The sequence below is a fragment of the Geodermatophilus sp. SYSU D00663 genome (genome assembly GCF_054050655.1).
In genome coordinates this window covers 1-56,067 of sequence record NZ_JBJGZT010000015.1, presented here as the reverse complement: position 1 = coordinate 56,067, position 56,067 = coordinate 1, and the positions used below count along the sequence as shown (strand labels likewise).

At 76.1% G+C, this 56,067-nt stretch carries 58 protein-coding genes (1 of these 58 only partly in view); 39 read left to right on the top strand and 19 right to left on the bottom strand.

Annotated features, from left to right (window positions below; genetic code table 11):
• The 6 genes from ACI79Z_RS13420 to moaA all read right to left on the bottom strand — a co-directional run.
• On the bottom strand, positions 1–165 hold the 5' portion of the coding sequence (locus ACI79Z_RS13420; protein WP_456902911.1) for an FAD-binding oxidoreductase. 1,230 nt of this gene lie to the left of the window's left edge; only the first 165 of its 1,395 coding nucleotides appear in the window; its start codon is at positions 163–165; its stop codon lies beyond the left edge, outside the window.
• A gap of 109 nt (positions 166–274) precedes the next feature.
• Positions 275–487 carry a hypothetical protein gene (locus ACI79Z_RS13415; RefSeq protein WP_387991726.1) on the bottom strand — a complete coding sequence of 71 codons (213 nt, stop codon included), beginning with the start codon at positions 485–487 and terminating at the stop codon, positions 275–277.
• Positions 484–1,548, bottom strand: a complete 1,065-nt coding sequence (locus ACI79Z_RS13410; RefSeq protein WP_456902910.1) for a hemolysin family protein — start codon at positions 1,546–1,548, stop codon at positions 484–486. The genes ACI79Z_RS13415 and ACI79Z_RS13410 overlap by 4 nt, the downstream gene beginning before the upstream one ends.
• On the bottom strand, positions 1,541–2,929 hold the full coding sequence (locus tag ACI79Z_RS13405) for a hemolysin family protein (RefSeq protein WP_456902909.1): 1,389 nt from the start codon (positions 2,927–2,929) through the stop codon (positions 1,541–1,543). Before ACI79Z_RS13405 ends, ACI79Z_RS13410 begins: the two co-directional genes overlap by 8 nt.
• A 69-nt stretch (positions 2,930–2,998) precedes the next feature.
• A complete protein-coding gene (locus ACI79Z_RS13400) occupies positions 2,999–3,238 on the bottom strand; it encodes a MoaD/ThiS family protein (protein WP_387991718.1) in 240 nt (79 codons plus the stop codon).
• Between the two features lies 1 nt (position 3,239).
• Positions 3,240–4,289 (bottom strand): GTP 3',8-cyclase MoaA, encoded by a 1,050-nt coding sequence (gene moaA / locus ACI79Z_RS13395; RefSeq protein WP_456902908.1) that lies wholly within the window; start codon positions 4,287–4,289, stop codon positions 3,240–3,242.
• A gap of 257 nt (positions 4,290–4,546) precedes the next feature.
• On the opposite strand from moaA, the gene ACI79Z_RS13390 reads away from it, so the two are divergent.
• The 3 genes from ACI79Z_RS13390 to ACI79Z_RS13380 all read left to right on the top strand — a co-directional run bounded on the left by ACI79Z_RS13390 (position 4,547) and on the right by ACI79Z_RS13380 (position 7,887).
• Complete coding sequence (locus ACI79Z_RS13390; protein ID WP_456902907.1) at positions 4,547–5,770, top strand: MFS transporter; 1,224 nt, start codon at positions 4,547–4,549, stop codon at positions 5,768–5,770.
• On the top strand, positions 5,767–6,948 hold the full coding sequence (locus ACI79Z_RS13385; RefSeq protein ID WP_456902906.1) for a GNAT family N-acetyltransferase: 1,182 nt from the start codon (positions 5,767–5,769) through the stop codon (positions 6,946–6,948). Before ACI79Z_RS13390 ends, ACI79Z_RS13385 begins: the two co-directional genes overlap by 4 nt.
• A gap of 99 nt (positions 6,949–7,047) precedes the next feature.
• The gene (locus ACI79Z_RS13380; protein WP_387991706.1) at positions 7,048–7,887 is read left to right on the top strand and encodes an aldo/keto reductase; all 840 of its coding nucleotides are present in this window, start codon (positions 7,048–7,050) and stop codon (positions 7,885–7,887) included.
• Between the two features lie 85 nt (positions 7,888–7,972).
• Here the strand turns inward: ACI79Z_RS13380 and ACI79Z_RS13375 are convergent, their stop codons facing one another.
• The gene (locus ACI79Z_RS13375) at positions 7,973–8,782 is read right to left on the bottom strand and encodes a DUF3097 domain-containing protein (protein ID WP_387991703.1); all 810 of its coding nucleotides are present in this window, start codon (positions 8,780–8,782) and stop codon (positions 7,973–7,975) included.
• Positions 8,783–9,132: 350 nt separating this feature from the next.
• Between ACI79Z_RS13375 and ACI79Z_RS13370 the strand changes: the two genes are divergently transcribed.
• From ACI79Z_RS13370 to ACI79Z_RS13335, 8 genes are all read left to right on the top strand, one after another.
• On the top strand, positions 9,133–10,128 hold the full coding sequence (locus ACI79Z_RS13370) for a PRC and DUF2382 domain-containing protein (RefSeq protein WP_456902905.1): 996 nt from the start codon (positions 9,133–9,135) through the stop codon (positions 10,126–10,128).
• Between the two features lie 160 nt (positions 10,129–10,288).
• Complete coding sequence (locus ACI79Z_RS13365; protein ID WP_387991697.1) at positions 10,289–11,203, top strand: AAA family ATPase; 915 nt, start codon at positions 10,289–10,291, stop codon at positions 11,201–11,203.
• A 76-nt stretch (positions 11,204–11,279) separates the two neighbouring features.
• Positions 11,280–12,371, top strand: coding sequence for a vWA domain-containing protein (locus ACI79Z_RS13360; protein ID WP_387991694.1), 1,092 nt, complete (start codon positions 11,280–11,282; stop codon positions 12,369–12,371).
• The gene (locus ACI79Z_RS13355) at positions 12,364–13,485 is read left to right on the top strand and encodes an XdhC family protein (protein WP_387991691.1); all 1,122 of its coding nucleotides are present in this window, start codon (positions 12,364–12,366) and stop codon (positions 13,483–13,485) included. Before ACI79Z_RS13360 ends, ACI79Z_RS13355 begins: the two co-directional genes overlap by 8 nt.
• Before the next feature lie 39 nt (positions 13,486–13,524).
• Positions 13,525–13,791 carry a helix-turn-helix domain-containing protein gene (locus ACI79Z_RS13350; RefSeq protein ID WP_456902904.1) on the top strand — a complete coding sequence of 89 codons (267 nt, stop codon included), beginning with the start codon at positions 13,525–13,527 and terminating at the stop codon, positions 13,789–13,791.
• Positions 13,788–14,453, top strand: a complete 666-nt coding sequence (locus tag ACI79Z_RS13345) for an ATP-dependent Clp protease proteolytic subunit (RefSeq protein WP_387991686.1) — start codon at positions 13,788–13,790, stop codon at positions 14,451–14,453. Before ACI79Z_RS13350 ends, ACI79Z_RS13345 begins: the two co-directional genes overlap by 4 nt.
• A 41-nt stretch (positions 14,454–14,494) precedes the next feature.
• Positions 14,495–15,043 carry an MOSC domain-containing protein gene (locus ACI79Z_RS13340; protein WP_387991683.1) on the top strand — a complete coding sequence of 183 codons (549 nt, stop codon included), beginning with the start codon at positions 14,495–14,497 and terminating at the stop codon, positions 15,041–15,043.
• A gap of 39 nt (positions 15,044–15,082) precedes the next feature.
• Positions 15,083–16,951 carry an AAA family ATPase gene (locus ACI79Z_RS13335; protein WP_456902903.1) on the top strand — a complete coding sequence of 623 codons (1,869 nt, stop codon included), beginning with the start codon at positions 15,083–15,085 and terminating at the stop codon, positions 16,949–16,951.
• Between the two features lie 210 nt (positions 16,952–17,161).
• Here the strand turns inward: ACI79Z_RS13335 and ACI79Z_RS13330 are convergent, their stop codons facing one another.
• The 3 genes from ACI79Z_RS13330 to ACI79Z_RS13320 form a co-directional block, all read right to left on the bottom strand.
• A complete protein-coding gene (locus ACI79Z_RS13330; protein ID WP_387991677.1) occupies positions 17,162–18,289 on the bottom strand; it encodes an NDMA-dependent alcohol dehydrogenase in 1,128 nt (375 codons plus the stop codon).
• 137 nt (positions 18,290–18,426) lie between these two features.
• Positions 18,427–18,591, bottom strand: coding sequence for a hypothetical protein (locus tag ACI79Z_RS13325; RefSeq protein WP_456902902.1), 165 nt, complete (start codon positions 18,589–18,591; stop codon positions 18,427–18,429).
• Positions 18,592–18,602: 11 nt separating this feature from the next.
• The gene (locus tag ACI79Z_RS13320; protein WP_456902901.1) at positions 18,603–19,397 is read right to left on the bottom strand and encodes a class E sortase; all 795 of its coding nucleotides are present in this window, start codon (positions 19,395–19,397) and stop codon (positions 18,603–18,605) included.
• 53 nt (positions 19,398–19,450) lie between these two features.
• Here ACI79Z_RS13320 and ACI79Z_RS13315 point away from each other — a divergent pair, with 53 nt between their 5' ends.
• The 3 genes from ACI79Z_RS13315 (at position 19,451) to ACI79Z_RS13305 (ending at position 23,610) form a co-directional block, all read left to right on the top strand.
• A complete protein-coding gene (locus tag ACI79Z_RS13315; RefSeq protein WP_456902900.1) occupies positions 19,451–20,911 on the top strand; it encodes a bifunctional 3-(3-hydroxy-phenyl)propionate/3-hydroxycinnamic acid hydroxylase in 1,461 nt (486 codons plus the stop codon).
• A 17-nt stretch (positions 20,912–20,928) separates the two neighbouring features.
• The gene (locus ACI79Z_RS13310; RefSeq protein ID WP_387991665.1) at positions 20,929–21,156 is read left to right on the top strand and encodes a hypothetical protein; all 228 of its coding nucleotides are present in this window, start codon (positions 20,929–20,931) and stop codon (positions 21,154–21,156) included.
• A gap of 291 nt (positions 21,157–21,447) precedes the next feature.
• A complete protein-coding gene (locus ACI79Z_RS13305; RefSeq protein ID WP_456902899.1) occupies positions 21,448–23,610 on the top strand; it encodes a glycoside hydrolase family 15 protein in 2,163 nt (720 codons plus the stop codon).
• A 39-nt stretch (positions 23,611–23,649) separates the two neighbouring features.
• Here the strand turns inward: ACI79Z_RS13305 and ACI79Z_RS13300 are convergent, their stop codons facing one another.
• Positions 23,650–24,117, bottom strand: coding sequence for an SRPBCC family protein (locus ACI79Z_RS13300; RefSeq protein WP_456902898.1), 468 nt, complete (start codon positions 24,115–24,117; stop codon positions 23,650–23,652).
• A gap of 196 nt (positions 24,118–24,313) precedes the next feature.
• Between ACI79Z_RS13300 and ACI79Z_RS13295 the strand changes: the two genes are divergently transcribed.
• A complete protein-coding gene (locus ACI79Z_RS13295) occupies positions 24,314–25,279 on the top strand; it encodes an oxidoreductase (RefSeq protein ID WP_456902897.1) in 966 nt (321 codons plus the stop codon).
• A gap of 58 nt (positions 25,280–25,337) precedes the next feature.
• Entirely contained in the window at positions 25,338–26,552 is a 1,215-nt protein-coding gene (locus ACI79Z_RS13290; RefSeq protein WP_456902896.1) for a cysteine desulfurase-like protein, read from the top strand.
• Between the two features lie 8 nt (positions 26,553–26,560).
• Here ACI79Z_RS13290 and mftR read toward each other — a convergent pair whose 3' ends face one another.
• The gene (mftR, locus tag ACI79Z_RS13285) at positions 26,561–27,172 is read right to left on the bottom strand and encodes a mycofactocin system transcriptional regulator (protein WP_456902895.1); all 612 of its coding nucleotides are present in this window, start codon (positions 27,170–27,172) and stop codon (positions 26,561–26,563) included.
• Positions 27,173–27,305: 133 nt separating this feature from the next.
• Between mftR and mftA the strand changes: the two genes are divergently transcribed.
• The 3 genes from mftA to mftC are packed head-to-tail and all read left to right on the top strand — an operon-like array spanning position 27,306 to position 28,982.
• Positions 27,306–27,443, top strand: coding sequence for a mycofactocin precursor MftA (gene mftA / locus ACI79Z_RS13280; protein WP_387991648.1), 138 nt, complete (start codon positions 27,306–27,308; stop codon positions 27,441–27,443).
• A gap of 13 nt (positions 27,444–27,456) precedes the next feature.
• Entirely contained in the window at positions 27,457–27,750 is a 294-nt protein-coding gene (gene mftB / locus ACI79Z_RS13275) for a mycofactocin biosynthesis chaperone MftB (RefSeq protein ID WP_387991645.1), read from the top strand.
• Positions 27,747–28,982 carry a mycofactocin radical SAM maturase gene (gene mftC / locus ACI79Z_RS13270; RefSeq protein WP_387991642.1) on the top strand — a complete coding sequence of 412 codons (1,236 nt, stop codon included), beginning with the start codon at positions 27,747–27,749 and terminating at the stop codon, positions 28,980–28,982. The genes mftB and mftC overlap by 4 nt, the downstream gene beginning before the upstream one ends.
• A gap of 265 nt (positions 28,983–29,247) precedes the next feature.
• On the opposite strand, the gene ACI79Z_RS13265 is transcribed toward mftC, so the two are convergent.
• The gene (locus tag ACI79Z_RS13265) at positions 29,248–29,739 is read right to left on the bottom strand and encodes a pyridoxamine 5'-phosphate oxidase family protein (protein WP_387991639.1); all 492 of its coding nucleotides are present in this window, start codon (positions 29,737–29,739) and stop codon (positions 29,248–29,250) included.
• A gap of 90 nt (positions 29,740–29,829) precedes the next feature.
• On the opposite strand from ACI79Z_RS13265, the gene ACI79Z_RS13260 reads away from it, so the two are divergent.
• The 3 genes from ACI79Z_RS13260 to ACI79Z_RS13250 all read left to right on the top strand — a co-directional run bounded on the left by ACI79Z_RS13260 (position 29,830) and on the right by ACI79Z_RS13250 (position 33,377).
• Positions 29,830–31,086 (top strand): multidrug effflux MFS transporter, encoded by a 1,257-nt coding sequence (locus tag ACI79Z_RS13260; RefSeq protein WP_456902894.1) that lies wholly within the window; start codon positions 29,830–29,832, stop codon positions 31,084–31,086.
• 38 nt (positions 31,087–31,124) lie between these two features.
• Positions 31,125–31,808, top strand: coding sequence for a mycofactocin biosynthesis peptidyl-dipeptidase MftE (mftE, locus tag ACI79Z_RS13255; RefSeq protein WP_456902893.1), 684 nt, complete (start codon positions 31,125–31,127; stop codon positions 31,806–31,808).
• Positions 31,809–31,874: 66 nt separating this feature from the next.
• Positions 31,875–33,377, top strand: a complete 1,503-nt coding sequence (locus ACI79Z_RS13250) for a purine-cytosine permease family protein (RefSeq protein ID WP_456902892.1) — start codon at positions 31,875–31,877, stop codon at positions 33,375–33,377.
• 5 nt (positions 33,378–33,382) lie between these two features.
• On the opposite strand, the gene ACI79Z_RS13245 is transcribed toward ACI79Z_RS13250, so the two are convergent.
• Positions 33,383–34,396, bottom strand: coding sequence for an iron-siderophore ABC transporter substrate-binding protein (locus tag ACI79Z_RS13245; RefSeq protein ID WP_456902891.1), 1,014 nt, complete (start codon positions 34,394–34,396; stop codon positions 33,383–33,385).
• Positions 34,397–34,477: 81 nt separating this feature from the next.
• Between ACI79Z_RS13245 and ACI79Z_RS13240 the strand changes: the two genes are divergently transcribed.
• The 8 genes from ACI79Z_RS13240 to ACI79Z_RS13205 all read left to right on the top strand — a co-directional run bounded on the left by ACI79Z_RS13240 (position 34,478) and on the right by ACI79Z_RS13205 (position 44,406).
• A complete protein-coding gene (locus ACI79Z_RS13240; protein ID WP_456902890.1) occupies positions 34,478–35,017 on the top strand; it encodes a cysteine hydrolase family protein in 540 nt (179 codons plus the stop codon).
• Positions 35,014–36,447, top strand: coding sequence for a mycofactocin biosynthesis glycosyltransferase MftF (mftF, locus tag ACI79Z_RS13235; protein WP_456902889.1), 1,434 nt, complete (start codon positions 35,014–35,016; stop codon positions 36,445–36,447). Before ACI79Z_RS13240 ends, mftF begins: the two co-directional genes overlap by 4 nt.
• Positions 36,448–36,527: 80 nt before the next feature.
• Entirely contained in the window at positions 36,528–37,850 is a 1,323-nt protein-coding gene (locus ACI79Z_RS13230) for a phytochrome sensor protein (protein WP_387992420.1), read from the top strand.
• An 82-nt stretch (positions 37,851–37,932) separates the two neighbouring features.
• On the top strand, positions 37,933–39,156 hold the full coding sequence (locus ACI79Z_RS13225) for an MFS transporter (RefSeq protein ID WP_456902888.1): 1,224 nt from the start codon (positions 37,933–37,935) through the stop codon (positions 39,154–39,156).
• Positions 39,157–39,375: 219 nt separating this feature from the next.
• Positions 39,376–39,870 carry a (2Fe-2S)-binding protein gene (locus ACI79Z_RS13220; RefSeq protein WP_387992415.1) on the top strand — a complete coding sequence of 165 codons (495 nt, stop codon included), beginning with the start codon at positions 39,376–39,378 and terminating at the stop codon, positions 39,868–39,870.
• Positions 39,867–42,368, top strand: coding sequence for a xanthine dehydrogenase family protein molybdopterin-binding subunit (locus tag ACI79Z_RS13215; RefSeq protein WP_456902887.1), 2,502 nt, complete (start codon positions 39,867–39,869; stop codon positions 42,366–42,368). The genes ACI79Z_RS13220 and ACI79Z_RS13215 overlap by 4 nt, the downstream gene beginning before the upstream one ends.
• Entirely contained in the window at positions 42,365–43,222 is an 858-nt protein-coding gene (locus tag ACI79Z_RS13210; protein ID WP_387992409.1) for an FAD binding domain-containing protein, read from the top strand. The genes ACI79Z_RS13215 and ACI79Z_RS13210 overlap by 4 nt, the downstream gene beginning before the upstream one ends.
• A 95-nt stretch (positions 43,223–43,317) precedes the next feature.
• Positions 43,318–44,406 (top strand): SRPBCC domain-containing protein, encoded by a 1,089-nt coding sequence (locus tag ACI79Z_RS13205; protein ID WP_456902886.1) that lies wholly within the window; start codon positions 43,318–43,320, stop codon positions 44,404–44,406.
• Positions 44,407–44,484: 78 nt separating this feature from the next.
• Here ACI79Z_RS13205 and ACI79Z_RS13200 read toward each other — a convergent pair whose 3' ends face one another.
• The 3 genes from ACI79Z_RS13200 to ACI79Z_RS13190 are packed head-to-tail and all read right to left on the bottom strand — an operon-like array spanning position 44,485 to position 46,465.
• Positions 44,485–45,123, bottom strand: coding sequence for an alpha/beta hydrolase family protein (locus ACI79Z_RS13200; RefSeq protein WP_456902885.1), 639 nt, complete (start codon positions 45,121–45,123; stop codon positions 44,485–44,487).
• Positions 45,120–45,785 carry an HAD family hydrolase gene (locus tag ACI79Z_RS13195; protein WP_456902884.1) on the bottom strand — a complete coding sequence of 222 codons (666 nt, stop codon included), beginning with the start codon at positions 45,783–45,785 and terminating at the stop codon, positions 45,120–45,122. The genes ACI79Z_RS13200 and ACI79Z_RS13195 overlap by 4 nt, the downstream gene beginning before the upstream one ends.
• Complete coding sequence (locus tag ACI79Z_RS13190) at positions 45,782–46,465, bottom strand: DedA family protein (protein ID WP_387992397.1); 684 nt, start codon at positions 46,463–46,465, stop codon at positions 45,782–45,784. Before ACI79Z_RS13190 ends, ACI79Z_RS13195 begins: the two co-directional genes overlap by 4 nt.
• 90 nt (positions 46,466–46,555) lie before the next feature.
• Here ACI79Z_RS13190 and ACI79Z_RS13185 point away from each other — a divergent pair, with 90 nt between their 5' ends.
• The gene (locus ACI79Z_RS13185) at positions 46,556–47,851 is read left to right on the top strand and encodes an amidohydrolase family protein (protein ID WP_456902883.1); all 1,296 of its coding nucleotides are present in this window, start codon (positions 46,556–46,558) and stop codon (positions 47,849–47,851) included.
• Here the strand turns inward: ACI79Z_RS13185 and ACI79Z_RS13180 are convergent.
• Complete coding sequence (locus ACI79Z_RS13180) at positions 47,848–48,321, bottom strand: hypothetical protein (protein ID WP_456902882.1); 474 nt, start codon at positions 48,319–48,321, stop codon at positions 47,848–47,850. The two genes, ACI79Z_RS13185 and ACI79Z_RS13180, sit on opposite strands and share 4 nt — an antisense overlap.
• A gap of 177 nt (positions 48,322–48,498) precedes the next feature.
• On the opposite strand from ACI79Z_RS13180, the gene ACI79Z_RS13175 reads away from it, so the two are divergent.
• From ACI79Z_RS13175 to ACI79Z_RS13160, 4 genes are all read left to right on the top strand, one after another.
• Positions 48,499–49,338: an endonuclease/exonuclease/phosphatase family protein gene (locus tag ACI79Z_RS13175; RefSeq protein ID WP_456902881.1), complete on the top strand. Its 840-nt coding sequence runs from the start codon at positions 48,499–48,501 to the stop codon at positions 49,336–49,338.
• A 62-nt stretch (positions 49,339–49,400) separates the two neighbouring features.
• Positions 49,401–49,763, top strand: a complete 363-nt coding sequence (locus ACI79Z_RS13170; protein WP_387992387.1) for an ArsR/SmtB family transcription factor — start codon at positions 49,401–49,403, stop codon at positions 49,761–49,763.
• A complete protein-coding gene (locus ACI79Z_RS13165; RefSeq protein ID WP_387992384.1) occupies positions 49,760–50,242 on the top strand; it encodes an SRPBCC family protein in 483 nt (160 codons plus the stop codon). The genes ACI79Z_RS13170 and ACI79Z_RS13165 overlap by 4 nt, the downstream gene beginning before the upstream one ends.
• Positions 50,235–50,642, top strand: coding sequence for a VOC family protein (locus ACI79Z_RS13160; RefSeq protein ID WP_387992381.1), 408 nt, complete (start codon positions 50,235–50,237; stop codon positions 50,640–50,642). Before ACI79Z_RS13165 ends, ACI79Z_RS13160 begins: the two co-directional genes overlap by 8 nt.
• A 60-nt stretch (positions 50,643–50,702) precedes the next feature.
• Here ACI79Z_RS13160 and ACI79Z_RS13155 read toward each other — a convergent pair whose 3' ends face one another.
• Positions 50,703–51,548: an MBL fold metallo-hydrolase gene (locus ACI79Z_RS13155; protein ID WP_387992378.1), complete on the bottom strand. Its 846-nt coding sequence runs from the start codon at positions 51,546–51,548 to the stop codon at positions 50,703–50,705.
• Positions 51,549–51,767: 219 nt separating this feature from the next.
• Between ACI79Z_RS13155 and ACI79Z_RS13150 the strand changes: the two genes are divergently transcribed.
• From ACI79Z_RS13150 to ACI79Z_RS13135, 4 genes are all read left to right on the top strand, one after another.
• Positions 51,768–52,106, top strand: a complete 339-nt coding sequence (locus ACI79Z_RS13150; protein ID WP_387992375.1) for a UBP-type zinc finger domain-containing protein — start codon at positions 51,768–51,770, stop codon at positions 52,104–52,106.
• Positions 52,107–52,144: 38 nt separating this feature from the next.
• Positions 52,145–53,656 (top strand): TldD/PmbA family protein, encoded by a 1,512-nt coding sequence (locus ACI79Z_RS13145; protein WP_456902880.1) that lies wholly within the window; start codon positions 52,145–52,147, stop codon positions 53,654–53,656.
• Complete coding sequence (locus ACI79Z_RS13140; protein WP_456902879.1) at positions 53,653–55,041, top strand: metallopeptidase TldD-related protein; 1,389 nt, start codon at positions 53,653–53,655, stop codon at positions 55,039–55,041. The genes ACI79Z_RS13145 and ACI79Z_RS13140 overlap by 4 nt, the downstream gene beginning before the upstream one ends.
• 542 nt (positions 55,042–55,583) lie before the next feature.
• A complete protein-coding gene (locus tag ACI79Z_RS13135) occupies positions 55,584–55,886 on the top strand; it encodes a hypothetical protein (protein ID WP_387992366.1) in 303 nt (100 codons plus the stop codon).
• Positions 55,887–56,067 lie beyond the last annotated feature (181 nt).

Sequence of the window (56,067 nt, the reverse complement as noted above, 5' to 3'; positions counted from 1 at the left end):
GTCCTCCACGCCGGCGGCCCGCACCACGGCCCAGGGACGACGGTCGATCATGCCGTTCCACACCGCGCGGGCCTCGTCGTAGCCGGGGTCGTGCTCCCCGACCACGGTGCCCGACACGCGGGCACGGAGGTCGTCCAGCTCGGGGCGCAGCCGTGTCGTCGTCATGGGTAGCCCCCATCCGGGTCCGCCCCCGCTGGCCGCCATGCTTCGCCCGGGGGCGGACACCGGTCAAGACGCACGGGCCGGCGGACGGGGCGCCGGACGGTGCTCCCGCTCAGCCGGCGGTGGAGCCGCCCTCGTCGGTCGGGCGGGTGCGCCTGTGCGCGGCCTCCTCGGCGCGCTCCTCCTCCAGCTCCGCCTCGCCCTCCAGCCGGTGGGCCTCGCCGGCCACCTGCGCGGCGGCGTCGCCGTGCGACTGGCCGTAGACCTCCTCGGCCCGCCCGAGCAGCTCCTCGGCCTTGGCCTTCGCCTTCTCGATGAAGCTCATCGCGCTCCCGTCCTCTCGGCGTTCCGGTGTGCGGAGTCCCGGTGTGCAGCATCCCGGATCTCGCCGACGAGCTCCTCCAGGATGTCCTCGAGCGCGACGACGCCGGCGACGCGGCCGCCCTCGGTGACCGCGGCGAACTGGGCGCGACCGGCCTGCATGACGCCCAGCGTGCGGCGCAGGTCGTCCTCGGCGGCCACCCGGGGCAGCGGCCGGGTGATGTCCCGGACCCGCGGCTCCGGAGCGCCGTCGGCGGCCAGCACGTCCTTGACGTGGACGTAGCCGAGCAGCCGGTCGCCGACGGCCACCGGGAAGCGGGAGAAGCCGGTGGCGGCCGCGGCGCGCTCCACGGCGGCGACGTCGTCGTCCGGCGCGACGACGGTCAGCGCGGCCCGCGGGATGAGCACCGAGCGGGTGTCGCGCTCCTCCAGCTGCAGCGCGCCGGTGAGCAGCTCGTGGCCGCGCTCGTCGAGCAGGCCGCCGGCGCGGGACTCGTCGATCAGGCCGGCGACCTCGTCGCGGGTGAAGGCGCTGGTCACCTCGTCCTTGGGCTGGACGCGCAGCAGCCGCAGCACCCCGTTGGCCAGCGCGTTGAGCGAGACGATCACCGGCTTGAGCACCGTGACCACGCCGGACAGCAGCGGGGCGAGGACCAGCGCGGCCCGGTCGGGGCCGGCCAGCGCCAGGTTCTTCGGCACCATCTCGCCGATCACCACGTGCAGCGCGACGACGACGGTCAACGCGATCACGAACGAGATCGGGTGCACCAGCGCCTCGGGCACCGACAGCGCCTCGAACACCGGCTCGAGCAGGTGCGCCACCGCGGGCTCGCCGATGGCGCCCAGCCCCAGCGAGCAGACGGTGATGCCCAGCTGCGCGCCGGCCATCATCAGCGACACGCGCTCCATCGCGGCCAGCGTGGTGCGGGCGCGGCGGGAGCCCGCCTCGGCCAGCGGCTCGATCGAGGAGCGGCGCGCGGAGATGAGCGCGAACTCCGCGCCGACGAAGAACGCGTTGGCGAGCAGCAGCACGACGGCGACCAGCACGCCGACCCAGTCACCCACGGTCGTCCTCCTCGTCGTCGCCGGTGGTGGCCGGCAGGCCGCCGACGACGGCCCGCTCGACGCGGGTGCCGTCGACCCGCTCGACCTGCACCCACACGCCGGCCGGGAGCCCCTCGGCCTCGGCGGCCAGCTCCGGCGGCAGGGCGGGCCGCGCCTCGATCCGGTCCCCGACCTCGGGGATCCGGCCGAGCACGTGCAGCACCAGGCCGCCGAGGGTCTCCCAGTGCCGGTCGGCGGGCACGGCCAGGCCGGTCGCGGCGGCCACCTCGTCGGGCCGCAGCAGCCCGGACACCGACCAGGTGCCGTCGCCGCGGTCGACGACGTCGTCGCCGGTCTCCTGGTCGTGCTCGTCGGTGAGGTCGCCGACGATCTCCTCCACGAGGTCCTCGACGGTCACCACGCCGTCGGTGCCGCCGTACTCGTCGACGACGACGGCCATCTGCAGCCCGCCGCGGCGCAGGTCGCCGAGCAGGTCGTCCAGCCGCCGGGAGGTGGGGACGAACAGCGGCGGCAGCATGACCGCCGAGACCGGGGTGTCGGCCCGCCGGTCGCGGGCGACGGCGAGGGCGTGTTTCACGTGGACCATCCCGACGACGTCGTCGACGCCGCCGTCGGCGACCACCGGGAACCGGGAGTGCCCCGAGTCGCGCGCGGCGGTGAGCACCTCGGCCACGGGGGCGTCGGCGGGGACGGTGGTCATGCGGGTGCGCGGCGTGGCCGCGTCGCTGGCGCGCAGCTCGCCGAAGGCCAGCCCGCGCTCGAGCATCACCGCGGTCTCGGCGGGCAGGGTGCCCTGCCGGCCCGAGCGGCGGACCAGCGAGGTCAGCTCCTCCGGCGAGCGGGCCGAGGCCAGCTCCTCCTGTGGCTCCACGCCGAACAGCCGGCGCAGCATCGCGTTGGCCCAGCCGTTGAGGAACCGGATGACCAGCGACGTCGCCTTCGTGAAGCCGCGCTGGAAGCCGGCGACGGCGCGGGCGGTGCGCAGCGGCTGGCTGATCGCCACGTTCTTGGGCACCAGCTCGCCGAACACCATGGTCAGCACGGTGGCCAGGACCAGGGCGAGGGTGATCGACACCGACCGGGCCGCGGCGCCGGACAGGCCGGCCGACTCCAGCGGCCCGCGCAGCAGCGCGGCGATGGAGGGCTCGGCGACGAAGCCGATGGCCAGGTTGGTGACGGTGATGCCGAGCTGGGCGCCGGAGAGCTGGGTCGACAGCGTCCGCAGCGCGGCGAGGACGCCCGCCGACCCGCGGACGCCGGCCTCGGTCTCGCGCTCGACGGTGGCCCGGTCGACGGTCACCAGCGCGAACTCGAAGGCCACGAAGCCGGCGCAGGCGAGGACCAGCAGGACGCCGACGAGGACCAGCAGCCACTCGATCACGGAGCGACCTCGGTGGCGGGGGAGGGCAGGGGACGGCTCGTATGGTGAGGCTGGCTCACGAGGGGGCGGTCATCCTCCGGCGAAGGGGGGCAGCACGTCCACGACCGCCCCGGGCGACAGCTCCAACGCGCGGTCGCGCGTCTGCGTTCCGTCGACCAGGAAGGAGCAGGCGGTGAGCACCCGTTCGAGGCGCTCGCCGTGGGCGTCGACGATCCGGCCGACCAGCTCCTGGAGCGTGCCGGCCTCGCAGGTCTCGGTGTCCACGCCGGCCGCGGCGCGGGCGCCGGCGAAGTAGCGGACGGTCACCATCTCAGCCGCCGATGGCCGACATCGGCCGGGACGGCTGCAGGAAGCTCGGGTCGTCGATGCCGTGGCCGGGCAGCTTGGCCAGGGTGGCGATCCGCCAGCGGTCGGCGAGCTCGGCGTCGGTGGCGCCCTCGCGCATCGCCGCCCGCAGGTCGGACTCCTCGCGGGCGAACAGGCAGTTGCGGACCTGGCCGTCGGCGGTGAGCCGGGTGCGGTCGCAGGTGCCGCAGAAGGAGCGGGTGACCGAGGCGATCACGCCGACGGTGGCCGGGCCGCCGTCGACCAGCCACCGCTCGGCCGGCGCCGAGCCGCGCTCCTCGGTGTCGGGCGTGAGGTCGTGTGCGGCCGAGAGCCGCTCGAGGACGTCCTCCGCGGTGACCATCTCGCCGCGGGTCCAGGCGTGGTGCGCGTCGAGCGGCATCTGCTCGATGAACCGCAGCTGGTAGCCGCGCTCGAGGCAGAAGTCGAGCAGCGGGACGGCGTCGGCCTCGTTCATGCCGCGCAGCAGGACCGCGTTGACCTTGACCGGGGTGAGCCCGGCGTCCTGGGCGGCCTGCAGCCCGGCCAGGACGTCGTCGAGCCGGTCGCGGTGGGTGAGGGCCTTGAACCGCTCGCGGTCGAGGGTGTCGAGGCTGACGTTGATCCGGTCCAGCCCCGCCGCGGCGAGCGCGGGGGCGACGCGGGCCAGCCCGATGGCGTTGGTGGTGAGGCTGACCTCCGGGCGCGGCGCGAGTGCCGTCGTGGCCTCGACGATGCCGACCAGGCCCGGGCGCAGCAGCGGCTCGCCACCGGTGAAGCGGACCTCGCGGACGCCCAGCTGCTCGACGCCGATGCGGACCAGCCGGACGACCTCGTCGTCGGTGAGCTGCTCGACCTTGGGCAGCCACTGCAGCCCCTCGGGCGGCATGCAGTAGGTGCAGCGCAGGTTGCAGCGGTCGGTGAGCGAGACCCGCAGGTCGGTGGCGACCCGGCCGTGCCGGTCGACCAGCCCGCCGGTGCCCGGGACGCCGTCGGCCGGACGGGTCCAGGGGTCGGGGAGCGGGGTCGCACTCACGCTGGCGAATGTAGTGCGCAACGGCGATCACGTCCCCCGTCCCGCGACAGGAACCGGCCGGCCCCCGCATCCGCGGAGCCGATCGCCGGGCCCGGGCCGCTGGTGCGGAGGCCGAGGTTGCAGCCGGGTTGCCGGCGGGCGGGCAGGCGGAAACCGGGACGACGACGTCGGTGCCCGTTGTTACGGTCGGGGCGCCACCCGAGAGTCCGGCGGGCAGTCCCGCACTCGCCTGTGGCCAGGAAGCGCGAGAAGAGCCCGTGTCACCCCGCACGCTGTTCGGCCCCTACGGCCGCCTGTTCACCGTCCCCGGAGCCGTCTGGTTCTCCCTCGCCGGGTGGGTCGCGCGGCTCCCGCTGCCGATGCTCGGCCTGGGCGCGGTGCTGCTGGTCGAGGGCGAGTCCGGCAGCTACGGCCTGGCCGGCGCCGTCTCCGGGACCCTCGCCCTCGCGGCCGCGGTCGGCGGGCCGCAGTGGGCCCGCGCCATGGACCGCCGCGGCCAGGGGCGGGTCCTGCAGGCGGCGATGGCCGCCTACCTCGCCACCGGGCTGGCGTTCGTCGGCGTCGTCGTCGCCGACGGGCCGCGCTGGGCGTGGTTCGCCCTCGCCGGGCTGACCGGGGCGAGCCTGCCCAACATCGGCGCGCTGGTCCGCGCCCGGTGGGCGGCCGCGCTGGAGGACGCCGAGCGCCGGCAGACCGCCTTCGCCTTCGAGTCCGTCGTCGACGAGGTCGTCTTCGTCGTCGGCCCGCCGCTGGTGACCGTGCTCGGCACGATGGTCGCCCCGGCCGCCGGCTTCACCACCGGCATCGTGCTGGGCACCGTCGGCGGGCTGTGGCTGGCGCGGCAGCGCGCCACCGAGCCCACCGCGACGCCCGCGCCGTCCGCCGGCGGGCGGCACCGGCCGGCCGCGCTGAACGCGGCGGTGCTGCTGGTCTGCGCGACCTACCTGGGCGTGGGGACCGTGTTCGGCGCGATGGACGTCGTCGTCGTGGGCTTTGCCGAGGAGCAGGGCGCGCCCGCGCTGGCCGGGCTGGCGCTCGCGCTCTACGCCGGCGGCAGCCTGGTCGCCGGGCTCGCCTACGGGGTGGCGCGGCTGCGCGGCACGCTGGCCACCCGGTTCCTCGCGACGGCGGTCTTCTTCGGGCTGGCCGCGCAGGGGCTGTGGGCGGTGGCCTCGCTGCCGCTGCTGGTCGGCGCCGGGTTCCTCGCCGGGCTCGCCGTCGCGCCGGTGCTGGTGTCCGGGACGTCGCTGGCCGAGTCCCGGGTGCCGCGGGCGGCGCTCACCGAGGCGCTGGCCTGGACCAACACCGGCCTGACGCTGGGCGTCACCGCCGGCTCGGCGCTGGCCGGCGCGGCGGTGGACGCGTGGGGCGCCCGGGCGGCCTTCGCCGTCCCCGCGCTGGCCGCGGCCGGCGCGGCCGGGCTCGCGCTGCTCGGCGCGCCGCTGCTGCGCCGCCCGGCGCTCGAGCCGGTGGCCGCGTGAGCGTCACCGTGCGGCCGCTGGCCGACGACGAGCTCCCCGCCGCCTGGGAGCTGGGCCGCCTGGCCTTCGGCGGGCCGGCCGCGGCGCCGGAGTGGGCGCTGCGGCCGGTCGAGGGGCTGGTGCGGCTGGGCGCGTTCGACGCCCGCGGCCGGCTGGTCGGCAAGGCCACCGACACCGGTCACCGGCAGTGGTGGGGCGGCCGGGAGGTGGCCACGGTGGACGTCGGCGGCGTCGCCGTCCTGCCCGAGTACCGGGGCGCGGGGGTGGCCCGCGCGCTGCTCACCGACCTGCTCGCCCGCGGTCACGAGCGCGGTGCCGCGGTCAGCGCGCTGTTCCCGACCGTGTCGGCGGTGTACCGGAACCTCGGGTGGGAGGTCGTGGGCGCCCTGCAGCGGGTGGACCTGGACACCGCCTCGCTGCCGTCCGCGCCCGTGCCGGGCGTGCAGGTGCGGCCCGGCGGGCCGGCCGACCTGCCCGTCGTCGACGCGCTGTACGAGACCCTCGCCCGCCCGCGCACCGGGCTGCTCACCCGGCGCGGGGGCGTCTTCGACCTGCCGCACGAGGGCTCCTGGCCCGACGGGGTGGACGGGCTCACGGTGGTCGAGCAGGACGGCGTCCCGACCGGGGCCCTCGTGTACGGGCGCGGGCGCGGCTACGGCCCCGAGGCGCTGCTCACCGTCCACGACGCGGTGGCGGTCACCGCCGACGCCGCGCGGGCGCTCGTCGGGGTGCTGGCCGGGTGGCGGACCGTGACCCGCACCGTCCGCCTGCCCCTGCTCGCCGGCGACGCGATCGCCGGGGCGCTGCCGCTGGAGCGCTCGCCGGCCGGTCCCGGGGTGGCGTTCATGCACCGACCGGTCGACGTGGTCCGCGCGGTCGCCGACCGCGGCTGGCCCGGGCACGTCCGCGGACGGGTGGCGTTCACGCTGCTCGACCCCCTCGTGCCCGGCAACGCCGGTCCCTGGGAGCTCGAGCTCGCCGACGGCGCCGGGGAGCTGCGCCGCGCGGACCGCGAGCCGGGGCTCGTCCTGGCGGTGCGTGGGTTCGCCCAGCTGTACTGCGGCGTCACCAGCGGCCGGGCCGCGGCGCTGGCCGGGCTCGTGACCGGCCCGGACGACCCGTCCGCGCTGGACCTGCTCGCCTCCGGGCCGCCGGTCGGCCTGCTCGACTACTTCTGACACGGGTTGAGCGCCGGGCTGCCGGGTAGGCGGGGGGCCGGTGTTCCGTGCCCACGCGAGTGCGCGGCGCCGCAACCGTCATCAGCGAGAGGAGCCCCCGTGGCCACCGTGCCCGCGATCCGACTCAACAACGGCGTCGAGATCCCCCAGTTGGGGTTCGGCGTCTACCAGGTCCCGCCGGACCGGACCGTCGAGGCGGTCCGCACCGCACTCGAGGTCGGCTACCGGCACATCGACACCGCCGAGATGTACGGCAACGAGAAGGAGGTCGGCCAGGCCGTCCGCGAGTCGGGCATCGACCGGTCCGAGGTCTTCGTCACCAGCAAGCTCAACAACGGCTTCCACCGCCGCGGGGACGCCCTGAAGGCCTTCGACCAGACGCTCGACGACCTCGGCTTCGACTACCTGGACCTGTTCCTGATCCACTGGCCGCTGCCGACCATCGACGTCGACTACGTCGAGACGTGGAAGGCCATGGAGGAGATCTACGCCGGGGGGAAGTGCCGCGCGGTCGGCGTCTCCAACTTCAACCCGCACCACCTGCGCCGGCTGTTCGGCGAGACCGAGGTGCGCCCGGCGGTCAACCAGATCGAGGTGCACCCCTATCTCACCAACGACGAGGTGCGCGCCTTCGACGCCGAGCACGAGATCGTCACCGAGGCCTGGTCGCCGATCGCGCAGGGCAAGGTCCTCGACGACCCGGCGATCGTCGCGATCGCGGAGAAGCTGGACCGCACGCCCGCCCAGGTCGTGCTGCGGTGGCACGTGCAGCGCGGCGACGTCGTCTTCCCGAAGTCGGTGACCCGCGCGCGGGTCGAGGAGAACTTCGCGCTGTTCGACTTCGAGCTCGACGAGGGCCAGATGGCCACCGTCACCGGCCTCGACCGCGGCGAGCGCACCGGCCCCGACCCGGACACGTTCGACTACGTGCCCGGCTGATCCCTCGCCTGCCCCCACCGCTCGCGGCCCTCCTGCAGGGGCCCGCCGCGAGCCTGCGAGCGGTGGGGGGCAGGAGGGTCCTTCCTCAGTCCGTCGTGACGAAGTCGATGAGCTCCTCGACGCGGCCGATGAGCGCGGGCTCGAGGTCGGTCCAGGTCCGCACGCGGGCCAGGATGCGCTGGGCCCACACGTAGCCGGTGTCGTCCTCCCAGCCCAGGCGGCGGCAGACGCCGGTCTTCCAGTCCTCGCCCCTCGGGACCTCCGGCCAGGCGCGGATGCCGACGACGGAGGGCTTGACCGCCTGCCAGACGTCGACGAACGGGTGGCCGACGACGAGCGCGTGCTGCCCGGTCACCTGCTCGGCGATCCGCGACTCCTTCGACCCGCGCACCAGGTGGTCGACCAGCACGCCGAGCCGCCGGCCCTGCCCGGGACGGAACTCGCGGACGATGCCGGGCAGGTCGTCGACGCCGTGCAGCGGCTCCACGACGACGCCCTCGATGCGCAGGTCGTGGCCCCACACCTTCTCGACCAGCTCGGCGTCGTGCTTGCCCTCGACGTAGATGCGGCCCTCGCGGGCGACGCGGGCGCGCGCACCGGCCACGTAGGTCGAGCCCGAGGCGCTGCGGGTCGGCGTCACCGGGCCCTTCGGCGTCGGGCGCACGAGCACCACCGGACGGCCGTCGACCCAGAAGCCGGGGCCGAGCGGGTAGGCGCGGACCTTCCCGAACCGGTCCTCGAGGTGGACGACGTCCTTCTCGCAGCGCACGACGGCGCCGACGAACCCCGAGCTGGGGTCCTCGACGACGAGGTCGCGTTCGGCGGCCACCTGTGGCGGCGGCTTCTTGACCGTGCGGGGGTGCACCAGGTTGTCGTAGGGGGAACGCGGCGGCACGGGTCCCAGGAGAGCCGATGACCGCGGATGAGGCCCGCAGACGCGCCGAGCGGGCCGTGTGTGAGGAAGGCCGCGACACGCCCGAGGTCGTGCCGATCGCGGAACGTCACGGGACGTCGCGATCGGTCGACGACGCGCCAGCTCATCGGAACACCGCGGTGACCAGCGGAAACGGCCGTCCCGCCGCCGGGGCCGCTCGGGCGGGGCGGTGCACGCTCAGCCACCGAAGCGTCGCACTCGATCTCCGTCGTTTCGCCGCGCCGAGCCCGGTCACCCATCTAACCGACCGTCACACCACAGCTCAGATGGGAGCGAGAGCGACGATGATCAGCACCGACACCATCAGCCGCGTGATCGGACAGGACGTCTACGACGAGGCCGGCGAGAAGATCGGCTCGGCCTCCGAGGTCTACCTCGACGACGAGACCGGTCAGCCGGAGTGGGCCACGGTGCGCACCGGGCTGTTCGGCACCAAGGAGTCCTTCGTCCCGCTGCGGGACGCCGACCTGACCAACGACGGCCTGCGCGTACGCGTCAGCAAGGCCCAGGTCAAGGACGCCCCGAAGATCGACACCGACGGGCACCTGTCCCCGCAGGAGGAGCAGGAGCTGTACCGGTACTACGGCCTCGGCTTCGGCTCGGGCACGCAGACCACGACGCAGACCACGGCGCAGACCACCTCGCAGACCACGACGGACGTCGGCACCGCCGGCACCTACTCGCTGGACCAGGACCGGTCGCAGCAGGACCTGACGACGGCCGGCACCGGCACCGTCGGGATGGCGACCGACCGTGACCGCGACGGCGTGCGCGACGACCTCGAGACCCGCGGCACCGTGGGCCACGACGTCTCCGGCCCGACGACCGACAACGCCATGACCCGCTCCGAGGAGCACCTCGAGGTGGGCACCCAGCGCGTCGAGGCCGGCCGGGCGCGGCTGCGGAAGTACGTCGTCACGGAGAACGTGAGCCAGACCGTCCCCGTGTCCCACGAGGAGGTGCGGGTCGAGCGCGAGCCCATCACCGACGCCAACATCGGCAACGCGATGGACGGGCCGGCCATCTCCGAGGAGGAGCACGAGGTCGTCCTGCACGCCGAGCGCCCCGTCGTGTCCAAGGAGGCCACGCCGGTCGAGCGCGTCCGCCTCGACACCCAGACGGTGACCGAGCAGGAGACCGTCTCCGACCAGGTGCGCCGCGAGGAGATCGAGGTCGACGGCGGCACCACGGGCGTCGCCGGCACCACGACCGGGACGACCACCGGCACCACCGGGGACGACCGCGGCCTCGTGCAGAAGGCCAAGGACGCCCTGGACCGCGACAACGACGGCAAGATCGGTCGCTGAACCGGTAACAGCACCACGGCCCGGTCCTGACCGGGCGCACCAGACGGCGGTGGCCGGCCGGAGACGACGACTCCCGGCCGGCCACCGTGGCGTCTGCAACGGTTGCGGGCACCGGGGCCGCGGCGTGTCGCCCGCCTGCGCAGGTGGGATGCTCGGCGGCGTGACCGAGACCACGACCGAGCTCCCCGGGACCGACGCCCTGCCCGGCGGACCCGACGAGCTGGCCGCGGCGCTCCGCTCGACCGGCTACCTCCCCGACGAGGGCCTGGCCACCGCCGCCTACCTGGCGCTGGTCATGCGCCGCCCGCTGTTCCTCGAGGGCGAGGCCGGCGTCGGCAAGACCGCCCTGGCCCGGGCGCTGGCCGAGGTCACCGGCCGCCCGCTGTACCGCCTGCAGTGCTACGAGGGCCTGGAGGCCAGCCAGGCGCTCTACGACTGGGACTTCGGCCGCCAGCTGCTGCACCTGCGCGCCGCCGAGGCCGCGCACGCCACCGGCGACACCGAGGCGCTCGAGGCCTCGCTCTACGACCGCCGGTTCCTGCTCGCCCGCCCCCTGCTGCAGGCGCTGGAGGACTCCCCGAGCGTGCTGCTGGTCGACGAGGTCGACCGCGCCGACGACGAGTTCGAGGCCTTCCTGCTCGAGGTGCTGTCGGACTTCACCATCTCCATCCCGGAGCTCGGCACCGTGCGCGCCGAGGTGCCGCCGCTGGTGGTGCTGACCTCCAACCGCACCCGCGAGGTGCACGACGCGCTCAAGCGCCGCTGCCTCTACCACTGGCTGCAGCACCCCGACTTCGACCGCGAGGTCGCCATCCTGCGCGCCCGGCTGCCCGAGGTCACCGAGCAGCTGGCCCGCGAGGTGGCCCGGGCGACCGGGAAGCTGCGGACGCTGGACCTGCTCAAGCCGCCGGGCGTCGCCGAGGCGATGGACTGGGCCACCGCGCTGCACGCCCTCGGCGCCCGCGACCTGGACCCCGACCTCGCCGCCCGCACCCTCGGCGCGGTGCTCAAGTACCGCGAGGACACCGACCGGGTGCACGCGCTGGCCCGCGGAGCGCTGTTCGGTGGCGGGTGAAGGACCCCGTCCCCCTCACGCCTCGCACGCTCGGCGCGAGCCTCCGGACGGGGCCGTTCCAGCACGTCACCACGTCGTGGCCACCGTCCTGGGGTTCGCCCGGACGCTGCGCGCCGCCGGGGTGGCCGCCTCCCCGGACCGGGTCGAGGCGATGCTGTCGGCGGTGGCGGTGCTCGACGTCCTCGACGCCACCGCCGTCTACTGGGCCGGGCGGCTGACGCTGTGCTCGGGTCCGGACGACCTCGACCGCTACGACGCCGCGTTCGCCGCGTACTTCGGCGGCGAGGTCCCCCGCCGGTCGACGCCGGCGACGAGCGCGCCGCCCAGGACCGCCGCCACCGCGCCCCTGGAGCAGGGCGGCGGTCCCGGTGAGGAGGGCGAGGCGCCCTCGGACCTCGCCGTCGCCGCCTCGGCCGAGGAGGTGCTGCGGCACCGCGACGTCGCCGACCTGACGCCGGCCGAGCGCGAGCACCTGCGGCGGCTGTTCGCGCTGGTCCGCCCCGCGGCGCCCATGCGCCCGGCCCGCCGCCGCCGGCCTGCCCCGCACGGCGCGGTGCACCCGGCGCGCACGGTGCGGCGGGCGCTGCGCGACGGCGGCGAGGTCACCCGGCTGCTGCACCGGCGGGCCCGGCCGCGGCCGCGGCGGGTGGTGCTGCTGGTCGACGTCTCCGGCTCGATGAGCCCCTACGCCGACGCGCTGCTGCGCTTCGCCCACGCCGCGGTGCGCGCCCGGCCGGCCTCGACCGAGGTGTTCACCATCGGCACCCGGCTGACCCGGGTGACCCGCGAGATGCGGCTGCGCGACCCCGACCGGGCGCTGGCGGCCAGCGGCGGCGCGATCCCCGACTGGTCCGGCGGCACGCGGCTGGGCGAGGTGCTCAAGGCGTTCCTGGACCGGTGGGGGCAGCGCGGGACCGCCCGCGGCGCCGTCGTCGTGGTGTGCAGCGACGGGTGGGAGCGGGGCAGCCCCGACCTGCTGCGCGAGCAGATGGCGCGGCTGCGCCGGCTCGCGCACGCCGTCGTCTGGGTGAACCCGCACAAGGGCCGGGCCGGCTACGAGCCGCTGACCGGTGGGATGCAGGCGGCGCTGCCGTCGGTCGACGCGTTCGTGTCCGGCCACAGCCTGGCCGCCTTCGAGGAGCTTTCAGGGGTGATCTCGCGTGCGTGAGGTGCTGGACGACCTGGTCGGCTGGTGGCAGGCCGGCGAGACGGTCGGGATGGGGACGGTGGTCGCCACCTGGCGGTCCGCGCCGCGGCCGGCCGGGGCGGCCATGCTGGTCGGTCCCGACGGGACGGCGGTCGGCAGCGTGTCCGGCGGCTGCGTCGAGGGGGCGGTGTACGAGGAGGCGCGGGACGTCGTCGAGTCCGGCGTCCCGACGCTGGAGCGCTACGGCGTCAGCGACGACGACGCGTTCGCCGTCGGGCTGACCTGCGGCGGGATCCTCGACGTGTTCGTCGAGCCGGTCTCGCGCGAGTCGTTCCCCGAGCTGGGGGAGATCGCCGAGTCGGTGGGCCGGCACGAGCCGGTCGCCGTCGTCACCTGCGTGCGCGGGCCCGAGGACCGCATCGGCCGGCGGCTGGTGCTCTGGCCCGACCGGTCCTCCGGCACGCTCGGCCTGCAGCGCCTCGACGACGCCGTCGCCGACGACGCGCGCGGCATGCTCGCCGCCGGCCGCACCGGCACGCTGACCTACGGCCACGACGGCGAGCGGCGCGGCGACGAGCTGACGCTGTTCGTCTCCTCCTTCGCCCCGCCGGCGCGGATGGTCGTGTTCGGCGCCATCGACTTCGCGGCCGCCGTCGCCCGCGTCGGGGCGTTCCTCGGCTACCGGGTGACCGTGTGCGACGCCCGGCCGGTGTTCGCCACCGCCCGCCGCTTCCCCGACGCGCACGAGGTCGTCGTCGAGTGGCCGCACCGCTACCTGCAGGCCGAGGTCGACGCCGGGCGCATCGACGAGCGCACCGTGCTGTGCGTGCTCACCCACGACCCGAAGTTCGACGTCCCGCTGCTGGAGGTGGCGCTGCGGCTGCCGGTGGCCTACGTGGGCGCGATGGGCTCGCGGCGCACGCACGACGAGCGGCTCGAGCGGCTGCGCGAGGCGGGGCTGTCCGAGGCCGAGCTGGCCCGGCTGTCCTCGCCGATCGGCCTGGACCTGGGGGCCCGCACGCCCGAGGAGACCGCCGTCTCGATCGCCGCGGAGATCATCGCCGGGCGCTGGGGCGGCACGGGCGAGCGGCTGAGCGGCACCGCGGGGCCGATCCACCACACCGCCGAGCGCTGAGGGACGTGGACATAGCGGAAGAGGTATACCGTTCCTGGTATGCCGCCGCCGCACCGCAGCCGCTTCCCCGGCCTGGAGGACCGGGGTGAGCGCCGGCGCGGGCTGATCGAGGAGCTGGTCCGGCTGCGCCGGGAGAGCGAGCTGAGCCAGACGCAGGTCGCGGCGCGCATGGGGACGTCGCAGTCCGCCGTCGCCCGCCTGGAGAGCGGGGAGCTGGACGCGCGGCTGTCGACGCTGGAGCGCTACGCGGCCGCCCTGGGCCGCACCGTCGACTGGCAGGTCCGCACGTCCGAGGAGTTCCCGTGACCCGTCCCCCAGGCACCTGGCCACCCCTCCCGCCGGAGCCCCCGTTCCCGCTGCCGCCGCCCGACTCCCCGCGCAGCCCGTGGCAGCCGCCGCCCCGGCCGCCCGCCGTCCCCGGGCAGGGCGCGACGACGATGTCCGTCGTCGTCGGCTCGCCCGACTGGCTGGCCGAGCGGCTGGTCGAGCACCGCATGGTGACGCTGTCCGGCGAGCTCGACGCCGACGCGGTCAACCGGGCGGTCGCCGAGCTGGCGCTGCTCGACGCCGACGGCGACGGCCCGGTCCAGCTGCGGCTGTCGGGTGTGAGCGCCGACCTGGACGCCGCCCTGGTCCTCGTCGACGCGATCGACCTCATGGGCGCGCCGGTGCACGTCACCTGCCTCGGCACGATCACCGGCGCCGCGGTGGCCGTGCTCGCGGTGGCCGACCGGCGCACCGCCGGGACCCACGCCCTGTTCCAGCTGACCGAGCCGCGGGCGCCGGGCAGCGGCCTCGGCCGGGACGTCGAGGCCGTCGCCGCCGAGCACGCCCGGCGGCTGCGGCGGCTGCAGGAGCGGCTGGCCGGGGCGACCGGTCGTGACGTCGAGCAGGTCGCCGCCGACATGCGCGCCGGCCGGCTGCTGTCGGCGGAGGAGGCCCGGGAGTACGGGCTGGTCGACCGCTGAGCGTCGACCCGCTGGACGCCGACCGCCCGTACACCTACGACGTGGAGGTGGTGGGGCTGCTCGTCTCGCCGGTGCACCGGTACGACGGGCGACCCGGCGGCGTCGTCCCGCCGCAGGACGGCGACCGGGCCGAGCGGGTGGAGGTGCGCGCCGGACACGGCATCGTCGGCGACCGCTACGCCGGCCGGCCCGCGCACCGCGACGCCGCCGTCACCGTGCTCGCCGCCGAGTCGGTCGAGGCGCTGGCCGCCGAGCTCGGCGCCGGCCCGCTGGACCCGCTGCTCGCCCGGCGCAACGTCGTCCTGCGCGGCGCCGAGGTCGAGGCCCTGCGCGGCGCGGTGTTCGCCCTCGACTGCGGGGAGGGTGTCGTCGTCCTGCGCGGCGGGCGGCCGGCCAACCCGTGCGCCTGGCTGGACACCGTGCTCGCGCCCGGCGCGCACCGGGGGATGCGCGGCCGCGGCGGGGTCCGCTGCGCCCCGCTGACCGACGGCGTCCTGCGGCTCGGTCCCGCCGTCCTCACCAGCGCCGTCCCGCTCGACCCGGCCCGCGCCGGGGAGGCCCACCGCGTGCTGCCGCGGCCCCGTCCGTAACCTGCCTCACAGCCACCGCCGTGCTCAGAGGGGAGCCGCGTGACGCCGACCGTGCCGCACCCGGTCATCGGGCTGCGCCGCGAGCGCGAGGTGCTCACCGTCGCGCTGCTCACCAACCGGCACGTCGTCCTCGAGGGCCCGCCGGGCACCGGCAAGTCGACGCTGCTGCGGACCGTCGCCGCCGAGGCCGGCCAGGAGGTCGTGTTCGTCGAGGGCAACGCCGAGCTGACGCCGGCCCGGCTGATCGGCCAGTACGACCCGGCCGCCGTCCTGGCCGAGGGGTACGTGCCCGGCAGCTTCACCGACGGGCCGCTGCTGACGGCGATGCGCGGCTCGGGGCTGCTGTACCTCGAGGAGCTCAACCGGATCCCGGAGGAGACGCTCAACGTCCTCATCACGGTGCTCACCGAGGGCGAGATCACCGTGCCGCGGCTCGGCCACGTGCGGGCGGCCGCCGGCTTCCGGCTGATCGCGGCGATGAACCCGTTCGACGCCATCGGCACCGCCCGCGTCGGGCAGGCGATCGCCGACCGCATGTGCCGCGTCGTCCTCGGCTACCAGGACGCCGCCGCGGAGCGGGCCATCGTCGCCGCGGTGACGGGCGCGCCGCCGTCGCTGATCGGGCTCGCCGTCCGGCTGGTGCGGGCCTCGCGGGTGCACCGCGACGTCCGGATGGGCTCGTCGGTGCGCGGTGCCACGGACCTGGTGCTGCTGCTCGGCGGGCTGCTGGACGTGCGCGGGCAGTCCGGGCTGGGGGCCGACGGCGCCCGCGAGACCACCCGCGACGCCGCGCACGCCGCCCTGTCGGGCCGCATCCGGGTCGCCGAGGGCGTCGAGCGCACCCCCGAGGCCGTCATCGACGAGATCCTCGACGGCGTCTGGCCGCCGGACGGGCCGCCACCGCCGGACGAGGAGGAGCCCCCCGCTCCCGCCGAGGGGGGTGGCGAGGGAAAAGCCGGAGGCCCGCCGGAGTCCCCGGCGGGCGCTGACCCCTCGTCCTCCCCGCGCCGCGACCGCCGCGGCGGGGGCGCCCGCCGGCAGACCAGCCGCCGCGAGATGGCCGCCCGCCACGACGCGTTCGAGGAGGTCAGCCCGGAGGTCGGCGAGCTCGACGAGGAGGCCTTCGCCGAGCTGATGGCCCAGGACGCCGACGCCGCGGCCGCGCTGCTCACCGACCTGGCCGCGGCCACCGACCGCGAGCTGCGCGCCGCCGCCCGGCGCCTGGCCGGCCGCGTGTTCGTCCAGGTCGGCCGGGTGGGCCGCTCGCGCACCCGCGGCACCCGGCGGCTGGTGCCCGACCGGCACGGCGACGGCGACCTGGACCTCGACCGCACGCTCGACCGCTGGGACGTCGGGACGCCGCTGCAGCCCGGCGACCTGGTCACGCGGCGGTGGACCGGGCACCGGCGCGCGGTGTGCCTCGCCGTCGACACGTCCGGCTCGATGACCGGGCTCGGCGTGGCGATCGCGGCGGTGGCGGCGGCCGGCGTCGTCCTCACCGGCGACGAGCGGCTGCGGACCAGCCTGATCACCTTCGGCCGGGACGTCGACGTCGTGCAGCGCCAGGGGCAGCGGCGGGCGGCGGAGGACGTCGTCACCCACCTGCTGGGCCTGCGCGGGCACGGGATGACCGACGTCGCCGGCGCGCTGCGGGCAGCCCGGCTGCAGCTGGCCGCCGAGGTCGCCGACGAGCGCGTGGTCGTGCTGCTGTCGGACTGCCTGCACACCACCGGCGACCCGCCCGAGACCGCGCTCGCGGGCATCGACCGGCTGCACGTGCTCTGTCCGCTGCCCACCCCCGAGGCGGAGACGGCGGCGCGCTCGCTGGCCGCGCGGGGTGCGGGGACGGCGCAGATGGTGCGCACCGTCCGCGACCTCGGCCCCGCCCTCACCCGCCTGCTGGGCTGAGCGCGGCCGCGCGCCGGTCGACCACCGGATGCGCGCACGGGCACCCGGCGTGTCCGCCCGTGTCGCGTGCCCGCAGACGACGATCACCGGGACCTGCGGGACGGGGCCCAGCCCCCGAGCGCGGACGACGGCCGCCAGACGGGTGCGCGGGCCGGGCCGCGGCGGCGCTCCCCGTGCCCGCCGCGGACGCCGGCGGGCACGGGGACCGGATCAGCGGTCGGAGTCGCCGTAGACGACCATCCCGCGGATGTTCTTGCCGTCGCGCATGTCCTGGTAGCCCTGGTTGATGTCCTCGAGCTTGTACTTCGTGGTGGCCAGCTCGTCGAGCTTGAGCTGGCCCTCCTGGTAGAGGCTGAGCAGCTCGGGGATCGCCGCCCGCGGGGCCAGGCCGCCGAAGATGGCGCCCTGCAGGTCCTTCTGCAGCAGGGTGAGCTCGAACAGGCTGAGCTTGACGTCGGTGTTGGCGGCGTTGCCCATGCCGGTGACGACGGCGCGGCCGCCCTTGCCGGTGAGGCTGAGCGCGGTCTGGACGTCCTCGCCCTGGATGTCGCCGACCGTGATGATCGTCTTGTCCGCCATCCGGCCCCAGGTCAGCTCGTTGACCTTCTCGGTGGCCTCCTCGGCCGACTCGAACACGTGCGTGGCGCCGAGGTCCATCGCCCACTCGCGCTTCTTCGCCACCGGCTCGATGACCATGACCCGCTTCGCGCCGGCCGCCGCCGCGCCCTGCACGGCGTTCATGCCGACGCCGCCGGCGCCCATGACGACGACGTTCTCGCCCGGCCGCACGTCCGCGACCCTGGTGGCCGAGCCCCAGCCGGTGGTGACGCCGCAGCCGACCAGCGCGGCGATCTCCAGCGGGATGTCGGGCTCGATCTTCACGACCGACGCCTGGTGCACGGTGATGTACGGCGAGAACGTGCCGAGCAGGCACATCGGGATGACGTCCTGGCCGCGCGCCTGGATGCGGTAGCTGCCGTCGGAGATCGAGGTGCCGGCCAGCAGGTTGGCGCCGAGGTCGCAGAGGTTCTGCATGCCCTTGGAACACGGCGGGCACTGGCCGCAGGCGGGGATGAAGGCCGTGACGACGTGGTCGCCCTCCTGCAGGCCCGTCACACCGGGGCCGACCTTCGTGACGACGCCGGAGCCCTCGTGCCCGCCGATGACCGGGTAGAACGCGACCGGGGTGCCGCCGGTGACGAGGTGCTCGTCGCTGTGGCACAGCCCGGAGGCGGCCAGCTGGACCTGGACCTCGCCCTCCTTCGGGTCACCCAGCTCGATCTCCTCGATCGACCACTCCTCGCCGACGCCCCACAGGATCGCGCCCTTGGTCTTCACCCGGTGTCCTCTCCGTCCGGCCCGCCGTCGTCGGCGGGCAGCCTGGTGGGCGCACCCCGCTGGAGTGTGCGCCGGGCCACAGACTCACCGCGGCACCGGGTGCCGTCAAGGGACCGCAACGGACTGCAACGTCCCGCTCAGCGGCCCGGGTCGACGGTCACCGCGGTGAACGGCAGGTGCGGCTCCACCCAGGGGAAGACGACGAACAGCAGCAGCGCCGCCGCGGCGAGCGCGAGCAAAAGGGACAGCACCGAACGGGTCGCCGTCCCCCCGGGCAGGTGTCGCCAGATCCAGCGGTACACGGGGGTCCTCCTCAGCCCTCGGTCAGGGCCGGCGGCCCGTCGGGTGCGTCCGCCCGGGTCACGCCCGGGCCGTCGAGGACGGCGTGCACCACCAGCCGCTGCCGCGCCGAGTACCGCGGGTGGCAGGTGGTGATCGTCAGGTAGGACCCGGCGGGCGCGGCGTCGGCGGCACCCCCGGGGACCGGGGCGATGACGTCGACGTCGGCCGGCGTCACGATCCGCTGTCCGGGGACGCCGTTGGGGTCCTGCGCCGTCAGGTCCCCGGAGGCGTCGCCGAGCACGCGGTAGGTGAACCACCCGTCGGCCACCTCGACGACGACCGGGTCGCCCGGCCGCAGCCGGTCCAGGTCGAGGAACGGCGAGCCCCGGCCCACCCGGTGCCCGGCGAGCGCGACGTTGCCGGGCGCCCCGGGCATCGCCGTCCCGGCGTAGTGGCCCGGTCCCTGGGACAGCTGGTCCTCGCTGGTCCCCTCGAGGACGACGCGCGACCAGTCCGCGCCCAGCCGGGGGACGTGCAGCACCGCGAACGGCTCGCCCACCGGGACCTGCGCGGGGACGGTGGGCACCCCGGAGACGGGCGGCTCGGCGGACCACTCGGTCCGCAACCGGTCGGAGAGCCGGTCCTGGTCGCGCGCGGAGAACAGGTCGGTCACCCACAGCTCGTAGACCACGAACAGCAGCAGCACGACGCCGGCGGTGACCAGCGTCTGCCCCAGCCCGCCGGCGAGTGCGCGCCGGCGGTCCCCGCGCGTCCGGCCGGGCCGGCGCCGCCCGGCCGGCGGCGCGGGGGCGTCTGTCGGGGCCATCGCCGGGCCACTGTGCCAGCCCGGACCCGGCGCGGTCGGCGACACTGGGCGGCGTGTCGTCGCAGCCGGTCATCCCGCCTGTCGTGGTGGTCGGCGCCGGGCCGGTGGGCACGACCGCCGCGCTGCTGCTCGCCCGGCGCGGCCTGCCCGTCCTGCTGCTCGACCGCCAGCCCCGCCCGTACGGGCTGCCGCGCGCGGTGCACCTCGACGACGAGGCGCTGCGGGTGCTGGCCGACGCCGGCGTCGTCGAGGCGTTCCTCGAGGTCAGCCGGCCGATGGCGGGGCTGCGGCTGCTCGACGCGCGGCACCGCACGCTCGCCGAGTTCCACCGCGCCGGGGACGCCGGGCGGCACGGCTGGCCCCAGGCGTCGATGTTCCACCAGCCCGACCTGGAGCGGCTGCTGCGCGCCGCGGTGCGCGACACCCCGGGCGTCGAGCTGCGCGGCGGCGAGGAGGTCGTCGGGCTCGCGGAGGCGGACTGCTCCGTCGCGGTGACCGTGCTGGAGCGGGCCACGGGGCGGCGTCGCGACGTCGTCGCCTCGGCCGTGCTCGGGTGCGACGGGGCGAACAGCACCGTCCGGGGCCTGGTGGGCGCGCGGATGCGCGACCTCGGCCGGCCCGACCGCTGGCTGGTCGTGGACCTGCGCGCGCGGGTGCCGCTGCCGGTGTGGCCGGGCGTGCACCAGGTGTGCGACCCGGACCGCGCGGCGACGTTCATGCCGGTCAGCGGGGACCGCTACCGCTTCGAGGCGCGGCTGCGGCCCGGCGAGACGGCCGCGGACCTCACCGGCGCCGCGCTGCCCGCCCTGCTCGCGCCGTTCGGGGCGCAGGACGCCGAGGTGGTCCGCGCGGCCGAGTACGTCTACCGGGCGCAGGTGGCCGACCGCTGGCGGCGCGGCCGCGTGCTGCTGGCCGGGGACGCCGCCCACCTCACCCCGCCGTTCGTCGGCCAGGGCCTGGGGCTCGGCCTGCGCGACGTGCACCAGCTGTCCTGGAAGGTGGCCGCCGTCGTCACCGGCGCCGCGGGTGAGGAGCTGCTCGACACCCACCGCGCCGAGCGGGAGCCGCACGCCCGGGCGCTGGTCCGGCTCGCGGCGGTGGTCGGGCGGCTGATGACCGGCGGGGGAGCGGGCGCGGTGCCGGTGCGGCGGGCCGTGCTCGCCGCGGTCGCGGGCGTGCCGGCGCTGGCCGCCTACGCCACCGACAGCCGCACGCCCGCGCTGCGCGCCGGGCCGCTGGTCGAGCGGCGCGGCCCGGCCGGTCGGCGGCTGGCCGGGACCCTCGTGCCGCGGGCGCGCGTCCGCGCCGGCGGGCGGGAGTGCCGGCTCGACGACGTCCTGGGTGCCGGCACCGCGGTCGTGGCGCTGGCGGCGCCGGGGCGCGTGGCGGTCACCGCGGCCGGCCGGCGCGCCGAGCTCGACGACGTCGACGGCGCGCTCACCGCGTGGCTGCGGGCGGGACGGGCCCGCTTCGCCGTCGTCCGGCCCGACCGGGTGGTGCGAGCCGCGGGGTGAGTGGGTAGCGGGGCGTCATGCAGATCGACAAGGACCAGATCCTCCAGCTGCTGCGTTCCCAGGGCGACGACGCCAAGGCGCAGCAGGCCGACCAGGACCTGCCCGGCCAGGTCGACACCGACCAGCACGCCGGGATCCTGCAGAAGCTCGGGCTGGACCCGGGCGACCTGATCAAGATGATCAGCGGCGGTGGCGGCCAGGGCGGCGGCCTCGGCGGCGCGATCGGCGGGATCCTCGGCCGCTGAGCCGGCCGTGCACTCCCGCGCAGACGCCCCGGGCGTCTCCGCGGGAGTGCGTGCGGTCCGGCCGGTGGTCGTGGCCACCCCGGCTCTCCTACGGTGTGGTGCACACCACACGACGACGGCCGGACGGGGGCCGGTCGTGCCCGGCCGGCCGCGGCACCACGACGGCGGCGCTCCACCGGCCGGCTCCGGGACGGAGGACAGCCGGTGAGCCCGTACGACCTGCCCGACACCCCGCCGCGCCGCAGGCGCCTCCGCGGAGCGGCACGGCCGAGGGGGTCCGGGAGGCGGCCGGTGGTCGGCGGCGCAGTGGTCGCCGGCGTCCTCGTGCTGGGTGTGGTCGTCCCCGCGTCGGCGCAGGCGGCGGACGCGGCGCCCGGGTACCCCGGGGAGGCGGCGACCTGGTCGCCGGGGGACAAGGACGGCTTCGGGACGGCGATCGGCGCCCTCGACAGCACGGTCTGGTACACGCTGAACGACGGCACGCTCAGCGAGGTCTACGCCCCGCGGATCGACACGCCGAGCTCCCGGGACACCCAGTTCGTCGTCACCGACGGCGCCACCTTCGCCGAGCGGGAGGACGAGGCCACCGACTCCGTCGTCGAGCTGGTCGACCCGCGGGCCCTGGTCTACCGCCAGGTCAACACCGCGCAGAGCGGCCGCTACCGGATCACCAAGACCTACACCACCGACCCCGACCGGTCCGCGGTGCTCGTCGACGTCCGCTTCGAGTCCCTGGACGGTCAGCCGTACCAGGTCTACCTGCTCCACGACGTGGGCCTGGGGCTCAACGCCAACGACGACACCGGCCGCTCCGCCGACGGGCGGCTGCTGGCGACCGACGGCGCGCTGAGCAGCGCCGTCACCGTCTCGGGCGGCCTCACCGACACCTCCAGCGGCTACCTCGAGCGCAGCGACGGCTGGTCGGACCTGCGCGACGACTTCGTCCTCGACGACAGGTGGGACACGCCGACCCCCGGCAACGTGGTGCAGATCGGCCGCACCGGCCTCACCGGCACCGGCGGCGGGCAGCGACTCACCCTCACCCTCGGCTTCGGGACGACGGAGGACGACGCCGCGCAGGCCGCCGACCGGGCGCTGGACCGCGGCTTCGACGACGCCCTGGCCGCCTACACCGCAGGCTGGCACGACTACCTCGACGGCCTGGCGCCCGTGCCGGCCAGCGCCGAGCGGTGGCGCACGGAGTACGACGTGTCCGCCATGGTCGTCGCGGCCAGTGAGGACAAGACCTTCCGCGGCGGGTTCATCGCCTCCCCGGGCAAGCCGTGGGCCTGGGCGGACGAGCTGCAGCACTTCCCCGTCTACCACGAGGTCTGGTCCCGCGACCTGTACCAGCACGCGACCGCCCTGATCGCGATGGGCGACGAGGCGGCCGCCGAGCGCGCCCTGGACCACCTGTGGACGGTGCAGCAGCGTCCCGACGGGTCGTTCCCGCAGAACGCGCGCCTCGACGGCGAGGCGGTCTTCGGCGGGCTGCAGATGGACGAGGTCGCCCTGCCGATCGTGCTCGCCTGGCAGCTCGGCCGGACGGGCCCGGAGGACTGGGAGCGGGTGCGGCTCTCGGCGGACTTCCTGGTGGCCGAGGGGCCGGCCACCGAGCAGGAGCGGTGGGAGAACCTGAGCGGGTGGTCGCCGAACACCATCGCGGCCGAGATCGCCGGCCTGGTGACCGCGGCCGAGATCGCCCGCGGCAACGGCGACGACGCCCGCGCCGACACCTACCTGGCCACGGCCGACGGGTGGCGGGCCGGTCTGGCGGAGTGGACGGTGACGACCACCGGCCCGCTGTCGCCCGAGCCGTACTACCTCCGCATCACCGCCGACGGGGACGCCGACGCCGGCACGCAGATCCAGATCGCCGACGGCGGCCCGCTGGTCGACCAGCGGGAGGTGCTCGACCCGAGCTTCCTCGACCTGGTCCGGCTGGGCATCGTGCCGGCCGACGACCCGGTCGTGGTGAACACCCTGCGGCTGATCGACGAGCAGCTGGCCTACGACACGGCCAACGGCCGGTTCTGGCACCGGTCGAGCTTCGACGGGTACGGGGAGAAGGCCGACGGCACCCAGTGGGAGTCGGTGGACCCGGGTTCGCGGGAGACGATCGGCCGTGGTTGGCCGCTGCTCACTGGTGAGCGGGGGGAGTACGAGCTGGCTCTCGGTGGCGACGCCGCCGCGAGTGCCCAGGAGCGGCTGGACACGATGGCCCGCTCGGCCGACGACGCCTCCTCCTTCCTCGCCGAGCAGGTGTGGGACGACCAGCCGCCGTCGGCGGAGGGGACGGAGTTCGTGCCGGGGGAGCCGACGTTCTCCGCGACGCCGCTGTCCTGGAGCCACGCGGGCTTCATCCGGCTGGCGCACGCCGTCGACGCCGGACGTCCCGTGGACACGCCCGACGTCGTGGCCTGCCGGTACGGGACGTCGCTCTGCCCCGACTGACGCGCTCGGTCCGGTGCCCTCCCGCGGGAGGGCACCGGATCAGGCGTGCTCCGCGATCCGCTTGACGGCGGCCAGCGTCGCGGGGATGCCCTCGTGCGCGGCGCGGGTGCGCTGCTCGATCTGGCGCTGCGCGTCCTCGCCGTAGCGCTCCGCGAAGAACTCCTGACCGGCGGGCAGGAACTCCCACGTCTCGGTCAGCCGGGTGCCGCCGTCGACCGGCTCCATCAGGTAGCCCCAGCGGACCAACCGGCCGCCGACGAGCCAGGCGAACTCCCGGCCGCGGTCGGCCGCCACCACCTGGCTGCGGCTCTCCCAGGTGCGCTCCGGGGTGACGTTGCGGCCGGTGAACCAGTCGCCCACCGCGCCCGTCGCGCCCTCGTCCCACCAGCAGGCGGCGCAGACCGGGCTCCACTCGCCGGTGCGGGTCACGTCGCTGACCAGGTCGTAGACCTCCTCCGGGGAGGCGGCGACGACGACCGAGTCCGAGTGCGTCAGCGAGGTGGTCACCCGGGGAGTCTCGCACCGCCCCGACGCGGCGGTCCCCGTGCGCCGGCCTCGCGGTGACACGCCGGCGACACGCCAGTGACACGCTCGGAGCGGTCCACGACACGCCCGATCCCGTTCCACGACCCGTGACGGACGCGCCGGGCGGCGCCCTCGGGCCGTGTCGGCCGGCGTCCGGCCGACCCTAGCTTCGCGGGGCATGAGGACCACCACGACGAGGGCCGGACGGGTCCTCCTCGGAGGCCGGGCGGTGCACCGCGTGGGGTTCGGCGGCATGAAGCTCACCGGGCCACGGATCACCGGCCCCCCGGCCGATCGGGGCAGGGCGCTCGCCGTCCTGCGCCGGGCCGTCGAACGGGGTGTCGACCACGTCGACACCAGCGGCCTCTACGGGCCGCACGTGGTGAACGACCTGATCCGCGAGGCGTTGCACCCCTACCCCGAGGACCTGGTCATCGCCACCAGGGTCGGCGCCCGCCGGACGCCGGACGGCGGCTGGGACGAGGCGCTGACGCCGGGCGAACTGCGCCGGTCGGTGGAGGAGGACCTCGAGCACCTCGGGCTCGACGCGCTGCACGTCGCCAACCTGCGGATGCCGGGCCTCGGGGAACCCGCGGAGCGCCCGCTCGGGGAGCCGCTCGAGGCGCTGGACCGGCTGCGGCAGGAGGGGCTGGTCCGTGAGCTCGGCATCAGCCACGTCACCACCCGGCAGGTCGCCGAGGCCCGCGGCATCGCGCCGCTGGCCTGCGTGCAGAACCACTACAACCTGATCCACCGCACCGACGACGCCCTGGTCGACGACCTGGCCCGGGACGGGATCGCCTACACCGCGCTGGAGGGGGTCTCCTACACGTCGTTCTTCCCGGTGGGGGAGATGGGCCCGGCGCAGGCGGCGGCCCTGGACGCCGTCGCCCGGCGGTTCGGGGTGGCCCCCGTGCAGGTGGCCATCGCGTGGCTGCTGGCCCGTTCCCCGAACGTGCTGGTCGTCCCGAGCGCCACCTCGGTCGACGAGCTGGAGGACCTCCTCGCGGCGGGCGACGTGGCACTCGGCCCCGCGGACGTCGAGGAGCTGGACCGCATCGCGGCGTCGGGAGGACCGCCACCCGGCGGCCCGCCGGTGGGCGGCGCGAGCCGCCCTGTGCGGGGCCGCGCCACGAGCCCGTGAGCGACGGGATCGCCGGTCCCGTCGCGGGAGCGGCGGCCGTGGCGGGCATGCTGCGGGGGTGACCTCAGCCGCGAGCACCGCCTACGACGTCGCCGCCGTCCGCGCGGACTTCCCGGCCCTGCGTGCCGGGGCCGCCCACTTCGACGGGCCGGGCGGCTCGCAGGTGCCGCGCCAGGTCGCGCACGCCGTGGCGGCCACCCTCGGCTCCCCGATCGCCAACCGCGGCCGGCTGACCGAGGCCGAGCGCAACGCCGACGACGTCGTCCTGGCCGCCCGCGCCGCCGTCGCGGACCTGGTGGGCGGGGACCCGGGCGGCGTCGTCTTCGGCCGCTCGATGACCCAGCTGACCTACGACCTCTCCCGCACGCTGGCCGCCTCCTGGGGCCCCGGCGACGAGGTCGTCGTCACCCGCCTGGACCACGACGCCAACGTCCGGCCGTGGGTGCAGGCCGCCGCCGCCCGCGGGGCCACCGTCCGCTGGGCCGACCTGGACCCGGACACCGGCGAGCTGACCGCCGGGGCGCTGCGCGCGGTGCTGTCGGACCGCACCCGCCTGGTCGCGGTCACCGGCGCCTCGAACCTCATCGGCACCCGGCCCGACGTCGCGGCGCTCACCGCGCTGGCCCACGACGCCGGGGCGCTCACCTACGTCGACGGCGTGCACCTCACCGCGCACGCGCCGGTCGACGTCGCCGCGCTCGGCGCCGACCTCTACGCCTGCTCGCCGTACAAGTTCCTCGGCCCGCACCTGGGCTGCGTCACCGCCGCGCCGGCGCTGCTGGAGACGCTGCACCCGGACAAGCTCCTCCCCTCGACCGACGCCGTCCCGGAGCGGTTCGAGCTCGGCACGCTGCCCTACGAGCTGCTGGCCGGGACCACCGCGGCCGTCGACTACCTCGCCGCCCTGGGCGGCCCCGGGGGCGACCGGCGCGCCCGGCTGACCGCCGGGATGGCCGCCGTCGAGGCGCACGAGGACCGGCTGCGCGAGCGGATCGAGGAGGGGATCGCGGAGCTGCCGGGCGTCACGCTGTGGTCCCGCGCCCGGCACCGGACGCCGACCCTGCTGCTCACCTTCGCCGACCGGCCGGCCGCGGAGGTCTCCCGCGCGCTGGCCGAGCGGCGGGTGAACGCCCCGGCGGGGAACTTCTACGCGATCGAGGCGTCCCGGCGGCTGGGGCTCGGCGACGCCGGTGGCCTGCGGGTCGGGCTGGCGCCCTACAGCGACGACGCCGACGTCGACCGCCTGCTCGAGGGTCTGCGCGCCGCGCTCTGACACCTCCCTCAGCGCAGGTCGGGGAAGCCCTCCGCCAGCTGGGCGAACGCCGTGCGCAGCACCTCGGCGAGGGAGCCGTCGCCGCCGGTCAGCCACACCTCGAACGCGGTGGTGGCCGCCGCGCGGGTCGCGGTGGCGACCAGGCGGGGGAGCAGGTCGGCGGGGTCCTGGCCGCGGCGGCGGGCGACGTAGCGCGCCACCGCCTCGTCGACCTCGGCGTAGCGCAGCTGCGAGTGCGCCAGCAGCGCCGGCTCGGTGAGGATCAGCCGCATCCGCTGGCGCAGCACCGGGAGGTCGGCCTCGGCGTAGTCGTTGACCTCGACGTAGGCGCCGAACACGGCGGGCAGCACCGGGACGTCGTCGCCGGCGGCGTCCAGCAGGGCGGCCAGCCGGGACACGTGGCCGGCGAAGTCGCCCCACACGGCGTCGGCCTTGCCGCCCACGTGGCGGAAGAAGGTGCGCCGGCTGGTGCCCGCGGCGGCGGCGATCTCCTCGATGGTCACCTGCTCGAAGCCCTCGGCGGTGAACAGCTCCAGGGCCGCACGCTCGATCCGGGCGCGGGTGCTGCCGAGGCCGTCGCCCACGGCCGGCGGGACGGCGGTGATCGTCGGCGGGCTCACGCGCCCATCCTGTCCCACCCGGCCGCGCCGGTCAGCCCCTCGCCGGCCGGCGGCCCACCCCCTCGCTTGCCGGTGGCACCCGGTGTCTCTAACGTCCCCCGCATCCCGTCCCGCCGTCCTCCGGAGGCTCCGCATGCCCGAGACGACCGCCCAGACCGAGACCCAGGACGTGGCCCAGGCGGCCACTCGCGAGGCGGGAGCCGAGGAGGCGCTGGTCGAGGAGTCCCTCGTCGAGGAGGTCTCCATCGACGGCATGTGCGGCGTCTACTGAGCCGACCGGTCCCGTGATCCCCGCCGCTCCGGCCGCGGACGCCTTCGACCCGGCCCGACCCTGGCGGCGCGCCCGGTCGGTGGCGCTGCGGCCGGAGCCGTTCGGGGCGCTGGTGTACCACTTCGGCAACCGGAAGCTGTCCTTCCTCAAGTCGAAGACGCTGGTCAGCGTGGTGGAGACCCTCGCCGACCACCCCAGCGCCGACGCCGCCCTCGTGGCGTGCGGCGTCCCCGAGGCCCAGCGACCCGCCTACGTGAAGGCGCTGGCCGACCTCGCCCGTTCCCAGATGATCGAGGTGCGCGCATGACCGCCGTCGTCCCCCAGCGGCCCGCAGCGCCGGCCACCCGCCCCACCGGTGGGCGCCTGGTCGACCAGTTCGAGTACGGCCTGGACGCCCCGATCTGCCTGACCTGGGAGCTCACCTACGCCTGCAACCTGGCGTGCGTGCACTGCCTGTCCTCCTCGGGGCGGCGCGACCCCCGGGAGCTCACGACCGCCGAGGCCGAGGCGGTGATCGACGAGCTGCAGCGGATGCAGGTCTTCTACGTCAACGTCGGCGGCGGCGAGCCGACCGTGCGGCCGGACTTCTGGCACCTGCTGGACTACGCCATCGGCCACGACGTCGGGGTCAAGTTCTCCACCAACGGCGTGAAGCTGGACAGGGCACGCGCCGAGCAGCTGGCGGCCACCGACTACGTCGACGTGCAGATCTCCCTCGACGGCGCCACCGCGGAGGTCAACGACCGGGTCCGCGGCACCGGCTCGTTCGCCACCGCCGTGCGCGCGTTGGAGAACCTGGCCGAGGCCGGGATGGAGGACTTCAAGGTCTCCGTCGTCGTGACGCGGGAGAACGTCTCCCAGCTCGACGAGTTCAGGGCGCTCACCGACCGCTACGGCGCCCAGCTGCGGATCACCCGGCTGCGCCCGTCGGGCCGCGGCGCCGACGTCTGGGACCAGCTGCACCCCACCCAGGCCCAGCAGCGCGAGCTCTACGCCTGGCTGCTGGCCAACGGCGACCGGGTGCTCACCGGCGACTCGTTCTTCCACCTGTCCGCCTACGGCGAGGCCCTGCCGGGGCTGAACCTGTGCGGCGCCGGGCGGGTGGTGTGCCTGATCGACCCGGTCGGCGACGTCTACGCCTGCCCGTTCGCCATCCACGAGCAGTTCCTCGCCGGCAACGTCCGGGGCGAGGGCGGCTTCCAGCGGGTCTGGCAGCAGTCCGAGCTGTTCGCCGAGCTGCGCAGCCCGCAGACCGGCGGCGCCTGCACCAGGTGCGCGCACTTCGACGCCTGCCGCGGCGGCTGCATGGCGGCCAAGTTCTTCACCGGCCTGCCGCTGGACGGCCCGGACCCCGAGTGCGTGCAGGGGTACGGCGAGACCGCGCTGGCCGCCCGCGACCTCGACCTGGTCACGCCCAGGAGCCACCTCGACCACTCGCACACCGGCCCGGTCCGCGGCCAGCCCACGCTGCTGGGCATGCCCGCCGTCCCGGCCAAGGCCTGCGACGAGTCCCCGCTGGCCGGGCTGCAACCGGGCTGAGGTCTCAGCGGATCGGGGCGACCCCGGCGGGTCCGGGCCCGTCGGGGAGCAGGCCGGGCGCGAGGTCGGCCAGGGTCATGGTCAGGAACAGGGCGACGAGCAGGGCGAGCGTGAGCACGGGGCACCTCCGGGTGACGTGCCCCCAGGCTGACCGCCGTCCCTGACCGGGCCCGGTGACCTGCCTGGGAGTCCGCTGGGTGCCCCTGGCCCCCTCGCAGGGTCCCGGCCCGCGCGGAGCGTGGGCCGGGGGCGAGGGGGTCCTGCATCAGGGCAGGTCGACGACGTCCTTCTCGCCGGTGTCGGGCCGAGAGCCGGTGGCCTTGGCCTTGACGAAGCTCAGCGCCGTCGCCAGCCGGTTGCCGGGGCTGTCCCAGTACTCGGCGGTGTCGCCGTCGACCTTCACCAGGACGACGGAGGGGTCCTCGGGCCCCTGCGGCAGCCACGCCTCGACGCCGCTGTTCCACAGCTCCTTCTTCTTCGCGACGTCGTCGACGACGCGCGCGGTCCCGGTCAGCGACACCCAGGTGCCGCCCGAGCCGACGCCGACGTTGACCTGCGGCGAGGCCTGGACGTGGCCGAGCCAGGGGGCGTCGTGCTCGGCGAAGAACCAGAGGTCGCCGTCGAACTCGACCTCCTGCAGCGCCATGGGCCGGCTGGTCAGCCGGCCGTCGGGCATGGTCGTGGTGAGGAAGCCGAACCTCTGCCCCTTGATGAGCCCGGCGACCTTGGCGATGGCGTCCTGCGAGTCGGTGGTCATGCCCCTGCCCTTCCCCGGATCGGCCGCGCGACACGGGCGACACCCCGGCGTCCCGGAATGGACCGGCAGCCGGTTGCCTTGCGCAACGTCGTGACGACGATCCAGGACCGGCCGGCGACCGTGCCGGCCACGACCCCCGACCGGCCCGGGACCGCCCGCACCGCGCTCACCCTCGGCGCCTTCGTGGCCCTCGGGCCGCTCACCGTGGACATGTACCTCCCGGCGCTGCCCACCATCGCCGACGACCTGCGGACCAGCTCGGCCACGGTGCAGCTGACCCTCACCGGCACGCTGGTGGGCCTCGCGCTGGGCCAGCTGGTGCTCGGGCCGCTGTCGGACGCCCTGGGCCGCCGCCGTCCGCTGCTGGCCGGGACGGCGCTGCACGTCGTCGCCTCGCTGCTGGTGCTCGTCGCGCCGTCCATCGCGGTGCTCGGCGCGCTGCGCTTCCTGCAGGGCGTGGGGACGGCGGCCGGCGCGGTCATCGCGCTCGCGGTCGTGCGGGACCTGTTCGAGGGGCGGGCCGCGGCCACCATGCTCTCCCGGCTGTTCCTCGTCCTCGGCGCGGCGCCGGTGCTCGCGCCGACGGTGGGCGGGGAGGTCCTCCGGGTCACCTCGTGGCGCGGTGTGTTCCTGCTGCTCGCCGTCTACGGCCTGGCGCTGCTGGCCGTCGGCTGGTTCGCCGTGCGCGAGACGCTGCCGGCCGAGCGGCGGCGCAGCAGCGGCGTCGCCGGGACGCTGCGCGGCTACCGCGAGCTGCTGCGCGACCGGGCCTACGTCGGCCTGGTGCTGGTCGCCGGCCTGACGATGGCCGGGCTGTTCAGCTACGTGTCGGGTTCCTCGTTCGTCTTCCAGGACCAGTTCGGCCTGGACGAGCAGCAGTTCGGCCTGCTCTTCGGTGCCGGCGCGGTCTGGCTGATCGCCGCCACCCAGCTCAACCCGGTGGTGCTGCGCTGGTTCTCCCCGGCGCAGGTGCTCGTGGCCGGCGTCGTCGTCGGCGCGCTCGCGGGCGCGGTGCTGGTCGTGCTCGCGGGCACCGGCACCGGCGGCCTGTGGGCGATCGCGCTGCCGCTGTGGGCGGTGCTGTTCGCCTCCGGCCTGGCGCTGCCCAACGCCCCGGCGCTCGCGCTGGCCCGCCACGGCGAGGCGGCCGGCACCGCGGCGGCGCTCCTCGGCGCGGTGCAGTTCGGCGTCGGCGCGGCGGTGGCGCCGCTGGTCGGCGTGCTCGGCAACGACGCGGTCGCCATGGGCGTCGTCGTCCTGGCCGCGCTGGTCGTGGCGATCGCGGTGCTGCTGCTCGTCGTCCGGCCGTGGCGGCTGCCCGTGGACACCGAGGCCGTCCCCGCCTGACCCGCCCGGCCGCGGGGGGATCTGCCTAGGCTGACCCGGTGCCCGACCTGGCCGGCGCCGCGTGGCCGGAGCTGCCCGAGCGCCCGCTGCTGGTCGTCCCGCTCGGCTCGGTCGAGCAGCACGGGCCCGCCCTGCCGTTCGCCACGGACACGGTCGTGGCCGGGGCGGTGGCGCGCGCTGCGGACCTCGACGGCGTGCTGGCACCCGCCCTGCCCTACGGCGCCAGCGGCGAGCACGAGGGCTTCCCCGGCACCGTCTCCATCGGCACGGAGGCGCTGACCACCCTGCTGGTCGAGTACGGCCGCTCGGCCTGCCGCTGGGCCGGCCGGCTGCTCGTCGTCAACGGGCACGGCGGCAACCTCGACGCGCTGCGCCGGGCCGTGCCGCTGCTGCGCGCCGAGGGCCGCGACGCCGCCTGGTTCCCCTGCGGCGTCCCGGGTGGCGACGCGCACGCCGGGCGCACCGAGACCTCGCTGCTGTTGCACGTGGAACCGGCGTCGGTGCGGTCCGGTGCCCTGGTCGCCGGCGTGACGACCCCGATCGGCGAGCTGCTCCCCCGGCTGCGCGCCGAGGGCGTGCGCGGGGTGAGCCCCACCGGCGTGCTCGGTGACCCGGCCGGCGCCTCGGCGGAGGAGGGTTCCCGCCTGCTGGCCGGCCTGGCGGTCCGCCTCGCGGCGGCGGTGGCCCGCTGGGACGTGGGCGACGACGGGCGGCTGCACTAGTCCCGCGGGCCGCTGTCCCCCCGGCGCGCCAGGATGGCGGGGACACGACACGGGGAGGAGCCGCCGATGACCCAGCAGCCGGCCGTCGACCGGGGCGCGGAGGTGACCGCGGGGCGCGGCGCCGTCGAGACCAACGGCATCAACGTCATCGCCGAGGAGGAGCGCCGCGGCCGCCCGCGCCAGCTGTTCTGGCCGTGGTTCGGCGCCAACGTGAGCGTCCTGGGCCTGGCCTACGGCTCGTTCCTGCTCGGCTTCGGCATCTCCGCCGGGCAGGCGCTGGTCGCCGGGACCGTCGGCATCGTCGTCTCGTTCCTGCTCTGCGGGCTCGTCGCGATCGCCGGCAAGCGCGGCTCGGCACCCACCCTCGTGCTCAGCCGCGCCGCGTTCGGCGTGCACGGCAACCGGGTCCCCGCCGCGCTGTCCTGGGTCCTCACCGTCGGCTGGGAGACGGTGCTGGTCAGCCTGGCCACCCTCGCGACGGCGACGGTGTTCGGGCAGCTGGGGTGGAGCGGCGGGACGGCGACCCAGGTGGTCGCGCTGCTCGTCGTCGCCGCGCTGGTCGTGGCCGGCGGCGTGCTCGGCTTCGACGCGATCATGCGCATGCAGGCCGTCATCACCGTCGTCAGCGGCGTGCTGACCGTCGTCTACGTGGTGCTGGTGGCCGACGACGTCGACTGGTCGGCGGTGACCGCGGTGCCGGGCGGCTCGACGGCGGCCGTCGTCGGCGCGCTCGTGCTGGCGATGACCGGCTACGGCTTCGGCTGGGTGAACGCCGCCGCCGACTACTCGCGCTACCTGCCGCGGATGGCGTCGACCGGCGGCGTCGTGGGCTGGACGACGTTCGGCGGCGCGCTGGCCCCCGTGGTCCTGCTGGGCACCGGCCTGCTGCTGGCCGCCTCGGACCCGGAGCTGTCGGGCGCGATCGGCGCCGACCCGATCGGCGCGCTCGGCGCGATCCTGCCGACCTGGTTCCTCGTGCCGTTCGTCGTCGTCGCGGTGCTCGGCCTGGTCGGCGGCGCGCTGCTGGACATCTACTCGTCGGGGCTGTCGCTGCTGGCCGCCGGCGTGCGGGTGCCCCGCCCGGTCGCCGCCGGCATCGACGGCACGCTCATGGTGCTGGGGGCGATCTGGGTCGTGTTCCTGGCCGACGCCAGCTTCTCGGTCCAGTTCCAGGGCTTCCTCATCACCCTCGGCGTGCCGATCGCCGCCTGGTGCGGGATCTTCCTCGGCGACCTCGCGCTGCGCCGCCGCGACTACGCCGAGCCCGACCTCTACGACGCGCGCGGCCGCTACGGCGCCGTCCCGCCGGTGCCGCTGGTGCTGCTCGCGGTGGGCACCGTGCTCGGCTGGGGGCTGGTCACCAACACCTACGCCGGCTGGCTGGACTGGCAGGGCTACCTGCTCGGCCCGCTCGGGCTCGGCGGCCGCGAGGGCGAATGGGCCTTCGCCAACCTCGGCGTGCTGGCCGCCTTCCTCGTCGGGCTGCTCGGCACCCTCGCGCTGCGCCGGACGGCGGTGCGGACGCAGGAGGCCGCCCCGGCGGCGCCGGGACGGCCTCCTGCGTACTGAGCCGGTCAGCCCTGCAGCGTCTCCGCGAACAGCGGCACCGCGTTCTCGAGGGCGTACCGGGTGCCGAGGACCGAGCCGCTGGAGAAGGCGCTCACCAGCGTCTCGTCCTCGAGCACGACGGCGTTGCCCTGCTGCACCGACGGCAGCGTCTGCCACAGCGGGTTCGAGGTGATCTGCGCCGGGTCGACGAAGATCGGGAAGACGACGGTCAGCGGCGCGTCGAGCAGCGAGACCTGCTCGTCGGAGACCGGGACGAAGAAGCCCTCCGTGGCGAGGTCCTGGATCGCCGGCTTGTTGGCGAAGCCCAGCGCCTCCATGAAGTCGACGCGGGTGTCGCCGCGGACGTAGGCGCCGAAGCCCTCGGAGGTGTACGCGCCGACGGCGACCTCGGTGCCGTCGAACGCCGGGTTGGCCGCGGCGGCGTCGGCGAAGCGCTGCTCGAGGTCGCTCTGCAGCTGCGCGGCCTCGTCGCTCCTCCCGAGCGCCTGCCCGACCAGCTCGAGCTGCTGCTGCCAGGTGGTCACGTACTGCTCGGCGCCCTCGGGGATCCCGACGGTCGGCGCGATCGCGCTGAGGGAGTCGTAGCGCTCCTGGGTGCCGTCGGAGCGGGTGTCGAGGATGAGGTCGGGCTCCAGCGCGGCGATCGCCTCGAGGCTGGGCTCGAGCGTCTCGATGATCTCCGGCGCCTCGTCGTAGAGCCCCTCGGCCCACGGGCCGACGCCCTCCTCGCCGAAGCCGAGCCAGTCGCTCGCGCCGACCGGCTGCACGCCCAGCGCCAGCGCCGTCTCCGCGTCGGACCAGCCGAGGGCCACCACGCGCTGCGGCTCCTCCTCGATCTCGACGTCGCCGAAGGCGGTGCTGACGGTGACGGGGAAGGCGCCGTCGCCGCCGGCCGCGGGGGAGGACGCCGAGGAGTCCGCCGTCGAGCCCCCGTCGTCGGAGCCGCAGGCGGCCAGCGCCGCGGCGGTGGTGAGGGCGGCCGCGGCCAGGGCGGCGCGCCGGGTCAGGGGACGGGACATGGACGGTCTCCTTCGGTCGGTCCGGGTAAGGCTAGCCTGGCCAAACCTGGCCACCGCGCCGCGGGCGGTTAGGGTCCGGCCGTGACGCACCCCTCCGGCTGGCTGGTCGTCGTCGACCCGCAGCGGGTGTTCGCCGACCCCGGCTCCCCGTGGGCGGCGCCCCGCTACGAGGAGGTGCGCCCGCGCATCCGGCGCCTGGTGGCCGCCTTCGGCGACCGCGTCGTCCTCACCCGGTTCGTGGCGCCGCGGGAGCCCGCCGGCGCCTGGGTCGACTACTACGAGCGGTTCCCGTTCGCGCTGCAGCCGCCCGACGCCCCGCTGTGGGACCTGGTCGAGGACCCCGGCCCGGCCCGGGTGCTCACCGCGACCACCTTCGGCAAGTGGGGCCCGGAGCTGGCGGAGGTGGTCGGCGCCGGGCCGATGACCGTGGCCGGTGTGGCCACCGACTGCTGCGTCGTCTCCACGGTGCTGCCCACCGCCGACGCCGGCGTGCCGGTGCGCGTGGTCGCCGACGCCTGCGCCGGCAGCACCGACGACGACCACCGGAAGGCGCTGGACCTCATGGGCCTCTACGCGCCGCTGGTGGAGGTCACCACCACCGACGACGTGCTGGCGGGGTGAGCCTCCCGCCGCCACCGGACGCCCGGCTGCCCGACGGCTGGGCGGTGCGGCTGGCCCCGCGCACCCGCCGGCTGGAGGACGGCGCGGCGCTGCTGGGCGGCTCGCCGCTGCGGCTGCTGCGCCTGGCGCCGCGGGCCCGCGACCTGCTCGCCGGCGACCGCCTCGTCGTCACCGGCCCGGCGTCGGCGGCGCTCGCGGCGCGCCTGCAGGACGCCGGGGTCGCCGTCCCCGAGCCCGCCGGCCCCGCACCCGGCCCGGACGGCGTCACCGTCGTCGTCCCCGTGCGCGACCGCGCCGCCGGCGTCGCCCGCCTGCTGGCCGCCCTGCGCGCCGACCCGGACACCGCCGCCGTGCGCGTGCTCGTCGTCGACGACGGCTCGGCCGACACCGCCGCGACGGCGGCGGCGGCCGCCGCGGGCGGGGCCGAGGTGCTGCGGCACGACCGCTCGCTCGGGCCCGCCGCCGCGCGGAACACCGGGCTGCGCGCCGCGACGACCGACGCCGTCGCCTTCCTCGACTCCGACTGCGTGCCCCGGCCCGGCTGGCTGGCGACGCTGCTCCCCCACCTCGCCGACCCGCGGCTGGCCGTCGTCGCCCCGCGGATCACCGCCCTGCCGGCCGCCGACCCCGGGTGGGTGACCGCCTACGAGACGGCGGTCAGCGCCCTGGACATGGGCCCGGACCCCGGGCCGGCCGCGCCGCTGTCGGGCCTGTCCTACCTGCCCAGCGCGGCGCTGCTGGTCCGGCGGGCGGCGCTGGGGGAGGGGTTCGACGCCGGCATGCGGGTGGCCGAGGACGTCGACCTGGTGTGGCGGCTGGCCGCGGCCGGCTGGCGGGTGCGCTACGAGCCGGCCGCCCGCGTGGACCACGAGCACCCCTCGGCCACCGGGGCGTGGCTGCGCCGGCGGGCGGTCTACGGCACCGGAGCGGCGCCGCTGGCCGCCCGGCACGGCCGCGCCGTCGCGCCGGTGGTCGTGAGCCCGTGGTCGGCCGCCACGCTGGTCCTGGCGCTGGCCGGCGGGCGCCGGGGCCGGGTGCTGGCGGCCGCCGTCCTCGGCGACGCGACGGTGCGCCTGGCGCACCGCGTCGCCGGCCCGGGCCGCCGGCCGACGTACGGCCTGGCCGCGGCGCTGGTGCTGCGCGGCACGGCCGCGGCCGGCCGCACGCTGGCCCGCTCGGCCACCCGGCACCACTGGCCGCTGACCGCCGTCGCGGCGCTGGTCTCCCGCCGCGCGCGGCGGGCCGCGCTGGCCGTCGCCGCCGCCGACGCCGTCCTCGCCTGGTGGCCGCACCGGGCGGAGGTGGACCCGGTGCGCTTCGCCGCCGCCCGCCGGCTGGAGGACCTGGCCTACGGTGCGGGGCTGTGGGCGGGCGCGCTGCGCCGCCGCGACCCGGCCGCGCTGCTCCCGGCGGCGCCGCCCCGTGTCTGAGCTGCGGACCGTTGCCTGGTGCAATCGTGCGATCCGGGTCACCATGGGCGGGCCATGACTCTCAGCCAGGGGAGAACGCCGTGACCGGCGCCAGCCCGTGGCTCGCGCTGCCCGAGGGGCGTCCCACGCCCGGGCTGACCCGCCGCCTCCGCGCGGCCCACGAGACGCTGGTGACGCGCGGCGCCCCGCCGCCCCGGCCGGACGTGCGGTCGGTGGTCTGGGACTCCTGGCGGCGCAGCCTGGGCAGCGGCGTCGACCCGGACGGGCAGGGCCCGCCGGTCGACCTGCTCGACGACGACTTGGCCGCCTACCGCGCCGCCCACCCGCTGGCCCCGGTGCTGCCGGTGATCCGCCGGCTGCTGGTCGAGGACGCCGAGGCCGACCGGATGATCGTCGCGGTCACCGACGCCGACGGCCGGATGCTGTGGGTGGAGGGCGACCGCCGCCTGCGCTCGCTGGCCGAGACCATGAACTTCGTCGCCGGCGCCCGGTGGTCCGAGGAGGTCGCCGGCACCAACGCCCCCGGCACCGCGCTCGCCCTCGACCACCCGGTGCAGATCTACGGCAGCGAGCACTACCGCCGCCCGGTGCAGCCGTGGAGCTGCTCGGCCGCGCCGGTGCACCACCCGGTCACCGGGGTGCTGCTCGGCGCCATCGACGTCACCGGCGGCGACCACGTGGCCAGCCCGCACGTGCTCACCCTCGTCCGCGCGACCGTGGCCGCCGTTGAGTCGGAGCTGCGCTGGCTGCACCGCGAGGAGCAGCGCGACGCCGCCCGCGGCCCCCGGCCCGCGCCGCCGGTGCGGCCCGCCGCGCCCCGGCTGGACGTGCTCGGCCGCGAGCGCGCCCGGCTGACCCTGCCCGGCGGCCCGGTGGAGCTCTCGCTGCGCCACTCCGAGCTGCTGCTCCTGCTCGCCGAGGCGGCCGCCGCGGGGGAGGGCCGCAGCACCGAGCAGCTGGCCGCCGAGTGCCACGCCGGCGACACCGCCGCGGTCACCGTGCGCGCCGAGCTCTCCCGGCTGCGCCGGCTGGTCGGCGACGACCTGGTCGGCTCGCGCCCCTACCGGCTGCTGCGCCCGCTGGAGACCGACCTGGAGGCGGTGCGCCGGCTGCTCGACCGGGGCGCCGTCGCCGCGGCGCTGGACCGCTACCCCGGCCCCGTCCTGCCCCGCTCGACCGCGCCCGGCGTCGCCCTCGCCCGGCGCCGCCTCGTCACCGCCCTGCGGGGCGCCGTGGTCGCCAGCCGCCGGCCCGAGCTGCTGCTGCGCTGGACCGCCCTGCCCGAGGCCCGCGACGACGCCGCCGCCTGGCAGGCCTGCCTCGAGGCGCTGCCGGCCGGGTCCCCGCGCCGCGGCGCGGTCGCCGCCCACCTGCTCGCCCTCCGGCGGACCTCCCGCGCCTGACCTCCGGGGCGCGTGGGGCGGAAACGGTCATCTCCGCCACCCCGGGGAATACGGACCGGCGACGTTCACTTGGCAGGGTCACGTGAGTGCCAGCACCGCCGCCCCGCCCGTTCCCGCGACCCCGTCCCTGGCCACGCCGCGCGTGGCCGTCGCGCTCGTCGCGCTCGCGCTCGGCGGGTTCGCGATCGGCACCACCGAGTTCGTCACGATGGGGCTGCTGCCCGACATCGCCGACGGCGTCGGCGTGGACATCCCGACGGCGGGCCACGTCATCTCCGCCTACGCGCTCGGCGTCGTCGTCGGCGCGCCGGTCATCGCCGCGCTGGGCGCCCGGCTGCCCCGCCGCGCCCTGCTCGTCGGGCTCATGGCCGCCTTCCTCGCCGGCAACGCGCTGAGCGCGCTCGCCCCCGGGTCGGCGTCGCTGCTGCTGGCCCGGTTCGTCAGCGGCCTGCCGCACGGCGCCTACTTCGGTGTCGCCTCGCTGGTCGCCGCGTCGCTGGTGCCGCCGTCGCTGCGCGGCCGCGCGGTGAGCACGGTGATGCTCGGGCTGGCCGTGGCCAACGTCGCCGGCGTCCCCGCGGCCACCTGGCTCGGGCAGACGCTGGGCTGGCGCTCGGCCTACTGGGCCGTGGTGGTCCTCGCCGCGCTCACCGTCGCGGCCGTGCTCGCCGTCGTCCCCTCCACGCCCGGGGCCCGCGAGGCCAGCGTGCGGGCCGAGCTCGGCGCGCTGCGCCGCCCGCAGGTCCTGCTCACGCTGGCCGTGGCCACCGTCGGGTTCGGCGGCATGTTCGCCGTCTACAGCTACGTCGCGCCGCTGACCACCGAGGTCACCGGCCTCTCGCGCGGCGTCGTCCCGTGGGTGCTGCTCGCCTTCGGCATCGGCGGCGTCGTGGGGACCGCGCTCGGCGGGCGGCTGGCCGACATCGCGCTGTTCCGCTCGCTGGTCGCCACCCTCGTCGCGCTCGCCGTCCTGCTGGCCCTGGTCGGCCCCGCCGCCGCCACCGGCCCCACCCTGCTGGCCGGGATCTTCCTGCTCGCGGTCGCCGCGTCGACGCTGGTCGTCTGCCTGCAGCTGCGGCTGATGGAGGTCGCCGGGGAGGCGCAGATGCTCGGCGCCGCGCTCAACCACTCGGCGCTCAACGCGGCCAACGCCCTCGGCGCGTGGCTGGGCGGCGTGGTCATCGCCGCCGGGTACGGCTACACCGCGCCGAGCCTGGTCGGCGTCGGGCTGGCGGTCCTCGGCCTCGTCGCGCTGGCCGGCAGCGCGGCGCTGCGGCGGCGGGAGCTGCGCACCGTCGCCGCCTGAGGCGCGCTGCAACGGCCCTGCAACCTCCCCGCTGCGGCCAATGAGCGTGCATCCAGCCGCGCCCGCGGAGGAATGATCGAGCAGTCTCCGCACCTGCGGACCGGCAGGTCACCCGGTCAGAGGTAAGCGTGGCCTAAGTCACTCCGCCGTTGACAGACTCCGCCGCGGAGCGCCCGCGGAGCCGGGCGCGATCGCCCCCTGCAACGGAGCGGAGGATCCATGACCCAGGTCAGCATGAGGGTCGACGGCGTGACCTACACCGACGAGGTCGAACCCCGGACCCTGCTGGTCCACCACCTGCGCGAGGCCCTCGGCAAGGTGGGCACCGTCGTCGGCTGCGACACCAGCAACTGCGGCGCCTGCACCGTGCACCTGGACGGGCAGGCCGTGAAGTCCTGCACCGTCCTCGCCGTCCAGGCCGACGGCGCCGAGGTCACCACCATCGAGGGCATCGGCAGCGAGGGCGCTCTGCACCCGGTGCAGAAGGCCTTCCACGAGATGCACGGTCTCCAGTGCGGCTACTGCACGCCCGGGATGATCATGGCCTCGATCGACCTGCTCAGGGAGAACCCGAACCCCAGCGAGACCGAGGTCCGCGAGGGCATCGAGGGCAACCTCTGCCGCTGTACCGGCTACCAGAACATCGTCCGCGCCGTGCAGCAGGCCGCGGGGGAGATGTCCGGCTCCACCGAGACCCTGGGGGCGCAGGCATGACCGTCACCGAGGACGCGGCCACCACCCAGACCCCGGCCCCGGACAAGGAGGTCGGCAAGGCCCGCCGCCGCAAGGAGGACGCCCGCCTCATCACCGGGCGCACCACCTGGACCGACAACATGGTCCTGCCCGGGATGCTGCACCTCAGCGTCGTGCGCAGCCCCGTGGCGCACGCCCGCATCACCTCGATCGACGTCTCCGCGGCGAAGGAGGCCCCCGGCGTCGTCGCGGTGTTCACCGGCCGCGACCTCGCCGACGAGCAGGGCTCCATCCCCTGCGCCTGGCCGGTCACCCCGGACATGAAGAACCCCGGCCACCCCTCGATCGCCGTCGACGGCGTGAACCACGTCGGCGAGGCGGTGGCGGTCATCGCCGCCCGCTCGCGCACCGCGGCCGCCGACGCCGTCGAGCTGGTCGACGTCGACTACGAGACGCTGCCGCCGGTCCTCGACATGGAGGAGGCCGTCCGCGACGGCGCCGAGCTGGTGCACGACGAGCTCGGCACCAACACCAGCTACCACTTCGTCTTCGACGCCGGCGAGGCCGGCACGGGCGTGGACACCGAGCAGGCCTTCGCCGACGCCGAGGTCGTCGTCAGCCGGCGCTTCGTCAACCAGCGGCTGATCCCGGCGTTCATGGAGCCGCGCTCGGTCGTCGTCCAGCCCCAGGGCGAGAACTTCACGCTGTGGTCGGCCACCCAGATCCCGCACGTGCTGCGGGTGATGCTGGCGATGGTCACCGGCATCCCGGAGCACAAGCTGCGCGTCGTCGCCCCCGACGTCGGCGGCGGCTTCGGCGGCAAGCTGCAGGTCAACCCCGAGGAGGTCCTCGCGCTGCTGATCGCGCGCCGCCTCGGCAAGCCGGTCAAGTGGACCGAGACCCGCAGCGAGTCGCTGATGACCGCCCACCACGGCCGCGACCAGATCCAGTACGTCGACGTCGCCGCCACCCGGGAGGGCGACGTCAAGGGCCTGCGCGTGCGGATCCTCGCCGACATGGGCGCCTACCTGCGGCTGATCACCCCGGGCGTGCCGGCGCTGGGCGCGTTCATGTTCCCCGGCATCTACAAGTTCCCGGCCTACCGCTTCGAGTGCGACGGCGTCTTCACCAACAAGGTCCCCACCGACGCCTACCGCGGCGCGGGCCGGCCCGAGGCCACCTTCGCCGTCGAGCGGATCATGGACGAGCTCGCCGTCGAGCTCGGCATGGACCCGCTGGAGCTGCGGCGCAGGAACTGGATCGACGCCGCGGAGTTCCCGTTCACCACCGTCGCCGGCCTCGAGTACGACAGCGGCGACTACGACTCGGCCACCCAGCAGGCGCTGGACCTGCTCGGCTACACGGAGCTGCGCGAGGAGCAGCGCCGCCGGCGCGAGGCGAACGACCCGGTGCAGCTGGGCATCGGCTTCTCCACCTTCACCGAGATGTGCGGCCTGGCGCCCTCCCGGGTGCTCGGCTCGCTGTCCTACGGCGCGGGCGGCTGGGAGTCGGCGTCGATCCGGATGCTGCCCACCGGCAAGGTCGAGGTGGTCACCGGCTCGACGCCGCACGGCCAGGGCCACGAGACGGCGTGGAGCCAGCTGGTCGCCGACCAGCTCGGCGTGCCGTTCGAGGACGTCGAGGTGCTGCACGGCGACACCGCCGTCGCCCACAAGGGCATGGACACCTACGGCTCGCGCTCGCTGGTCGTCGGCGGCACCGCGGTGGTCAAGGCCGCCGACAAGGTGATCGCCAAGGCCCGCCGGGTGGCCGCGCACCTGCTCGAGGCCAACGAGGACGACCTGGACTTCTCCGGCGGGAAGTTCACCGTCCGCGGGACGCCGGGCACCGGGATGTCGATCCAGGAGATCGCGCTCGCCGTCTTCGCCGCGCACGACTACCCCGAGGACATCGAGCCCTCGATCGACGCGGACGCCACCTTCGACCCGGTCAACTTCTCCTTCCCGCACGGCACGCACGTGTGCGCCATGGAGGTCGACACCGAGACCGGGTTCGTGAAGATCCGCAAGTACGCCTGCGTCGACGACGTCGGCACGATCGTCAACCCGCTCATCGTCGAGGGGCAGGTGCACGGCGGCCTGGCCCAGGGCATCGCGCAGGCGCTCTACGAGGAGGCCGTCTACGACGCCGACGGCAACCTCACCACCGGCACCTTCGTCGACTACCTGGTCCCGTCGGCCGCCGACCTGCCGCACTTCGACACCGGCAACACGGTGCACGAGGCGCCGGGCAACCCGATCGGCGCCAAGGGCGTGGGCGAGGCCGGTTGCATCGCCAGCACCCCGGCGGTGGTCAACGCCGCGCTCGACGCCGTCCGGCACCTGGGTGTGGAGGACATCCGGATGCCGCTGACCCCGGAGCGGGTGTGGCGGGCCATCCACCAGGGCGGCGACGGCGGGGACCGGGCCACGGCCGGGTCCAACGCCTACGGCGGCGCCCAGACCGAGACCACCGCCGGTGTCTCGACCCCGCAGTCCGCTCTCGGAGGTGACCGGTGATCCCCGCCCCGTTCGAGTACGTCCGGCCGACGACGGTCGAGGAGGCCGTCCAGGCGGTCGCCGACGGCGGCGAGGACGTCAAGGTGATGGCGGGCGGGCAGTCGCTCATCCCGGTCATGCGGCTGCGCCTGGCCGCGCCGGAGACGATCGTCGACCTCGGCCGGGTGGCGGAGATGCGCGGCGTCCGCGAGGAGGGCGACTCCCTGGTCATCGGCGCCATGACCACGCACGCCGACGTCCTCACCGACCCGCTCATCGCCCGGCACGCGAAGCTGGTCGCGGAGGCGACCGAGACGGTGGCCGACCGGCAGACCCGCCGGCGCGGCACCTTCGGCGGCGCCCTGGCGCACGCCGACCCGGCCGGTGACCTGCCGGCGGTGGCGCTCGCGCTGGACGCCGAGATGGTGATCGCCGGGCCGGACGGGCGCCGCACGGTGCCCGCGCGGGAGTTCTTCGTCGACTACCTGACCACCGCCCTCGACGAGGGGGAGGTCCTGGTCGAGATCCGGGTGCCGAAGCTGACCGGCGACTGGGGCGTGCGCTACGAGAAGTTCAACCGCGTGGCGCAGGCGTGGTCGATCGTCGCGGTCGCCGCGGCGGTGCGGCGCGAGAACGGGCACATCGCCGAGGCGCGGATCGGGCTGACCAACATGGGCCCGACCCCCCTGCGGGCGTCGGCCACCGAGGCCGCGCTGTCCGGCGCCGCCGCGTCCCCGGACGCGGTGGCCTCCGCGGCGCGGTCGGCGGCCGAGGGCACCAGCCCGAGCAGCGACCTCAACGCCCAGGCCGACTACCGCGAGCACCTCGCGCAGGTGCTCACCCGCCGCGCGGTCACCGCTGCGGCCGGGCTGTAACGTCCGGCACAACCCCGGCTCCCGCCCGTTCCCTCGGCCGGCCCGCCCTCCCGGGCGGACCGGCCGAGGTCCGTTCCCCACCCGGAGGTCGCACCGTGCAGCTGGAGAACTCGTTCACCGTCCCCGTGCCCGTCGACGAGGCCTGGCGGGTCCTGCTCGACATCGAGCGGATCGCCCCGTGCATGCCCGGCGCCGCGCTCGACTCGGTCTCCGGTGACGACTTCACCGGCCGGGTCAAGGTCAAGCTCGGTCCGATCAACCTGACCTACCAGGGCAAGGCGTCGTTCGTGGAGAAGGACGAGGCCGCGCACCGCGCCGTCATCGACGCGCGCGGCAAGGACCAGCGGGGCAACGGGACGGCGGCGGCCACCATCACCGCCCAGCTCCAGGGCGAGGGGACGACGACGCGGGTCGACGTCCTCACCGACCTCAACATCACCGGCCGCCCGGCCCAGTTCGGCCGCGGCGTCATGACCGACGTCGGCAACAAGCTGCTCGGCCAGTTCGCCGACAAGCTCGCCGCCCAGCTGGCCAGCGGCGACGACCTGACCGTCGACCGGGCGGCCGCCGCGGAGCAGCAGGAGCCGACCGTCGCCGGGAAGGTCGCGGCCACCGCGGCCGGGGTCGCCGAGGAGGTCGCCCAGTCGGTCGAGCAGGTGCCCGGCGACAACGCGGTCGCGGAGACGGTGCGCGAGGCCGGCACCGCGGCGCGGGAGGCCGCGGCGTCCGCCGGCGACGCCGCGCGCAAGCCCGCGGAGAAGGCCCCGGCGAAGAAGGCCGCCGCGGCGTCGTCCCCGTCGCCCACGGAGACCGCGCCGATCACCGCCCCGGTCACCGGCGCCACCGACACCGTCTCGATCCCCGCGGTGTCGGACACCGCGCCGGCCGCGGCGGACCTCGCCCCGTCGGCCTCGGACACCGCGCCGGCCGCGGCGGTCGGCGGGCCGGTGCCGAGCACGCCGCCGTCGCGCAACACCGCCCCGCCGAGCCGGCCGGGCACCGGCGCCCCGCCGCGCAGCACGCCCGCCGCGGCTCCGGCGCGCCCCCAGCCGGCCGCGGAGCCCGAGCCGATCGACCTGCTCGAGGTGGCCGGCGGCGCCGCGCTCGCCCGCTACGCCGGCCCCGGCGCCGCCGTCCTCGCGGTGCTGCTGCTCATCCTGTTCGCGGCCCGCCGCCGCCGCTGACGGCCCGCTCCGTCGATCACCGGGTGCGTGCTCGCGACACGGCGGGACACGCCGGGCCCTCGTGCACGCATCCGGTGGTCAACTCCTGACGGCGGCGAGCTCCTCCAGCCAGGCCAGCGCCGCGGCGGCCACGGCCTCCGGCGCCCTCCCCAGCGAGTGGTCGCCCGGCACCGCGCACACCGACGCCGACGGCACCCCGTCCAGCGCCACGACCAGCTCCGCGGGCCGGCCGAACGCGTCGGTCTCCCCCTGCACCACGACCAGCGGCACACCGGCGCCGGTGAGCTCGCCCGCGCGGCTGCGCTCGGGACGGCCCGGCGGGTGCAGCGGGAACGCCAGCGCCAGCACACCGTCCGCCCCGAGCGCCGTCGCCGTCCGGCAGGCCACCCGCGCCCCGGCGCTGCGGCCGCCGAACACCAGCGGCCCGGTCAGCGCGCCGCCGGCCCGCAGCGCCTCGACGACGGCGGTCCAGGCGACGTCCAGGCGCGGCGGCGCGGGCGCGATCCGCTTGCCGGCCACCCGCCACGGCTGCTCCACCCGCAGCACCCGCCAGCCCGCCGCGGCGGCCGAGGTCGTGACGGCGACCAGGTCGGCCGACCCGGCGCCACCGCCGGCGCCGTGCCCGAGCACGAGCGTGCCGCGGGCACCGTCGGCCGGGCCGTCGGCGTGCACCGCGGCCGGGCCGAGCGGGGTGCCGACGGGCGCGGGGGAGCTCACGGCGCCAGCAGCGCGTCGACCGCCCCCGCGAGGTCCGGGGCGACGACGGCCGGCGCCGGGTAGCCCGGCGGGTACACGCGCTCGCTGCGCGGGAACCACGCCCCGGTGAGGCCGGCCCGCTCGGCGCCGAGCACGTCCCAGCCGTGGGCGGCGACCAGTGCCATCCGCGCCGGCTCGACCCCGCAGGCGCCCGCGGCCCACAGGTAGGCCGCGCGGGAGGGCTTCCAGGTGCGCACCGTCTCGCTGGTCAGCGTCCGCTCGACCAGCGGCGTGACGCCGCCGCGCTCCAGCCCCGCCTCGGCCACGCCGGGGGAGCCGTGCGACAGCGTCACCACCCGCACGCCGGCGTCGTGGAGGCGGCGCAGCGCGGGCTCGACGTCGGGGTGCGGCGACAGCTCGAGGAAGGCGTCGGCGACCTCCGAGCGGGCGCCGTCGGGCAGGTCGGTGAGCTGGGCCAGCGCCGAGTCGAAGGCGGCGCGGAAGGGCAGCCAGACGCCGGCCACCGTGGCCGCCGTCCCGGTGTGCAGGGTGCGGCCGAACACGGTGGGCAGCAGCTCCGCGGGCTGCCCGTGCTCGACGAGCGCGGCGGCGACGGGGGCGAGGTCGAGCAGCGTCTCGTTGACGTCGAACGCGACGACCTCGGGGCGCGGGGGGCGTGTCACGCGTCGGCGCTGCGGGCGTCCTCGGCGCGGCCCGCGGTGGTCTGCCGCCGCCGGTGGGAGCGGATGTCCTTCACCCGCTTGTAGACCAGGTAGCCCACCGCCAGGACGACGACGGCGACGACGACGTAGTCCAGGTAGTGCAGGTTCGCCTCGATGAAGTCGCGGGCCAGCCAGCCCAGCGTCACCAGGACGGTGTTCCAGATCAGGCTGCCGGCCGCGGAGTAGAGGAGGAACTGGCCGAACGGCATCCGCACCACGCCCGCGGGCACGGAGATGAAGCTGCGCACGATCGGCACCATGCGGCCGAAGAACACCGCGGAGCGGCCGTGCCGCTCGAACCAGGCGAAGGTCTTGTCGACGTCGGCGGTCTCGACCAGCGGCAGCCGGTCGAGGAAGGCGTGCGACCGTCGCGGGCCCAGCGCCCGGCCGACGTAGTAGAAGAAGATCGCCCCGAGGATCGAGCCGATGGTGGCGCAGCCGACGACGGCCACGAACGCGAACGGGCTGTCGATGAGCACACCGGCCGCCCCGAGGACGGCCTCGCTGGGGATCGGCGGGATGACCGTCTCCAGGAGGATGCTGAAGCCGACGCCGATCGGGCCCAGCGAGTCCACGAGGGAGAGCAGCCAGGCGGTGAGCCCACCCTGGTCGGAGGATGCCGCAGCGGCCAGGAAGGACATGGCTCCCACGGTACGGGCGGTGTCCGGACGTCGCCCGGACCTGCGGGGCGCTGCCCGGACGGCCGGGACGGATGGGGTTAGCGTGCCGCCATGCGTCAGCGACTCACCGCCCGGGCCGTCGTCGTGGGGGACCGGGCGGGCACCGTCGTGCCGGACGCCGTCGTCGACGTCGAGGACGGGCGCATCGCGTGGGCCGGCCCGGCCGCCGACGCCCCGCCGGCCGGGGACGCCGAGGTCGTGGCGCTGCCCGGCCTGCTCGTGCCGGGGCTGGTGAACGCCCACTCGCACGCGCCGATGGTGCTGTTCCGCGGCCAGGGCGAGGGGCTGCCGCTGGACCGCTGGCTGCGCGAGGTGATGTGGCCGCGGGAGGCGCGGCTGACCGGGGACGACGTCGAGGTGGCGATGACCGCCGCGTCGGCGGAGATGCTGCGCGGCGGGGTCACCGCCAGCGTGGAGATGTACTTCTCACCGGAGCGGATCGCCGCGGCGGTCGCGGCCACGGGCGCCCGGGTGGTGGTCGCGGCGCCGATGGTGCCGCTGCCGGGCATGCCGCCGCTGGAGGAGCAGATGGCCGCCGCGGTGGACCTGGCCGGGCGCGCCGACGCGGACGGCCTGGTGGAGTACGGCCTGGGCCCGCACGCGGCCTACACCGTCCCGCTGCCCCTGCTGCGCCGCGCCGCCGAGATCACCCGCGAGCACGGGATGCTGCTGCACCTGCACGTGGCCGAGACCGCCACCGAGGGCGACGGCCTGCTCGAAGCGCACGGGCTGTCGGTGCCCGCGCTGCTGGCCGCGCACGACGTCCTGGGCGGGCGGGTGCTGGCCGCGCACTGCGTGCACCTCGACGACGCCGACCTGGAGCTGTGGGCCGAGTACGACGTCGCCGTGGCGCACTGCCCCGCCAGCAACGCCAAGCTCGCCAGCGGCATCGCGCCGGTGCGGGCGATGCTCGACCGCCGGATCCGGGTCGGCCTGGGCACCGACGGGCCGGCGTCCAACGACGGGCTGGACCTGCTCGCCGACGTCCGCCTGGCCGCGGGGCTGGCCCGGCTGCGGGAGTCCGCGGCCACGGCGCTTCCCGCCGCGGAGGCGTTCTGGCTGGCCACCGGCGGCGCCGCCGAGGCGATCGGCCGCCCCGACCTCGGCCAGGTCGAGGCGGGCCGGCGCGCGGACCTCGTGCACGTGGACACCCGCGACCTCGGCTTCGAGCCGGTCGGTGACCAGGCCGACCTGCTCACCCACCTGGTCTGGTCGGGCGCCTCGCGGCTGGTCCGCGACGTGTGGGTCGGCGGCCGGCAGGTGGTCGCCGACGGCGCGGTGACCACCGTGGACGTGGACGCGCTGCGCGCCGAGGTCGCCGAGCGGGCGGCGCGGCTCGCCCGCTAGGCCTGCGGAGCGGGACCGGTCCAGGTGTAGAGGTGGCCGTCGACCACGACGGTGACCCAGCCCTCGCACAGCAGCGCGGGCTCGCCGGTGAGGTCGGGCCAGGTGCCGCCGCCGTCCCACGGCATGCCCGGCCGCGGCAGCGGCGTGCAGTCCGCGGGCGGGACGGCGCCGGGCGCGAGGGCCATGTCGGCCCGGACGCTGCCGTCGGCGGGCCCGTACGCCTCCCCCGGCCGGACGACGGTGACGCCGGATCCCACCCCGCGGGTCCACCACGGCACCGCGCCGCGCGGCGCCCCGGCGGCCTCGGCGACGTCGCGGGTGTCGGTGTGCCCCTGCAGCTCGGCCACCATCGCGCCGAGCCCGTGCACCCCGGCGGGCATCGTCACCAGGACGCCGGCTCCCGCGGCCGCGCCGAGCGCGACCGTCCCCGCCAGCGTGCCCAGGACCACCCTCACCGCCGTGCCGGGCACCGCGGGCCTCCTCTCGTCGGGCCACCGGCCGGTGGCGGGACGAGCCTCGGTCCGGAGGCCGTCCGCGGGCGTCGGCGCCCGGGCTGATCCCGCCGGGGGCCGGTCGTCCACCCGGGGGAGGACACCGGGTGCGACGTGGGCTGGAGGACCGTGCCGTGCGGCGGTTGACTGCGCCACATGGTGGCGTCCCTGCGGGTCCTGACCATGAACGTGCTCGGCCCGGCCAACCCGGACTGGGTCCGCCGCAGCGCGCTGATCGGGGAGACGCTGCGCCGGCTGGACGCCGACGTCGTCGCGCTGCAGGAGGTGCCCGTCGCCGACGGCACCGTCGAGGAGCTGCTCGGCCCCGGCTGGTCCGTGACCCCCTTCTCCCGGGCCGCCGAGGACGGGGTGGGCGGCGTGCTGGCCACCCGGGCCCCGCACCGCGTGGTCGAGGAGGTCGACCAGCGCTGCACGCCGCGGGCACGGGACTTCCCGTGGTGCGCGACGCTGCTGGCCGAGGTGGACACCGCGGTCGGCCGCGTGCTGGTCGCCCACCACAAGCCCAGCTGGCAGTTCGGGTACGAGTACGAGCGCGAGCAGCAGGCGCTCGCCGCCGCGCGGGCGGTCGAGCGCCGGGCCGGCGGGGTGGACCACGCCGTCGTCCTCGGCGACCTCGACGCGACGCCCGACGCGGCGAGCACGCAGTTCCTGCGCGGACGCCGGTCGCTGGACGGGACGAGCGTCTGCTTCCAGGACGCCTGGGAGACCCTGCACCCGGCCGATCCCGGGTTCACCTTCGACGCCCGGAACCCGCTGGTGCGGGCGGGGGAGGTGGCCACCGCGGTCAGCCGGCGCATCGACTGGGTGCTGGTGCGCAGCGGCGTGCACGGGCCGACGCTGCAGGTCCGCTCCTGCGCCCGGGTGCTGGACGAGCCGGTCGCCGGCGTCTGGGCCAGCGACCACCACGGCGTCGTCGCCGACCTCGACCTGCCCGGCCACCCGCCGGGCTCGTGGGCTCCTCAACCGACCGGTTGACAAACGTCCCCGCCGGGTCCTATCGTCGTGTTCAACCGAGAGGTTGATGAAGGAGGTCGCAGGTGGCAGCGGACCCGCTCTCCCGGGTATTCGCGGCGCTGGCCGACCCGACGCGGCGCGACATGGTCGCGCGGCTGGCGGTCGGCGACGCGACGGTGGGCGAGCTCGCCGCCCCCTACGACGTGACCGTCCAGGCGGTCTCCAAGCACCTGAAGGTGCTCGAGGACGCCGGTCTGGTCAGCCGCAGCCGGGAGGCCCAGCGCCGCCCGGTGCACCTCGAGGCGGAGGTGTTCGACCTGATGACGAAGTGGATCGAGCGCTACCGCCGTCAGGCGGAGGAGCGCTACCGCCGCCTCGACGACGTCCTCCGGTCCATGCCGGACGACGCGACACCGCCCACCGCGCAGGAGGAGAACCGGTCATGAGCACCGCCACCCGTGAGACGCAGATCGTCGCCGACCCCGAGGTCCCGCTCGTCCGCATCACCCGCGAGTTCGACGCCCCGCGCGGCAAGGTGTTCCGCGCGCACACCGACCCCGAGCTGCTCGTGCGGTGGCTGGGCCCGCGCGGGCTGGAGATGCGCATCGACCACTACGACTGCCGCACCGGCGGCTCCTACCGCTACGTGCACAGCGACGCCGACGGTGAGTACGCCTTCCGCGGCTGCTTCCACGAGGTCCGGCCCGACGAGCTCATCGTGCAGACGTTCACCTTCGAGGGGCAGCCCGACGGCGTCGCCCTGGAGAAGCTGGTGCTCGAGGACCTCGGCGACGGCCGCACCCGGCTGACCGTCACCTCGCTGTGCGACTCGTTCGCCGACCGGGACGCGATGATCGCCGGCGGCATGGAGGTCGGCGTCGTCGAGGGCTACGAGCGGCTCGACGAGGTGCTCGCCCGTGGCTGAGCGCGCCGTGGAGATGAAGCTGGAGCTCGTACCCATACCGGTCGCCGACGTCGACCGGGCGAAGGCCTTCTACGCCGACCGGCTGGGCTTCACCGTCGACGTCGACGTGCGACCCGCCGACGGCGTGCGGGTCGTCCAGCTGACCCCGCCGGGTTCGGCCTGCTCCGTCGGCTTCGGCACCGGCCTGGCGGCCTACGAGGGCGCTCCCGGCTCCGTCCGGGCGCTGCACCTCGTCGTCGCGGACATCGAGCACGCCCGGGCGGACCTGGTGGGCCGCGGTGCCGACGTCGGGCCCGTGGTGGACGTCGGGGGCGGGGTGAAGTACGCGGCGATCACCGACCCGGACGGCAACACCCTGACCCTGCAGGAGATGGCCTGGCGGACGGGCGCAGCCTTCTAGGCGCGCAGCCTTCTAGGCGCGCAGCCTTCTAGGCGCGCAGCCTTCTAGGCGCGCAGCCTTCTAGGCGCGCAGCGAGATCGTCTCCCCGCGCACGACGGTCCGCAGCTGCCCGGGCGCCCGCCGCTCGGCGACCTCCCGCACGAAGTCGCCGAGCGGCGAGGCGAACCGGTCGTAGTCGTCGTAGTGCACCGGCACGGTCACCGGCGGCTTCAGCAGCTCCACCAGGTCGGCGCCCTGCCGGCCGTCCATGGTCACGGTGACGCCCAGCGCCCTGGTCCCGCCCAGGTGCGGGATCACGACGTCGAGCGGCCCGCAGCGCTGCAGCACCTCGCCCAGCCACGGCCGGAACAGCGTGTCGCCGGTGACGTAGCCGCGCCAGGACACCTCGCCGTCGCGGAGCAGCTCCAGCACGCTGCCCATCACCGGCGGCAGCACCCGCGCCAGCGGGCCGGGGCCGTGGACGCCGGGCACCGAGGTGATCCGCAGCGTCTCGTCGCCGCGGCCGATCTCGTGCACCTGCCACGGCCGCAGGTCCGCGGTCGCCGAGAAGCCGCGCGAGGACAGCGTCCGCGCGGCCGCGGGGGTGGTGACGACCGGCGTGGCCTTGTCGATGGTCGCGTAGGCGACCCGGTCCCAGTGGTCGCCGTGCAGGTGGGACAGCAGGACGGCGTCGAGGTCGGGGAGGTCCTCGGGCAGCAGCGCCGGGTCGGTCAGCCGCCGGGCGAACAGGCCCTTGCCCAGGTAGACGCGCTCCCCGCGCCGGACGAAGTTCGGGTCGGTGAGCAGGGTGAACCCGCCCAGCCGCAGCAGCGTCGTCGCGTTGCCGCCGAAGGTGAGGGTGACGTCGGCGGCGCTCTCGTCGGTGGGCGCGGTGCTGCGGTCGGCGCTGCCCGGGTCGGCGGTCATGCCCGGGCGGCTACCCGCCGGCCGTCGTCCTGCAACCCCGGCCGGCGGTGTCGGCGGGCCGGTGGCCGGGCCGTGGCCGCCCGTCCGCTGCAGGAGACCGCCGCGGGCCTTGTCCCCCGCCTCCGACCGGAGCAGCGTCACGACCGGCACCGAGCCGGTGCCCGACGGCGGCCGGGACCGGGTCCGGGCCGCACCCACCGCAGGACCCGAGGAGCCGCGATGAGCCAGGTCGACCCGTCCGTCCCGCCGAGCGGCACCGGCTGCGCCGACTGCGACGCCACCGGCGGCTGGTGGTTCCACCTGCGCCGGTGCGCCGCCTGCGGCCACGTGGGCTGCTGCGACTCCTCGCCGTCGCAGCACGCCTCGGCGCACGCCGCGGCCACCGGGCACCGGGTCGCGCAGAGCTTCGAGCCGGGTGAGGACTGGACCTGGGACTACGCCGCCGGGGAGTTCGGCGGGGACCTCCGGCTCGCGCCGCCGACCTCGCACCCGGTGACCCAGCCGGCGCCCGGGCCCGCCGGCCGGGTGCCCGCGGACTGGCAGCGCCACCTGCACTGAGGGCGGGCCGGGGCGGGCCCGGCTGGTAGACAGGGGCGGTGGTGCAGTCCCGGGACGTCGACGAGTCCTTCCTCGCCCTGCCCCTGTCCGCGCTCACCGAGGCGGCGCTGACCCGAGCGGTCGACCTCGGCTGCGAGCACGCCGACATCCGGGTGGAGCGCATCCGCACCCAGTCGATCAGCCTGCGCGACGCGCGGCTGGAGGCGCTGGCCGACGGCGAGGACCTGGGCCTGGCCGTGCGCGTGGTGCACGAGGGCACCTGGGGGTTCGCGGCGGGCGTCGTCCTCACCGCCGCCGAGGCGGTGCGGCTGGCCGAGCAGGCGGTCGCCGTCGCGCAGGTGTCGGCGGCGCTGGCCACCGACCGGGTCGAGCTCGCGCCGGAGCCCCGGCACGAGGGCTCCTGGGTGTCGTCCTACGACGTCGACCCGTTCGAGGTGCCCGACGCCGAGAAGACCGCGCTGCTCACCGAGCTGTCCGAGCGGCTGCTGGCCGCCGACGGCGTCGAGCACGTGCAGTCGGGCTGCATGCACGTCAAGGAGCAGAAGTACTACGCCGACACCAACGGCACCCGCACCCGCCAGCAGCGGGTGCGCATCACGCCGGAGTTCACCGCGCTCACCGTCGACCGGGCCACGGGCGCCTTCGAGAGCATGCGGACCCTCGCCCCGCCGGCCGGCCGCGGCTGGGAGTACCTGACCGGCGGGCACTTCGACTGGGACGCCGAGCTGGCGCAGATCCCCGAGCTGCTGCGGGAGAAGACCAAGGCGCCGTCGGTGGAGCCGGGCCGCTACGACCTCGTCGTCGACCCCTCCAACCTGTGGCTGACGATCCACGAGTCCGTCGGCCACGCCACCGAGCTGGACCGGGCGCTGGGCTACGAGGCCGCCTACGCCGGCACGTCGTTCGCCACCGTCGACGGGCTGGGGAGCCTGCGCTACGGGTCGGAGCTCATGCACGTCACCGGCGACCGGACGGTCGAGCACGGGCTGTCGAGCATCGGCTGGGACGACGAGGGCGTCGAGGCCCAGCAGTGGGACATCGTCCGCGACGGCGTGCTCGTCGGCTACCAGGTCGACCGCAACACCGCCCGGCTCGGCGGGATGGCCCGCTCCAACGGCTGCTCGTTCGCCGACTCGCCGCGGCACGTGCCGGTGCAGCGGATGGCCAACGTGTCGCTGCAGCCGGCCGCCGACGGGCCGGACCTCGCGGGGCTGATCGGCGGGGTCGAGCGCGGCATCTACGTCGTCGGCGACAAGAGCTGGTCGATCGACATGCAGCGCTACAACTTCCAGTTCACCGGCCAGCGCTTCTACCGCATCGAGGGCGGACGGCTGGCCGGGCAGCTGCGCGACGTCGCCTACCAGGCCACGACGACGGACTTCTGGGGCTCGATGCGCGCCGTCGGCGGGCCCTCCACCTACCGCCTCGGCGGCGCGTTCAACTGCGGCAAGGCCCAGCCCGGGCAGGTCGCGCCGGTCAGCCACGGCAGCCCGGCCGCGCTCTTCGAGGGCGTCACCATCCTCAACACGGTCCAGGAGGGCGGGCGATGAGCCAGCTGACCGCGCAGCAGCTGGTCGAGAAGGCGCTGGCCGCCTCGACCGCCGACGGCTGCGTCGCCTACGTCGTCGAGAGCACCGAGGCCAACCTGCGGTGGGCGTCGAACAGCCTGACGACGAACGGGGCGATGCGCTCGCGCCAGGTCGTCGTCGTGTCGTTCGTCGACGGCGGCGCCGGGATGGCCACCGGCACGGTCGCGCGGACCGGCACGCCCGACGTCGCCGAGCTGGTCGCCGCCAGCGAGCAGGCCGCCCGCGACGCCGGCCCGGCCGAGGACGCCGTGCCGCTGATCAGCGAGGCCCCACCGGACGCGGGGGACTGGGACGCCGAGCCGGCCGAGACCTCGATCGAGGTGTTCGCCGAGTTCGCGCCGGCGCTGGGGGAGGCGTTCGGGGCCGCGCGCGGCCGCGGCGACCTGCTCTTCGGCTACGCCGAGCACGCGCTGACGACGACGTACGTGGGCACCTCCACCGGCCTGCGGCTGCGCACCGACCAGCCCAGCGGCCGCGTGGAGCTCAACGGCAAGAGCACCGACTTCTCGCGGTCGGTGTGGTCCGGCGTCGGCACCCGCGACTTCCGCGACGTGTCGGTGGCCGACCTCGCCGCCGACGTGGAGCGCAAGCTCGGCTGGTCGCAGCGGCGGGTCGAGCTGCCGGCCGGGCGGTACGAGACGCTGCTGCCGCCGTCGGCCGTGAGCGACCTGATGATCTACGCCTACTGGACGATGGAGGCCCGCGACGCCGACGAGGGCCGCAACGTCTACGCCAAGGCCGGCGGCGGCAACCGGATCGGCGACCGGCTGGCCCAGCTCCCGCTGACCCTGCGCAGCGACCCGCACGCCCCCGGGCTGGAGACGGCGCCGTTCCAGGTGGTGAGCACCTCGTCCGGCTCGGCCAGCGTGTTCGACAACGGGATGGCGACGCCCGCCGTCGACTGGATCCGCGACGGCGTCCTCACCAACCTGATCCGCCCGCGGGCCTGGGCGCTGAAGACGACGGCGCCCGCGGTGGCCGCCGTCGACAACCTGATCCTCGAGCAGCCCGGCGCGACGGCGTCGCTGGAGGACATGGTCGCCGCCACCGACCGCGGGCTGATGCTGACCACGCTCTGGTACATCCGCGAGGTCGACCCGCAGACGCTGCTGCTCACCGGCCTGACCCGCGACGGCGTGTTCCTCGTCGAGGGCGGCGAGGTGACCGGCGCGGTGAACAACTTCCGGTGGAACGAGTCGCCGGTGGACCTGCTGGCGCGGATCGGCGAGGTCGGGCGCACCGAGCGCACGCTGCCGCGCGAGTGGAACGACTGGTTCACCCGCGCCGCGATGCCGCCGGTGCGCGTGCCGGACTTCAACATGAGTTCGGTGTCCCCGGCCAGCTAGGCGCCGTCGGCTCCCGCCGGCCGCCGCACCGCCGGCTCGTGCGGTGCTCCGCGTGCTCCTGCGGTGCCGCGACACCGCAGGAGCACCGGGAACACCGCGGGAGCCACCTCCTGGGGTCCTCCCTGTGCTCCTGGGGGCCTGCACCACCCCAGAACGTCGAACAGCGCCCCAGCGGCCGGCGCGGGGAACGTCTGCACTGCGCGTCGACGTCGGCTCTTGCGGTGTCCTGCGTGCTCCTGCGGTGCCGCGACACCGCAGGAGCACCGCGAACGCCGCGAGAGGGCCGGCTCCTCGGGTCGAGTCCGTGCTCCCGCGGTCCTGCAGCATCCCGGGACCGCGGGAGCGACCCTCGTGGCCGCCCGGTGCGGGGTCCTCGCGCACTGGCGGCGCGTCCCGACGGGGGCTCGTGGGGCGGCTGTGACGCAGGAGTGGCGAGGGGCGCCCATACCGCACAGCTGCTCCCCCCAAACACGGATCCCGGATATTTTTCCGGCGGACAGCAGAGAGCCCCCGGGTCCCCGGGGGCGCGAGGGGAGCACGCCATGACCCGCAACCAGAAGCCCTCCGTGTTCCAGGTGGGCAAGATCTGGGACGACGGCCGCACGATCGTCGTCTCCGGGTGGGGCATCGGGCTGTGCGCCTCCGCCTGCGCCTGCCACCGCTCGCCGATGGGCGGGCACCTGGCCATCGACGAGGACCAGGCCGGCGGCACGCTGGGGCTGCGGTGCTTCGACGAGGACGGTTGCGACTGCTGCGAGCCGTGGACCGCCGACGAGCTGTCCGCCGTCCTGCGCGACCTGCAGCGCGTGGCCGGGCTCGACGCCGAGGAGCCGCTCGCCGGCTGAGGGAGGACCCCCCTGCTCCCCGCCGCTCGCAGGCTCGCGGCGGGGTCCTGCGGAGGGGGCGCACGGACACCGGTCCACGGGGCGGGGGCCGGTCGGCGCCCCCCCCGCGGGGTTTTCGGACCCCCTGCTTGGTAGAGCTGCGATGCCCGGTGCCCAGGCCGGCCAGGCCCGCACCCCCGCG

What these genes read in the sequence shown, in the direction of transcription:
- ACI79Z_RS13415 (WP_387991726.1), bottom strand. Translation starts at nt 487, where the DNA reads ATGAGCTTCATCGAGAAGGCGAAGGCCAAGGCCGAGGAGCTGCTCGGG.
- ACI79Z_RS13400 (WP_387991718.1), bottom strand. Translation starts at nt 3,238, where the DNA reads ATGGTGACCGTCCGCTACTTCGCCGGCGCCCGCGCCGCGGCCGGCGTG.
- ACI79Z_RS13350 (WP_456902904.1), top strand. Translation starts at nt 13,525, where the DNA reads ATGCCGCCGCCGCACCGCAGCCGCTTCCCCGGCCTGGAGGACCGGGGT.
- ACI79Z_RS13320 (WP_456902901.1), bottom strand. Translation starts at nt 19,397, where the DNA reads ATGGCCCCGACAGACGCCCCCGCGCCGCCGGCCGGGCGGCGCCGGCCC.
- ACI79Z_RS13310 (WP_387991665.1), top strand. Translation starts at nt 20,929, where the DNA reads ATGCAGATCGACAAGGACCAGATCCTCCAGCTGCTGCGTTCCCAGGGC.
- ACI79Z_RS13295 (WP_456902897.1), top strand. Translation starts at nt 24,314, where the DNA reads ATGAGGACCACCACGACGAGGGCCGGACGGGTCCTCCTCGGAGGCCGG.
- mftA (WP_387991648.1), top strand. Translation starts at nt 27,306, where the DNA reads ATGCCCGAGACGACCGCCCAGACCGAGACCCAGGACGTGGCCCAGGCG.
- mftC (WP_387991642.1), top strand. Translation starts at nt 27,747, where the DNA reads ATGACCGCCGTCGTCCCCCAGCGGCCCGCAGCGCCGGCCACCCGCCCC.
- ACI79Z_RS13265 (WP_387991639.1), bottom strand. Translation starts at nt 29,739, where the DNA reads ATGACCACCGACTCGCAGGACGCCATCGCCAAGGTCGCCGGGCTCATC.
- ACI79Z_RS13250 (WP_456902892.1), top strand. Translation starts at nt 31,875, where the DNA reads ATGACCCAGCAGCCGGCCGTCGACCGGGGCGCGGAGGTGACCGCGGGG.
- ACI79Z_RS13245 (WP_456902891.1), bottom strand. Translation starts at nt 34,396, where the DNA reads ATGTCCCGTCCCCTGACCCGGCGCGCCGCCCTGGCCGCGGCCGCCCTC.
- ACI79Z_RS13220 (WP_387992415.1), top strand. Translation starts at nt 39,376, where the DNA reads ATGACCCAGGTCAGCATGAGGGTCGACGGCGTGACCTACACCGACGAG.
- ACI79Z_RS13215 (WP_456902887.1), top strand. Translation starts at nt 39,867, where the DNA reads ATGACCGTCACCGAGGACGCGGCCACCACCCAGACCCCGGCCCCGGAC.
- ACI79Z_RS13190 (WP_387992397.1), bottom strand. Translation starts at nt 46,465, where the DNA reads ATGTCCTTCCTGGCCGCTGCGGCATCCTCCGACCAGGGTGGGCTCACC.
- ACI79Z_RS13185 (WP_456902883.1), top strand. Translation starts at nt 46,556, where the DNA reads ATGCGTCAGCGACTCACCGCCCGGGCCGTCGTCGTGGGGGACCGGGCG.
- ACI79Z_RS13175 (WP_456902881.1), top strand. Translation starts at nt 48,499, where the DNA reads ATGGTGGCGTCCCTGCGGGTCCTGACCATGAACGTGCTCGGCCCGGCC.
- ACI79Z_RS13165 (WP_387992384.1), top strand. Translation starts at nt 49,760, where the DNA reads ATGAGCACCGCCACCCGTGAGACGCAGATCGTCGCCGACCCCGAGGTC.
- ACI79Z_RS13155 (WP_387992378.1), bottom strand. Translation starts at nt 51,548, where the DNA reads ATGACCGCCGACCCGGGCAGCGCCGACCGCAGCACCGCGCCCACCGAC.
- ACI79Z_RS13150 (WP_387992375.1), top strand. Translation starts at nt 51,768, where the DNA reads ATGAGCCAGGTCGACCCGTCCGTCCCGCCGAGCGGCACCGGCTGCGCC.
- ACI79Z_RS13140 (WP_456902879.1), top strand. Translation starts at nt 53,653, where the DNA reads ATGAGCCAGCTGACCGCGCAGCAGCTGGTCGAGAAGGCGCTGGCCGCC.
- ACI79Z_RS13135 (WP_387992366.1), top strand. Translation starts at nt 55,584, where the DNA reads ATGACCCGCAACCAGAAGCCCTCCGTGTTCCAGGTGGGCAAGATCTGG.